Source organism: Fibrobacter sp. (genome assembly GCF_045112255.1).
Classification (GTDB): domain Bacteria; phylum Fibrobacterota; class Fibrobacteria; order Fibrobacterales; family Fibrobacteraceae; genus Fibrobacter.
This window is the reverse complement of record NZ_JBGUHR010000086.1, coordinates 1-57,671: the sequence shown is the minus strand read 5'-3', so window position 1 is coordinate 57,671 and position 57,671 is coordinate 1. Positions and strand designations below refer to the sequence as shown.

The following is a 57,671-nucleotide window of genomic DNA, read 5'->3' as shown; positions in this document are numbered from 1 at the left end:
CCACGGCATTGAACCAGCGTTCGGCAAAGCTGCCCAGGAAATATCCGAGAAGCGTCATGCCGCCTTGAAAAACGCCAAAAGAAACTGCCTGGAGCACTGCGCGCGAGCGCTTGATGCCCGATTTGCAAAGACCGGTCGAAATGGCGACCGCAAAGCAGTCCATCGCTTCGACAATTGCGATGATGATAATCTCTATAGTGCTCATGAAAAGTCGCTTTTTTGAAAATGCGAAAAACGCTCACAAAAATAAAAAATATATTGTATAGTAATTTAGTTCTTAGTCAATGGTCATTAGTCTTTAGTGATTAATTGCGGCATAGCTGCCAAATTTTAAACTAATAACTAGTGACTGATAACTAGTGACTATTTATGAACAACAAAGTCGTTACTATAGTTTTTATTGGGTTGTGCTTGTTGCTCCTGCTTTCTGTGGGAGGCTCGTTTTGGGATGGCTCCATTGACCTTCTTTTGCATAATAGCGGTAACTGGAAATCTCCGAAGACGCATTTCATTTTCTGGATCGGCATGTCGCAGGCGGGCGTTTTGCTTTCGGCCTTCTTGCTAATCATGAAGGTTAAAATCCATCGCCGCACGTCGCTTCTGCTCGAACTCAGCTCGCTTTGCAGTCTGGTCGTTGCCTTTGTTCTATCGCTTGTCTATTCCCGTTCCATCCAAATGAATGGCTATGTCCATAGCGATGTCTATAGCATTGGCATTGTCGGCTTTATGTCGCTCCTTTTTTTCGTGACTCATCTTGTGGCGGCGGACAGTGCCGAGGATGTCGTTCTTTGTAAGGAACTTGCCAAAATCAGGCGGCCTCTTGCATGGATTATCCTCCCGACGGTGTTCTGGGTGGTGTCTGAATTTGCCTTGGATTTCGCGCGTCACGAAAATTCTATTTGGCTGGGAGCGTTCTTCCCGTTGTATGTGGTGGCGATTGTCTTTTACATGGGACTTGCAAGTTCAATTGCGCTCCTTTCATTCGAAAACTACTACAACCGCATGATCGAGCGTTTCCTCATGCTTTGCAGCTGGTTTGTGTCGCTTTTGTTCCTTTGGCTTATTCTTTTGAAGGGTGAGGGGAGCTTGTCTGCTTTTGTCTTTGCTTGCGCGATCCCGCAACTGATGCTTATATTAGCCGTGCGTGAAAATCTTTGGGAACGGATGATTGTTGTCTCGAGTATTTTATTTGGTGTGTTGCTGAAGTGTGATTTTGTTGTAAACCATAATGATTACCATTTCTTTTCAAACGCGACATTTGCTAATGCAAGCCTTATGTTTGCTTGCGGATCGCTTTTTGTCGCCATTTTCTTTGGTGTACGTTTTTTGCTTTCGCGGTTCTTTGAAAACGATGAAATATTGATGGGCGAGGAAAGCGATAGTTCTGATGGCGAGGTCGTTGAAGTCGAAGAAAAGAAGTATTACTCGCCGTTCTCGGCTCCAGAATTCAAGGTGGTGCGCCTGCCTGTGTTGTGCGGGGTTCTTGCGGCTGTCGTGTATGGCTTTTTCAGTTCGGACTGGATCGCTCTTGCGGGGCCATTTGGCGCCTATGTCAGTTGCCTGCTTGTGAGCTTGCAACCTTTTGTTCGCTTTGCTTTTTCCAGAAAACGTCAGGGAGGCCGAAAATGAGCATGTTTGCCAATGCCGTCGCTTGCCTCCTCTGCCTTATTTTTGCGGCATTCCTTTGGAAGATGAAGGGGATGCTGCGTGTCACGCTTGTGATGTTCTTAGTAGTCATGATAAGCTGTCTTTATACGGCGCTTGCTGGAAATCTTGCGGTCTCGGCGATGGAAAATTATCCGTTCCGCATGGTGGCGCTCACGTTCTGCGTCTTTACGACGGGGCTTAGGGAAAATCGCAGGCGTTTCATGGTGCTGGCGCAGACTTTTTGGCTCTGGGTCGAGCTTGTCGGAAATGTGTCGCTTTCTCAAGCGGGGCTAGAGGCTCCGTGGATACGCTTGGCCGCTATTGCCGGAATCGCGATTGGGTGTAGCTTTATGGCCCGGATTTCTAGGGAAATCGAGTTCGGGTTGATTGTCCTTTGGATGGCTGTCTGGATGTTCTTTTAGGAAATATGATTGTAAGTGACTTTGTTTGAAAGTCTCTTCTCGAATTCTTCCTTAGATAACGGCTTGTCGAAAATGAACCCTTGGATTATGGGGCATTTTGCGTTTTGCAAAAAGTCAAGCTGCTTGGAGTTTTCGACGCCTTCTGCGACTACTTCAAGATTCAGCTCGTTAATCATATTGACCATGTTTTTGATGACGACTTCATCATGGTGCGATTCGTCACCGATATGGTCGAGGAGCGATTTGTCGAGCTTGATGACATTGACATTCAGGTCCTTTATGGCCGTGAATGTCGAATAGCCTGTACCAAAGTCGTCTATGGAAACGGAAATCCCGTTCTGGCGTAAATCGTCCACAAATTTTTGCATGGCGACCTTGTCTTCGTAATTCGATGACTCGGTAATCTCGATTTCGATGTACCTGCTGTCAATCCTATATTCCTTCATGATTTTCAGGATATTTTCAGTCAGGTGCGTATTGGCTAGATGGAGCCTCGAAAAGTTGGAGGATACGCGGACAGGTTCAAAGCCTGCATCAATCCAGGAACGGATGTCTTCGCAAACTTTGCGGAATACGTAAAAGTCGAGCTGGCAGATGGACGCTTCTTTTTCAAGAATGGGCAAAAATTCGCTTGGAGGGATAATTTTCCCATTTCGGTTCCAGCGCACAAGGGCTTCGCAGCCGCAGAGCTTTTGATCGCTTACGGAAACTTTGGGCTGATAGTAAACGATAAATTCCTTACGCTCGAGCGCCTCATGGAAAAGCGATGAAACTTCCTTTTCATGGTAGGCTTTGTCGAGCATTCTCTTTGCGAAGTAAACGACATCGTTTCCAGGATGAATTCTGGATTCGTTTAGGGCGACAGAGCTACAGTGCATGATTTCGTTCATGGAATCGCCCTGCTGGATGTCGTAGACGCCGATGCGGCTTTGGATGTTGAGCTGGATTGCCGGGGCCTGAGGCATTGGGACATTCACTTTCATCGAGGAAAGTGTTTTAATGAACATGTCCCTGTTTTCTTTTCTGACGAGGACGAAAAAGTTGTCTCCACCCAGTCTTGCAATTATTTCATCGTCGTGGCACATGGCCATGACGGTATGCGTAAAAATGGTTATCCCCTTGTCGCCAACAGCTGGGGATTTGGATTGGTTGATGTATTTGTAGTTCTTGAGGTTGATGAAGAGGCCGCTAAAGTTTTGCAGCTTGTTTTTCGCCTTGAGTTCAATACTGTGGTGTATCAGTTTCGCGGTATTGGGGGCGCCCGTCATCGTATCGGTCTGGCTTGCGTAATGGACCGCGCTCATGAGCCTGGAACGACCAAGAATGATGAACATGTCGTCGCAAATGAGCTTTACCGCCTGGAGTTCGGGAGGTGTAAACTTGTGGCTTTTTTTAGCCTTGATTTCGATGGTGACTATACCGTTTTCACCCGTTCTGTACGTCTGGATGAGAGGCATGGACTCGTAACCATTGGAGTCTTCGTAAATCGTTTTTTCGTCGTTCAGGCCGTCTTTGGCTATGATAGAACTTGGGGCAATAAGTTTGAGCTTGATATAACCAATGTTTAGGATATTACATATTGGGGGAATTGCAGCGCCTATGCGCTTGCTCATTGCCAACATATCAGGTACATTGTCTAAAATTGCATCCCTAAAATCTTTATAAATACTATTGAAAATGACGTAATCCATTTTCACCCCTTAAAAGTCCACATATTATACACCAAAAACGTGTTCTAAAACTAAATAAAAATATTTCAGAAAGGTAAAGAAAAATTAATAAATCTTCCTGTTTTTATTCCGCTTTAGAACAATGATATGGCTAGTGGATTGGTGGGAAGAATATGTAGGCAATGATGATGGCGGCAATGACTCCGACGGCATCTGCAATGAGGGCGCAGGTGACGGCGTGGCGTGTCTTTTTGACGCCCACGGAACCGAAATACACGGCGATGATGTAGAATGTCGTGTCGGCGGCTCCCTGGAACATGCAACTGAGTCGGCCAGCAAAGCTATCCGGGCCAAGGTTCTTCATGGCGTCGATCATCATGCCGCGGGCGCCGCTACCACTGAGGGGCTTCATGAGTGCGGTCGGGAGGGCGGGTACAACGTCGTTTCCGACGCCGATAAGTCCGAGCAATGATGAAATGCCGTTCATGACGAGGTCCATCGCGCCGCTTGCGCGGAACACGGCGACTCCCACGAGAATCGCGACGAGGTTCGGGATGATCATGACGGCGGTGTTGAAACCTTCCTTGGCGCCTTCGACAAAAGCTTCGTATGCCTGGACTTTCTTATAGCAGGCGAGACCGAGGAATGCGACGATCACGCCAAACAGCACAAGACCGCTGATGAAAAGGCTCGTGGTGCCGAGCGCTTCGGCAGTGAGGTGGCTAAAGTAGAACATCACGGCGATAACGCAGGCGCTGATGCCGCCGAGCCACATGACGGTTACAGGGTCCTTGAGCTTGATTTTCTGGAAAAAGCTGAGTGCGAAAATGCCTGCGATAGTGCTGAAGAACGTCGAGAGGAGGAGCGGGAGGAACACGTCGCTTGGGTTTGCGGCGCCTAGTTGGGCGCGGTAAGTCATAATGCTTACCGGGATTAGCGTAAGTCCGCTTGCGTTCAAAACGAGGAACATGATCTGCGAATCGCTTGCGACGGTCTTGTCGTCGTTCGGGTTCAGGTCCTGGAGTTGCTTCATGGCCTTGAGGCCCATCGGGGTAGCCGCATTGTCGAGCCCGAGCATGTTCGCGCTGATGTTCATGAGCATCGTGCCCACGACCGGATGCCCCTTCGGAATTTCAGGGAAGAGTCTAGAGAAAAGCGGCTGCACGATCTTGGCGAGAATTTGAACGGCGCCTGCCTTTTCACCGATTTTCAGGATGCCGAGCCACAGGCTCAAAATGCCCGTGAGGCCGAGTGCGATTTCGAATGCCGTTTTGGACATGTCAAAAGCGCCGAGAATTGCCTTGTTGAAAATGTCGGTATCGCCGAAAGCAAGCCACTGGACGATGCATGCGATAAATGCACCGAAGAAAAACACGAGCCAAATTACATTTAAAACCATGGCTCTAAAGTAGTAAAATTGTAAGTAATTGGCTGATGACTGGAACGCGTCTTTTCCTCTGCATTGTCATCCCGCACTGTCATCCCCGCCTCCGAGCGGGCATCTCTTTTGTCACCCCGGATTTATTCCGGGGTCGCCATCTCGTATTACTATACAGTCACGGTCGCAATTTCTTCGCCATCTTCCAGCGTGTGGATGCTGAACTTGGCGTGGCCGGACTCGCCTTCGTTGGCGGGAGTGCTTTCGTACAGCCCGAACGTGGGTGGGTTCCCGCCTTTCGGGAGGCTCGTCGAGCCGGGATTCACGAGAAGCACGTCGCGGAAGTTCTTTTCGAGCTTCCAGATGTGCGTGTGGCCGTACAGATACACATCAATCTGCGGCTTTTTTTGCTCAATGTTGTTTTTTTCAGGTGTAAATCCCGTAGATTCTATGGTTTCGAGTGCTGTGCGTGGAAAACATTCCGGCATAAAGATGTGGCCGTGGCTTAAAAAAAGATGCAGCCCGCAATCTTCAATGACCTTGTATTCATTTTCGATGGGCATGTCGAGCATCATCAAGTCAACGTCGGCATCGCAATTCCCGCGGACAGCGAAAATGCGGTCTTTGTATGGAGCAAGAGCTTCGACAACTCCCATTGGACCATGCCCTGCCGGGAGCGGGTTTCGCGGACCGTGATAGAGCGTGTCGCCCAGCAAGAAAATCTTGTCGCAGTTGAACTTTTCAAAGAACGAGAGTGCCTGCCTTGCTGCCAAGGCAGAACCATGAATGTCTGATAAAATTAATGCACGCATAGTTAGTCAATAGTTGTTAGTCAATGGTTGTATTAGACGAGAGAGGCGAATGCTGCGAATATAATCTTTCGTCTCTCGTCTGTAGCCGCGTAGCGGCGTTCTTTCGTCTTATTTTACCGTAATCATCGGGCTGGTTTCGCTCAAGAGGTAGTTCCATTCTTCGCGAATCTTGTCGTATTCGGTCGGATCGGCGTAGAGCGCAAACGTGGTCCACTTGATGCCGCTAGAAGTCTTGGACTTCGGCTGCTTTTCGAAGCTCACGTAATCCGGAGCGCGGTTGAGCGGCTTTGCTTCGGTGAGTGTCACCGTGTGTCCACTAGCCGTCTTGATGTTCAGCTTGAAGCTGAACTGCGTTTCGTGTGGCATGCGGATGGGGTGGTGGCGCTTTGCAACCTTCGGAAGCTTGAAGAGGCTACGTTCCCAGACGTTCGGGAATCTTCCCTTGAGTTCGGAACCGCCCTGACCAAAGTAACCCTTGGAAAGGTAGGTGTTTACGATGATGAGCGGCTTGTTGAACTGGTCGAGATTCTGGATGCGGATATTGCCGATGCTCACGTCCGGGACGCCTGAGGCGAGGAACTCTTCCAAGAGCTTTTCCTGATCCTTGACGTCGCGGCCAAAGAACTTGTTACGGATGGCACTGGCGAACTTGCCCTGGAGCTGCACGGAATCGCGGAATTCGCATTCGCCGTTAGCGCCGATGAACAGGTCGTGCTGGATTGCAATCTGGTGTTCCTGGTTGTCTTCGAGAATCGGAGTTGTGACCACGTGGCTCTGGTCACCGTCAATTACGAGGGCAACTTTGCCTTCCATGTCGAGCGGAACCGGGCGGTCGTTGCCCGTCTTATCGGTCGCATCAACCCAGCGTTCGCTAATCTTTCCTTGTTGCGGGATGTAGAGGATCATGTGGTTGAACTGCTGGATGGTCGGCAAGTGCGAGAAACCTTCTTCTGTGAGGTGGATGGCCGTGAGGTAGCTCTTCACGCCGATGGCTTCGAGCATGTCCTTGAGCAAGAGCGCCATGTCCTTGCAGTCGCCACGGTGTTCCTTGAGGGTCACTTCTGCGGTCTGCGGAATCAGGCTGTGGCCGCCGAATCGCACATCGCGGTAGCGGATGTCCTGGCGGACAAAGTTGATGATCGCCTTGACGGCATCGTCGCCAATCTTGTTGCCGCGCACTTCAAAAGCTTGTTCGCGAACCTTGACGGCCTTCTTGAACTGGTGGCTGATGAGGTTCTGGTAGTCATCACCGACATCGCGCCATTCTTGCTTGCCTGTGAGAATGAGACCGGCACCGAAGTCGCGGTATACCGGCATGTAAAGTTCCTTGCGGACAATGACCGGGTTTTCGATCTTCCATTCGATGCCGCCCTTGATCGGGGACTTCTCAAGCGGACCGTATTCTTCGGTGACAAAGCGTGTCGTGTCGGCATAAATGCGGAAGACGGATTCTCCGACGGGCACATCGCGGCTGCTTTCATAATTCGTGTACGGAATCATGCCCTTGTTTTCAAGATTCGTGCGGCTGAACTGCATGTAGATAAAGTCACCCGGAGCAAGTTCCGAAAGCGGGAAGTGGGCCGTCTGGCTTTCGTTGCCTCCGCCAATTTCAGTAGCATATGTAATATAGGCACCGTTGAGTGTCGCCTTCTGCTTGAGTTTCCAGTTGCTGTCGTAGACTTCGAGAGCGTTCAAGAAGATGCGGTCATAGCCCGGCAAGAAGTCGAACGTGAATTCACGATAAATGGCGGCACCGCGCTGGTCGAGCACTTCGAGGAGCATTTCTTCGCTGCGGACCCAGTTGGCGCTCTTTTCGGCCTTGAGGGATTCCTTCTGGTAATGAATCACGGCGGGGAAGTCGCCTTCGACGGCGGTCTGCTTAGCTTGCGGGCGGAGGAGCGTCTTCAGGTCGGCGGTACGTTCTTCGACAGGCGTAATCGGCTTCTGGAGAGTACGGTTGTCCGCCTTGCCGAGGTAAGCCTTCGTTGCGGAGAGAAAACTCTTGGCGTCTTCGTTGTCTGGGCGGAGGGCGAGGGCCTTGGTGAGCGCCTTTTCTGCATCGCGATAATTGCGGCTATAGAACAAGATCTTGCCGTGCATCGTCCAGACTTTATAGTCGTTCTTTGCCTTGGCGAGCGTTTCGTCGCTGATGGCGCGGGCTTCTTCGTAGCGACCGAGGAACATGAGTGCGTCCATGAGCGTTTCGCCAAGTTCCTTGCTCATGCCAAAGCGGCCGCGAATGCCGTACAGGATATCGACGGCTTCGGCGTACTGGTCAAGGCCCATGTAGGTCTTGGCGAGGTAAACGCCCAGGCGTGAACTCGGCTGCGTGTCGAAAAGTCTTTGTACCACGATGAGGGACTGGTGGCGCTGTCCCAAGCCCCAGAGGGCATCGCTCAAGTTGATGACGTATTCCGGATTGTTTGGTGTGTAGCGGAGGGCCGCTTCGGCGCATTCACGGGCATGGCCGTAGTCGAACAAGGCTTCGTACATTTCGCCGAGAATGGAGAGCAACTTGCCGTTTTTACGCACGAGATCCATCTGGCTTGTGAAATAGCTGATGCCGGGGCCGTAAAGTTCCTTCATCTGGTACACGAAACCGCAGTTGATGAGGTAAAGCGGTTCTTCCGGATCCATCTTGTTCGCGCGTTCAAAGTAGCTGAGGGCCACAAACGGCTGGTCTTCGAGCAAGCGGAGAATACCGACCTGGCTCATGACGGCGGCGTTGAACTTGTTCTGCTTTTTGCGGGATTCTTCGTCACTTGCGGTCTTGGGCATGGCACCGACCTTGAGGCCGCTAATCGCGTTCTTCATGACGGATGCGTATTTCTTCTTGTTGATGCCCTGTGTCCAGGTGGCAATCAATATGCCGCGTCCGTTATCGTAGAAATATCTACCTGTATAATAGAAGTCGTATTTGTTGACGACATGGGTGAGGGTAAATTCCTGGGCATAGCGGTCGCCGACCTTGACGCGCTGGACTTCAAAGCTAGCCTCGTTCATGGAAAGTCCAAGACGGTTCAAAAGAACCTTGAACATGTCTTGCTGACTGACTTCGTCGCCTGGGACAATTGCGCCGTAAACAAAAAGCGAAATATCTTCTTTCTTGTTGCTGAGAACCAGGTCTGGGTCTTCGTTCTGACGGGCGACACTGGCCCAGGTGTGCCAAAGCGTATCGCTTGTGCTCCAGGAATAGCCGAGATCTGCACTAGAATGCTGCATGATGCGTTCGGCAGAGAGTTCCGAAACTTCTTCTTTCACGACGTCTTTCAGCTTGAATGTCGCAAAGAAGTCTTTCCATTCTTGCTTGAGGGCGCCTTCGGGGAGCTGCGTGTCTGTTGCGGCGAGCGTGAGCGTGAAAATTCGGTTCCCGGCGCCAATCACGAGACCGACAGCTTCGTAAGGCGTGTCGTAGCGCTTGCCGGCCACGTCAAAGAATGCGCCTGTCGTGCCAAAAGCTTCTTCTGGGTAAGTCTCGGCAAGTGTTGCCTTCTTGCCGCTCGATTCGAAGGATTGCATTTCGATTTGGGCACGGTCCATGAGGCGGAGCGGTTCGCCTTCGGGGAGCATCACTTCGACGAGAACGGCTCGGCGCCCGGTTTTCGGGTTGTAAAATTCATAGGGGGCATTGTCTTCGCCGCCGATGATTGTCCATCCGTTGTCAGGTGCGGTAAATGTGCAACCGCTAGTTTCGATGGTGCCGCCAGTAGCGATTGTGGTCGGAGCTTCTTCGGTAACATAGTCCGAGGCTGAATCGTCGTCGTATACTTCGGTTGTTTCTGAAACTTCTTGCGTTGGGGTTGGATTCACTTCGGGTGTATTGTTGCCGGCGCAGGAAATAAGGAAAAACAGTCCGAAAGCCGCTGTAAAACGGGCACATAAATTTTCTTTTTTTACAAACGAATAACGCATAATAATCTCGGGAAAAATGTTTAACACCCTAATTTTAGAAAAATAGGGTAGGACAAAGTAGCGCTTTGCGATACAAACAAGAATAATCTTATTATCCTTTCTTAATCTTTACATTGCAAAGATATGTTAGCTTAAACTAATAAAAAGGGTGGGGCTAACCTCACATGGAGGTCTTAACCCATTTGGACGGTTTCAGACCCCTAAAATAGGCTCCCAAATCTCTTTTTTTTCGATTATTACTACACAAAAACTTTGATTTTTTGTATCTTTCCTGCCAGCAAAGCTCCACCGTGTAGGTGGGTAGCAATTTCAACAATAAAAAAAGGATCCAATAATGGCTCTCAAACTCGGTATTAATGGTTTCGGTCGTATCGGCCGTATGGTCTTCCGCGCTGCTGTGGAAAACTTCTCCAAGGACATCACTGTTGTCGGTATCAACGACCTTCTCGACGCTGACTACCTCGCATACATGCTCAAGTATGACTCCGTCCACGGCCAGTTCAACCACGACATCAAGGTCGAAGGCAACTTCCTCGTTGTCGACGGCAACAAGATCCAGATCTTCGCTGAAAAGGATCCGACCAACATTACTTGGGGCGCTCTCGATGTAGACGTCGTTGTTGAATCCACTGGTTTCTTCCTCACTGCAGAACTTGCTGAAGCCCACCTCAAGGCTGGTGCTAAGAAGGTCATCATGTCTGCTCCGTCTAAGGACTCCACTCCGATGTTCGTGTACGGCGTGAACGACAAGACCTATGCTGGTCAGAAGATCATCTCCAACGCTTCCTGCACCACCAACTGCCTCGCTCCGATCTCTAAGGTCCTCAACGAAAAGTTCGGCATCGTCCGTGGCCTCATGACCACCGTTCACGCTGCAACTGCTACTCAGAAGACCGTTGACGGCCCGTCCAAGAAGGACTGGCGCGGTGGCCGTGGCATCCTCGAAAACATCATCCCGTCTTCTACGGGTGCTGCTAAGGCTGTGGGTAAGGTTCTTCCGGAACTCAACGGCAAGCTCACTGGTATGTCTCTCCGCGTGCCGACTTCCGACGTTTCCTTCGTTGACCTCACTGCTGAACTCAAGAACGCTCCGGCTGCTGACAAGGACGCAGCATACGCAGCAATCTGCGCTGCTATGAAGGAAGCTTCTGAAGGCGAACTCAAGGGCATCCTCGGCTACACCGAAGACGCTGTTGTTTCTACCGACTTCCGCAACAACTCCTGCACTTCTATCTTCGACGCTAAGGCCGGTATCCAGCTCGACCCGACCTTCGTGAAGGTTTGCTCTTGGTACGATAACGAATGGGGCTACAGCAACAAGGTTTGCGAAATGGCTCGCGTTATCACCAACTACAAGGGCTAATTAAAGTTTAAATAGTGTTAGTGGTGTGGGCGTAACGCTCTAAGCAATTTGATTCCCACACCTCCGCTAAAAAAGCTTTTGGACCTCGCCAATTCGGCGGGGTTCTTTTTTTATGCTTTGTCACCCCGGCCACTGTGCCGGGGGCGGCATTTTCTGAAGACAAGTATCTTGTTAACCCGAAGATGTTTTTTTCGTCATCCCGAATCCCGCAGGGATGAGTGATCCAGTTAAGTCTAGATTTTACTGGATGGGGCTTTGCCTTCAGGATGACGTCGTGATTAATCACAACGTCACTTCTTTCAGAAAATCCGCTTTAAGCTTGGATAGTAACGTTGCCGCTTTGCGCTTTTCTTTGCGCTGTTTGCGATTGCGGAGCAGAGTCGGGATGACGCTTGGGTGGTGGAGCGCAAAAGGCAATGAGGCTTCGGCGCCGAATGCTTTGGAAAGTACGATTGCCATTGACTTGTAATCGCGCATTCCCGCGATCATCTCAGCTTCATTGCTTGTCGCTTGAGCTACAAGATAGGGCACGGAGAACATCTTGCCGCCGGCGTGCATCATGCGGAGTGTATAGTCTGCAAGTCTTGCGTATTCAGGGAGCGTTGTGTCAAAACCGCCTGTGCGCTGAATAATGCGTCTCGAATAAATTCCGAGATACGGATGCGGCGCGGCGACGTAGCGCAGTGGGGCGTTCTCGTCGATTTCGACAAAGCCCGATCCTTTAGCGGCCGGCTTCAATAAAAATCCGCCTAGAAATTTTTCTTTGTCTGTACGAATGCGAGGTGCAAATGCATCGACCATCGGAAAACTGTCTGTGACTTCTGCAACGTTGTTCAAAAAGTCGCGGTCGATCCGGATGCTTGGGTGCGCAAACACGACCCATTCTCCTTCGATCTCGTCAAGATGTTTATTCCATTCGTTTGTATGGAACCAGGCTAGTTCTTTATCCGTGAATGGCGGTTGGGGTAATTTCCCCTGAGACTCGTCAAAGTTTTCGTCAAAAACAAAAACGTCGAACTGGCGCATGGCTTATCTCAATTGGATTCTAGAACTCTATGCGCAGACCGAGCCTGTGCTCATATCCCATGCTTTCGGCGAGATACGAAAAGGCGTAGTCAAAGCCGAACAGGTCTGAAGTGTAGCCAAGGCCGAGGCTGAACACGCGGGCTTCGTTCGATTCATCGGGCCTGCTGGACGAAGACGCCAGTTCCTTGATATCGCGGGATAAGTCTAGCCATGTACGTGTGAAACCAGCGCGAATGCGGAAAAATTCCCCGAGCGCATATTCGGCGCCGAGGTTCAGGTCGGGTTCTGCATAGCGCGGAAAATCGGTTTCGGCAAACAAGGTCAAACGCGGAACGCTGCGCGGCTTGAGAAATCCGCCAAAGGCGAAAGTCTGTGATAACGGGTAGGAATCGTCGGCGTCTTTTTTCACATAGCCGCGAATCATCGCACCGAAATCTCTAGCCACAAAGGAGATACCGTAATTTTTTGAATCAGACATCCAGGTCAAGCCCCAGTCGAATGCAGCCGCTAAAGCGGTCTGGTCTCCGGCTTCGCCTGTCAGTTTATCTGATGCAAACTTGAGCGTTGCACCAACACGGATGTGCTTCATCGGATAAGCGACAGTTGCCGTTGTCAGCTGGCTGAAGGGCTTGTATTCCTTACCCGTTTCTTGCCCATATTCATCGTAACCCGTGATCGAACCGTAAGAAATCCAGTTGTACGAGAACTGTAGAATAAATTTTTGATATTGCGTTGTGTAAGAGAGCGATCCCTGGTTGCTTGCGAATTCACCTGTTTGCCAGTGGGCTTCGGCAACGCGTTTTTTGCCCTCGGCAATGAGTACTGCAGCAGGGTTCAACTGAACAATAGACGGGTCCGTGGTCGGAAGTGCAGCCGCTGATTTTTCAAGGGCCGCGTTGCGAGGACTGTCAAATGTCGATAGAAATGAAAAAACTTCTTGCCCTGCATCGTGCTTAGAAAAATAACCAAAATCTGCTGCGGGGCATGCAATTGCAATAGATGCTATTACGGAGAGTTTTTTCAATAAATCCATGATATAAATTTATAAAAAATCAGAAGAAAATTTTTGAGATATGAAGCTGTAAGCTTATTTTTTTTGTTTATTGGTGCTTATAATGCCTTTACAATATGGAAATGTTTTTGTATATTTGCTCCTGCTCGGGCTACTAGCTCAGTTGGTAGAGCAACGCCCTTTTAAGGCGTGGGTCGAAGGTTCGAGCCCTTCGTAGCTCAGTAATCGGTTCCATTTATCGGAGCCGATTTTTTTTATATTAAGACAAAAGTTTGTTTTGTGAAAAATTATATGGCTAAAGTTCCCTTTCTCGATTTGAAACTTTTAAATGCTCCGTACATGGATGTATTGAAAAATGCCGCATGTTCCGTTGTGGAATCGGGCTGGTATATCCGTGGGTGTTTTTGTGAACGCTTTGAACAGGCGTTTGCTGAATATTGCGGTGTAAAATACGCTGTAGGCGTGGGGAATGGTCTTGATGCCTTAACCCTTATTTTGCGGGCGTCCATGGAACTTGGGCGCTTGCATGAAGGCGATGAAATTTTAGTGCCTTCGAATACGTTTATTGCGACTGTCCTTGCGGTTAGTGCGGTAGGGCTTAAGCCTGTGCTTGTGGAGCCTTCTGCAAATACATACGATATGGATCCGAAGTTGCTGGAAAAGGCATGTGGTGCGCGAACCCGCGCGATTCTTGCGGTGCATTTGTACGGGCGCCTTTGTGATATGGATGAAATTTGTGAGTTTGCCAATACGCATGATTTGCTCCTGTTCGAAGACAGTGCTCAAGCTCATGGTGCTCGTATGAGCGATGGTCGCTGTGCGGGCTCGTTTGGGGCGGCGGCCGGTTTCAGTTTTTATCCGACAAAGAATCTGGGAGCGCTTGGCGATGCGGGCATGGTCCTCACGAACGATGCCGATATTGCAAACATGGTGCGCGCTCTCGGGAATTACGGTTCTGAACGTAAGTATGTGAATAAATTCAAGGGCGTGAATTCTCGTTTGGATGAGATGCAGGCATCGCTGTTGCTTGCAAAGCTTCCGCATTTGGACGAATCGAATGAACGTCGCCGTGAAATCGCGGTCCGTTATTGTTCTGAAATCAAGAATCCGAAGGTCATTTTGCCGGAGATTCCTGCAACGCCGTCCGAGCATGTGTGGCATGTCTTCGTGATCCGTTTAAAGAGCGAAGAATCCCGCAATGAATTGCAGAAGTTCTTGGGTGCGCGTGGCATTGAGACGCTTATTCATTACCCGATTCCACCGCATCAGCAAGAAGCGTATGCACACGAGTTTAATGGCGAGTATCCGATTGCTGAAACCTTGGCGAAGACGGTTCTCAGCATCCCCATGAGTCCTGTGATGACTGATGATGAAGTCTCTGAAGTGATTGCGGCAATTAATGAGTTTTAAAGATAAAATGTGCGAAAAAGGAGATGCCCGCTCTCTGGCGGACATGACAACGAGTGGATAAGACTAAATCTGAACAAGTGAATTTTTGGAAAGCGTTTATGGGTTCGGGAATGGTGACGTTCCTGAATGCATTGCGTGTTTTTGTCGTGAACAAGCTTTTGGCTGTATTCCTTCCGCCAGCAGCATTTGCATGTGTCGGGCAGTTCATGAATTTCATGACGATGGGGCAGGCGACTTCTTCACTAGCGCTCCAGAATGGCTGGGTGAGCCTCTCGGCGCAGAACAAGGATCACTTGGAACAGTTACGTGGTGTTTGGCGTGGCGGTTTTCGCTTGACGACTTTTGCAAGCATCGCCACGTTTGCCATTGCTCTTGTCCTTTGCTTTACGGTGCCGCTTGAAAAATTTTTCCCGGGCATTCATCCGCGTCTTGTGCAGGCGGCGGTTATCTTTGCATTGCCGGGCGTTTTTGCGACAAATATCATTACGATTACAGCATCCGTGATGAACGGGCTTGGGTATTACCGCCGTTGGGCGCTCATCAACATGGTGTCTTCGCTGTGGCAAATGCTCTGGGTCGCATTCTTTCTTTATTCAGAACGTTTAAGTGTCCTTTCGATTGTGGCAACGCAGTCCGTTGTTGCCGGAATTTTTGCAGCGCAAATCGCATCCCGTGTGGGCTTTAGCTTAAGTGAAATCCGCAAGTCTGCGCTTGATATCCGTGCTCCGTGGGTTTCTTATGCGTTGATGGGTATTGTTCCGATGGTGCTTTCGCCTGTGGTGCTGACGTTCATGCGAATGACTATTGGCGAGAATTTGGGATGGGATGCGGCTGGCATTTGGCAGGGCATCTGGAAAATTTCAGATTTTTTGACGGCGTTTTTCTCGGCGATTCTTGGCGTGATTATCTTGCCGAAGGTCTCTGCGAAAATGGTAAAATCGGAGTTTTGGAATATGTTTCGCCCGCTTTTGTTGAAGTCGATGGCGCTTGCGCTTGTGGCTGTTTTGATCCTCTATTTTGGTCGTTCGCTTTTTGTCGCGCTGATGCTTTCTTCGGCGTATGCTGGTGCCGCCGACTATATGCCTATGCAGCTGCTGGGCGATTTTTTCCGCGTGGGCGGATGGGCTCTTGGACTTGTGCTGATTGCCCGTCGTGAAACGAAAAAATTCCTGGTTCTTGAAATTTGCTCTGAACTTGTCTTGGCGAGTGCAACTGTAGCTTTCGTTAAGCTTTATGAATTTAATGGCCCGATGATGGCGTATGCGCTCGAAAACTTTTTGACGCTTGTCGCCTCGTTTATTCTTGTGTGTCGTTTAGAGTGGTCTAAAACGGAAGGGGCGTAAACATGAATCCGAAAGTTTCTGTAATCTTGCCGAGCTATAATCACGAACCGTATGTTGAAGCGGCTGTCCGTTCTGTAATGGAACAGACGGGTGTTGATTTTGAGTTGATCGTTATTGATGATGGCAGCAAGGATCGTTCTCCGGAAATTTTGAAACGGCTTTCTGAAGAATTCGGTTTTACGTTTATCCATCGCCCGAATCAAGGTGTTGTTGCAACGCTGAACGAGGCGCTTTCTCTTGCTCGTGGAAAGTATGTGTGTTCGTTTTCTTCGGATGACATTATGCCTCCAGACCGTCTCAAAAAACAGAGCGATTTTCTAGAAGCCCATCCAGAAGCTGTTGCGTGTTTTGGACAAGTTGTTCCGCTGTATGAAGGCGATAGGGTAGGGACCGAGATGGACTGCCGCTACCTCCGCAGCGTACCGCAGGTGACTTTTGAGGAATCTTTTCTTGGCCGAAAAGCCTTGCATGGCTGTGCCGAAATGTTCATTCGCGAAAAGATTCTTGAAATTGGAGCTTATGATAAGCGTTATTTCTTCGAGGATTATCCGCTTTTTCTGAACATCCTTTACCATTATGGCCCGCAGCCGGTTTCGAAGGATTTTGTGTGTTGCTATTACCGCGAACACGGTGATAATTTACATGTAAATCACGACCGGATCTATAGTGAAATTTTGCGCATCCTGGTCGAAAACTACAGTACGCATCCTCTTTATAAAAAGGCTGTCCGCGCTTGGAAAGCCAACTGGTTTTCTGCGGTGGCTGCCCAGAATAAACTAAAGGCGCTATGCCTGATTCCAAAGGTGATTTCGCTTTCTCCGCGCTTCTGGATGCGCTTGCCCAAGCTCTTTATTCCGCGAAGGTTCCTGAAATTCTAATCTTCTACAATTTCATACGGCGCATTGCCTAGCAAAGATGCGTATTTGGGAAAATTAGATGGATAAGTCTTGAATTTGCGATTGCGGTAGAGCTTTGCTTTTGATGCTCGTGAAATGAGGAAAAATTCTGTGAAAGCTTTCAGGTAATCGGTCGCGTTCTTTGAACCGTTGAAATCGATGTGGATGCTTTTCCCCTTGACCGTAACCACATTTGGAAGTTTTTCGGCTTCCGCAAGGAATGTCGGGCTGTCCGCTGTTACAAGCGTTTTTCTTAATGTTGTATCCGAACTGTCATCCCGGACTGGAGGGATCATCTCCTTTTTCAAAACATTCATCGCGGCATTCAAGAGTTTCCGCTTGCCTTTCTCAGACAGCTCCTTGAAAGTGAATTCCTTGAAATCCCCAAGCTTATTCTGGAAGCGGAACGAAATTGCAGTGTAGTTTTCGCCTAGCAGTTTGCTGTAATGTGCAAGTTCTTGTTCTAAAATTGGCGATGGTTTGAAAAGTTCGTTAAAATAAATTGGAAATTCCTTGCCGACGGTATCCACGCACGAATAGAGATGGAACTGTTTGTGATTTGAATCGAGCTGGCGCTCTAGCGCAGAATCGTTGTTGAAATCTTCTCGGTAAAGTAAAACTGGCTTGGCGATTTCACAATTGTGACTGATTTCATTTTCTCCAATAATCCAATTTACTTTGTTTGGCTGCAAAATTTCTTGAAGTTCAAATGGCGATGTATGGAAAATCTTGAAGTCGAGATTGTGCTCTTTGGCGAATTTGTATGCGCTGGTCATTCCGCGGAGCCTGTCGGTGAGTCCACCATGCATCCATTTTCCATCGGCCATGAATATGAGTGTTTGGCGATTCTCGCGATCTTCGTGATTTTCGCTGGCTTTGCAAACCTCACTACGGGTGTCGCTATTTTTGTACCCCTCGTTCAAATGCCTTAGCTTTATCCCGCGCTTGATCAAATAGTCATGAACGCGTTTTTCACCGAAAACGCGCCGCGCTGTGCGGATGAAGACTTCTTTGGGCGTTAAGGGAATCACGAAAGTCCTTTTTTCAAAAGCTTGAGGAAAAGCGGGCGAGGGAGATACGAAAGTAGAATGGCCATGCGGTTTCGCAAGCGGATTTTTAGGTCAAAGAAGGTGCCCAAACGGTACTTGCGAATGTGAGCCATCGCTCTTTTGCGGCAATCTGCAAATTTATCTGAATCCTCGGTTCGCATCAAAATGCTGAAGCTTGCGCTCACGAGCATGCTGCGGGCGGCCTTGTACAACGGCTTCGAGATGCTCTTCATCCTTTCAAAAACATTTTCGGCAACGTCTAGCAACACAATCTTTGATTCGTCAAATGGCGTGGCGAGGTAGCTGCCTGGGCGCTTGCGGTAAAAGTAAAGGTTCGACTTTGTCGTTACAACTTTGTTAGCACCAAGCAAAATTTCTGGAATCAGTGCAAGGTCTTCAAAAATTTGACCAGCCGGGAAAAATTTCCCTTTCCACAGGTCTGCCTTGTATAGCTTATTCCAGGCGGAGTAATCTGGCAACGAGTCTTGGTAAAGCGAAATCCTGGCCGCTTCTTCTGGCGTGAGGCTTGCCGAAATAGATGTGTTGGGTGTTGTTCCGTCGCACTTGTACGCTTCGTCGATATTCTTGATGGAACAGCAGGCTATATCGGCCTGGTGCAACTGCGCTATGAAAAATAAAGTTTCAAGAAAGTTCGGAGCTACGCAGTCATCGCTATCAATAAACGTCACGTATTCGCCGCGCATGATCTTGAGACCCGTATTGCGCGCTTCGGACGGACCCTTGTTCGGTTGCCCGATGAGCTTGAATCTCGAATCAGACGAGGCGTAACCGGCTGCTATTCTAGCTCCGCCATCGGTTGAACCGTCGTCGATGATGATGGCTTCAAAATCCGAAAATGTTTGAGCGATAAGACTATCGAGGCAATCCTTGATGAATGCCTCGGTGTTGTACATCGGGATGATGACGCTTACGGCTGGCATTATTTGCCTTCGGTTTCGTCTACGAAACCTTTAAGTGCTTCGACCCAGCCTGCACGGACAAAAGCGCCAGCTTGGACAAGGTCGTTTTGAGCTTTTTCGTATGCCTTGAGGATGTTGTTGTATTCCGAAACATCCCGCATCATCTTCACGTCGTGGTGGAGCTTCTTTTCAAGCATGTCCTGCTTCCACTGGGCGACTGCGGCAAGATGCTTGCAAGATTCGCCAAAGCAGTCCAGGTAAGCAGGCACGGTATCGAGGAACGTCTTTTCGTATGGCTTGGCTTTGGATTTCGCCTCTTTAACGAGTGCTTTTTGCGGGGTGACGTTCTTTTGCAGTTCGCCCATGAGCCTCACGATACGGATAAAATCCACCTGCGGCCAAATAAGGCTGAACGGCCACATCTTTTTCCAGTGGAACTTGAATATGGATTCGTGCGCGGTATTCTTGGCGCGCATCATTTCCTTGAGGTTGTTGTAGATAATCTGGGACGGTAATTTGTAAATGTCTTCGCTCATACCTGAAGAATATAAAAAATAGGCGTGTTAGTCCTTGTTTTTTACTTTAAATTTGCTTGTTTTTTTTAAATTAAAGTTTAGATTATTTCTGAAAACTCCTCTTTTTAAAGGAATACTATGGATAAGAAGAAAATGAAGATCCTCGTCGTGGTTGACGTTGTCATCCTCGTCGCTCTCATTGTTGTCCTGAAATCCCTCCAGGGTGGCTATGAGGAACAGGCTAAGAGAACTGTCAATGAACAGGAATCGGCTTATTTGGAAAAGAATACGCAAGTCCTCGTGGAACAGTGGCGCTCCATCGATCAGTACAGCATGGCTTGGAAGCTTGTGTATTCCATGCTTTCCGGTGCAAAGACAGAAGCTGCTTTCAAGAGCAATCTTGCTGCGATTGAAAACGACAAGGACGCCCGCTTCAAGCAGATTTCTCACCTTTACACGGGTGCTGGCATTAACGATGCCGTACAGAACAGCATCTATGAAAAGGCTGGCCTTGCCGAAGGTTCTATCCTCGTTAAGAACGAAAAGGGTTCTAAGGAAGTCGCTTGCGGTAAGGACTGCGTCGTGAAGTTCACTTTTGCGAAGGGCAAGCTCAAGAATGTCGATTACAGTGCCCTGGTCCAGTATAACCTTGCAAACAGCCTCAAAATTGAAAAACCGGCTGAATATCATTTTGAATAAGGGAGAACGTCATGAATTTAAAGAATATCGCTATCGCTCTTACCGTTCTCGTCTTTGGCCTTATCGCCATGCTCTTCATGCAGAAGGGCAACTATGTCAACCAGGCTAAGGAACATTACGATGCCACAACGGCCAAGTCCTTCAAGGGCAACTCCATGGTCCTTGAACTTGTCAACAATGGTATCGAAACGAACAAGTCTACATGGGCCATTGCTTGCCAGGCTCTCCAGACGGTGAAAACCTCTCAGGATATGGCAAGGCTCGAAGCCAAGTTCTTCCCGGCAACGAAGGGAACCATGAGCATCACGAACAAGACTCGCCGTTTTGAAGCAAGCTCTGCTAACGTCATCGTTTCCACTTTCGGCAAGGTCGAAGAGGACAAGAAAACGGGCGTAAAGAGCCTCGCTGACCTCCAGTCCGTTGACGTGAGCGTACTCCTCGGCAATGTTGTCGCTGCCGCTGAATCTGACGAAGGTGCAGAAGAAGGCGACGAAGAATAGCGCTTTGTATTTCTTGTTGTGCCCGCTTTCGAGCGGGCTTTTTCTGTTTTTATAAGGACATTGAATTTTTTTTGATGCTTTATGAGGCTGGCATAGTATATATTTATTAAGAGCAATGATTTATCGAAGGAGAAAAATTTATGATTCAACCTATCAATGGAAAATTCGAAATGCCGGTCCTCCCGTATGGCACTTCAGATTTGTCTCCTGTGCTTAGTGCCGAGACTCTTGATTTTCATTTCGGCAAGCATTTGCAGACATACCTGAATAATTTAAATGCCGCACTTCCGGGGAGTGCTTTTGAAGGTAAAACCGTCGAAGAAATTGTAAAAACTGCCGATGGGGCTGTGTTTAATAATGCTGGCCAATTCTTGAACCATTGCATGTATTTTATGCAGTTTAAGGCGCCGTTTGCAGGGAATATTCCGACCGGGAAGATTGCTGATGCTATTGTCAGTGATTTTGGTTCAATCGAAAAATTCCAAGACGAATTTCAGGCGAAGGGGGCTGGGCTTTTTGGTTCCGGCTGGGTTTGGCTATCGGCAGATGCCTCTGGCAAACTTGTAATCACGCAGGAAGTCAATGCCCAAAATCCGCTAACAAAGGGCTTGAAACCGCTCCTCACGTTTGACGTGTGGGAACATGCTTACTATATCGATTACCGCAATCGCCGTCCGGACTATCTCAAGACGCTTTGGAACATCGTTAATTGGGATGTCGTGAACGAACGTCTCGGTTAACGTTTCATAAACACCGTCATCAGTTCTACTGCTGCAGCATGGCGTTCACCTTTTCTGCAATTTCAGACATGTGTCCTTCGAGAAACTCTCCTGGACATGCCTTGTTCGCAAACCACTTGTGGAGGGTGAGGTTCTGTAGCAGTTTACCCTCGGCGTCTGTTTTCCCTATGAGCGACTTGTCGTGCTTCCAGCGGAGCTGGGTAATCCCGTTCCTACGGCATACATCGGCGACGAGCTTGATTAATGATTCGTATGCTTCGGTGTAGACGGCGTAAGGGGATTTGCTATCGCTTGATACTTCGATGGTTATAGCTCGATGGTCGTTCTCGGGGTTGCTGCTGCACCAACTACGGGATGATTCCGGCACGTACATGGCGATTCGCCCGTCTTTACCGATGCCGTAATTTGAAGATGCCATAACAGCCTTGTTCGCAAAATGTGTTCCGAGATTTTCGACTGACATCTGGCCTGCTGTGCAGTGGATGGTAATCGTATCTATCGCATGCGTTCTTATTGTAGTCTTGTTCGGTGATAGAGCAACGTAAGATACGAGTGGACTGTTGGTGTAGTTTGCCATGTGCATTCTCCTTCTTGGCTTGTTTGTACAAATGATTTATACTTTACTTTTTTTGTAATATACTTTCATTTGTGAGGTTTGCAAAAGTGTATGCACAAAGTTACAGTTGCAATACAAAGAATGTGGGGTGCTAGAGAATTTTCTTCATGCGGATGCATTCAAAGATGCCCCAGCGGTGCGGCTGATCACCGATGAGCTTGTACCCAAGCTTCTCGTAAAATCCTGTGGCTTCTAGGCGGCTGTCGATGATGATCTGTTTGTAGCCGCACTCGGCGATCCATTTTTCGGCTTCGCGGACGGCCATGGCGCCGAGCTTTTGACCGCGATATTCCGGCATGACGACTACGCGCCCGATTGTTGCTGTTTCTTCATCAATTTCGTAGAATCTGCATGTTGCTACGGGATATTCATCGTCAAGTAGAACGATGAACTTCGTGCCGTCGCAATCGTGTTCGTCAAATTCATCACGGAGCGAAATGTGATACGCCCGATTCATCGCCTGGATGCGCACTGAATAAGCGCCTGCGCGTTGCCATTCTTCTGTTGCACGGAGAACTTTGATATCCATTGGGTTGCCTTTTAATCAAGCTTGTCAAAGAAAATCTCACCGTCTTGCTGGACGATGGTGATGGTGTGTGTGCCTTTGTTGCCCATGTCGTTGTAATGGACGAGGAATTTGCCATCGCCAAGCGGTTCAATCTTTTCGACTTCGCGGATGTCCTCGCCATCCTGCGCATTGCTGCGGAATTTCCAGACGGCGTAGCCGCCACCATCGCTGAACTCGTCGTCGTAGGCTTTTGAAAGTTCTTGCGCGAGACTCATTGTGCAATACTTCGCGATGACGGAGTCGTTCGCGAATTCGTTCCCGAAGATATGCTTGCTGTAGAACGTTTGGATTTTTTCTATGGCTTGGGTGTTTGTGTTGTTGCTTGAGTTCTTTTTTGTTTCTTCTGGCAAAAAGCCGTGATTCTTGAAAATTCTGAAAATCTTGATGTAACGTTCGTCATTATGATTGCTAGGTCCAATGGAAAATCTATTTAAACGTTTTTCATCCGCGACCTCGATGGATACGTTTGAACATAGATAAGCAATCTGATATATATCCAAATAAACGCCAAGGGGCTTTGTTTCGATGGATTTTAAATCGAAAATACTTAATTCGGTAAATTCGTTGAAAATGGCTTTAGCTTCTTGTGGTTCCGCTGTTTTTACTGTTTTATGAATGGCTTTGCCGTCATCTTCATAAATGGTCTTGGTGCATTTAGAAAAATCGGCTGTTTTGCACGTGAATTCCAGAGCGAGACCGCCCATATCGTCATTGGAAAATGCGTACCGTAGGGAGAATAAATCACCTGATGAAATTGGCTTTAAGTCGTATTTGCTTAAAAGGTTCTTTAAATTTTGTTCGTCATCTGCGTTGAATTCATGAAACTCGTCAATTCGAAAAACATTTGCTTGGTCTAATTTAAAAATGATATCATGATGAAAGTATATCAGTGCAATTACGCATATTGCCACGGCGATCCAAATAAACTTTTTCTTTTTCATAATTCTAAGGCTTGATGGTTATCGGTGTACCGTCTTTGACGGCGTCGTAGATTTCTTCGATTTCGTCGTTCGTGACCGCGATGCAGCCGGCAGTCCAATCTTTCCACTTGTGCCAGAATTTAAAGAGGAACGCCGGAATCTTGTTCGGGTAGCCGTGGATCATGATGTCGCCACCGGGCTCGTAGTTGCCATCTTTTGCGGCCTTGATTTGTTCTGCGTTCGGGTACGAGATCCTCATCGATAAATGAAAAATGCTCTTTGGATTGTGCTTCTCGATGATGTAGTTGCCCTCGGGCGTCTTGTTGTCGCCGGATTTGACTTTCGCTCCGACAGGATTCTTGCCCAATGAAATTCTGTATGATTTGACAACAACATCGCCCTTGAGTAAGTACATTTTGCGGTTTGCCTTTTCTACGAGAATGTTGTCGATGGGTGAGGAGAGCATGACTTTTGGGGTTTCCTTTTCCGATGAGCAAGAGAACAAAAGAAATGTTAGTAAAAGTAGGAGTGTGCTTGAAATTTTCATTAGATGATTTGAAATGTTGTATGTTAAACATTCTGCAATATAAAAAATGTTTAATGGGGGCGAAGGTGGCTGTCTTCAAAAATTTTGTACGCCACTTCAATTCTTGGGGATAGCTGGATGGTGACAAGGTCTTTGTCTTTTTCAATTTTTGCAGCGTAATCCATTATGATTTGAAAAATAAATCATTTGAAATCGTGTTGCAATGGTTGGGTTTGACACAGTAAGAGATGTTTGTAAAATTTTTTCATGCCCCTTGCCAGCTATTCGAAAGTTAGGTACAATTACTGCATCCCGAACGCATCTCGTTAATTTAAGGCGAGGTGCGTTTTCGTTTTATTGCGAAAACGCCTCAGAAAGTTAAATGGTTACGAAAGTGACCGAAAACGGAGGCTATAATATGAGTCGCAGCTATAAGAAACCGTTTGTGAAAATGGCTTCGGATGTAGAGTTTCAAAAAATGGCGAATCGAGAGTTCCGTCGTAAGACCAAAAATGTCTTGCGGGGTTCTGCTGATCCTGAACGTCACATGCTGGAAAAGAACCATAAAGAGGGTGATTGCTGGGAATGGCCTTCTGAAGGAGTTAAACTACCAGTTTCGGACCCAAAGGGGATTAGGAAATAAAATTGCACAGAAAAAGACAAAGTACAATACATTTGTGATTACAATTGTATTGACAATTGTGTGTACGGTAATTATATTGAGGGGTAGAATTAGTGGCTAGATGGAATTCGGAAAAAAATGAATTGTTAAAGGCGACGAGGCATGTTTCTTTCGAACAGGTCGAAGAAATTATGCGGAAGAATGAGGTTATAGACGATTACGAACACCCGAATCAAGAAAAATATCCGGGGCAGAGAATCTTGGTTGTTAAAATTGACGGCTACTGTTGTGTTGTTCCGTATAAGCCCGAGCCTGATGGCGATATTTGGCTTAAGACTATAGTGCCGAGTCGAGTTGCGCAGAAAAAATATGGAGGACTATAATGTTGTCTTTTAAAGAGCATGCGAAAAAGTTCAATCTAGACGAAGAGGAACAAGAAATCCTTGCCGATTTCGAGGCTAATCACGCAGGAAAACCTCAGATTACCGAAGAACGTAAAAAAGAACTTGCGTCGTTAGCGAATGCTTCTTACATGTTTAGGGCTTCTGCGAAGAAACCCTATACGATTCGTTTGCACTCTGGTGCGGTCGAAGTTATTAAGGCTTTTACGGATCGCTTTGGTGGACACTACCAAACGCTTGTCGATGATGCTGTGATAGAACTTGCTGCAAAACTCAAGGCAGAGATGGTGTAGGGATTCCCCCCTTTACCTAGGGCTTCGTCCTAAAGCACTCTACTCGTAAAGAGTCTAGATAAGATGTGAGCTCCGGTTAAACCTAATTATTTCAATAAATGGTTGTATTTCGAGTTTTTTGCTTGATCTTTTCCCAATAGGCTTCTTATTCTTTCTTTTTGTCAGCTTCATCAATTCTTGTTGCAATAGCTGCTATCAAAAAAATAATTAACCATAATGCTAACAAAATACCAAAGACCCAAGCCCCTATTTTGCCGAAAACTTTTAATGGTGTATAATTATTGGTGATAACCCCGGCTATGATTAAGCAGATTAAAATTATTCATAACATATGTATATATGTCCTATTTTTACGTTTACCTCGTCTTACAAAGAGAACCTATAAGACTAAAAAGTCAATTTTAATTAATTAGATTCTTATGTAAGAAGGGTTTCTTCCTGCGTTCCTTTAAAAATCCTTCGTCATTTTCTTTTGAGACTGGTCAAAATATAAGCTAGATAAAAAAGCGAGAATGTTAAATAAAGATTGCCTCCTTTGTCTCCCATGAAACAAAGGAGCAATGCAGACGAAAACATGAGTAAAAAAATGATGATATTCTTTTTCATATAAGAATAGAACTATTGATATCTTATTCTAAACTTTTTTAGTTTATCGAGTCTCTTAAGTTCCTATAAAGCCTGCTTCTAAAATATACCTTTATTTATGCGGGGTCGCAAAAGATTTGTTTTTGGAAAAATATAAATATTGGATGAAAATTGTGATTTTGTCCATTTTTTTTGTGCTTGTTATTCAAAAAAAACGCTCAGGCTTTTAACCTGGACGTTTTTGAAATGTGACTGGATTGCTTCGCTACGCTCGCAATGACGTGGGAGCAGAGATGGTGTAGGGGAGGTTACGTCGCTTAGGGCTTCTCCCTAAATCCCTTTACATCCTGCATGCTTTTTTCAGATTGTCTTTATCATCTGGGCAAGATGTCATAACTTTACAGGCTTCTTCTTTCTTGTTTTCGCGGAAAAGCTGGTAGGCGTAAATGCAGGCGGCTTTTTCGTTGCCCGCTTCGATTTCGCTCATGAACAGGTTGTCTGCTTCGGCGAGTTTTTCGCTGTTATTTTCGGCCTTGGCTTGTTCGCGGAGTACGATGGCGTATTCGGGGTTCAGAATTTTAGTGTCGCCTCCGTGGTTGAGAGCCTTTTCATAATAATATTTAGATGTTTCGAGGTTGTTCAAACGTCCTTCGGCGGCGGCAAAGCCCCAGTAGGACTCGTAGCGGGTAGAATCAATGAGCCAAGCCTGGTTGAATCGTTTGATGGCAGTTCCGATATCGCCTCGTTTGAAAAACGACCATCCGACAGCCATCATATGGTCAAAGGATTCTTTTTCCTTGCCTTTTGTCAAGGCCAGAAATTCCTGGTCCGCTTGCTGCATTTTTGCGCTCTTGGGCTGGTTGCCATATTCCGGAATTTCGTTGATGCTGCGTTGACGAGGGCCGCTCGCGCAACCGACAAGTGCGATGATGCTCAGTGCTGAAATGACTGTCAAAATTTTCATAATAAAATCTCCTTAATCGAATGTAGTTTTTTTTTAACAATTGTAAACATACAAAATAAAAAAAAACGCCCAAGCTTTGAACCTGGACGTTTTTGAAATGAATGCGTGGATTGCTTCGCCTCTGAGAGGCTCGCAATGACGTGGAAGCTTAGTGATGCAGAAATAAGCTTGCTTATTTCTATATCCGAAGCGAACCATTCATGCGCTTGCGCAATGACGTCTTTAATTACTTAAGGAAGTTCATGTACGGGAGCTTCTTGGCGAGTTCCTGCACCTTGTCGGCGTTGGCCATAAGGGCGGAACGTGCGTGCCAGGAACCGTCGAGGAACTGACCGCGCGGGCCTTCAGCAAGCGTGAGTTTGATGGTTTTGTCACCCATCTTGAGCGTACGGCTTTCGGTGCTCGTCACGAGTTCTTCGCTCGGGTGAGCTTCGATCCAGGAGAGAATCTTGTCTGCAACTTCGTGGCTTACTTTGTAGCATGGAACGCCAATAGCGACGCAGTTACCGAAGAAGATTTCGGAGTAGCTTTCGGCGATGATGGCACGGATGCCCCAGCGCTTGAGAGCCTGCGGAGCGTGTTCACGGCTGGAACCGCAACCGAAGTTCTGGTTCGAAACGAGAATGGAGCCGTTCTTGTATGCCGGATCGCGGAACGGGTGGACCTTGCCCTGAGCGGCGAGGCCAGCGATATCGTCGGCAAAGGCGTTTGCGCCGAGGCCTTCGAACGTGACGCACTTGAGGAAGCGTGCCGGGATGATACGGTCAGTGTCGATGTCGTTGCCGCGTACAGGAACGCCGGAACCTTTAACAATGTCGATAGAATTCATCTTTTAAATCTCCTTGCGTTACTTGATGTACTTGCGGACGTCAGTGATCTTGCCTTCGATGGCGGCGGCAGCCACCATGGCGGGGCTCATGAGGATGGTGCGGCCCGTCGGGCTGCCCTGGCGGCCCTTGAAGTTACGGTTGCTGGAGCTTGCGCTCACTTGGCGGCCCTTGAGCTTATCCGGGTTCATAGCGAGGCAGAGCGAGCAGCCTGCTTCGCGCCATTCGGCACCGGCTTCCTTAAAGATCTTGTCGAGACCGAGAGCTTCGGCTTCCACCTTGATCTTCATGGAACCCGGAACGACCCACATCTTGACGGTCGGGGCAACCTTGTGGCCCTTGATGATTTCGGCGGCTGCCTGCAAGTCGGAGAGGCGGCCGTTGGTGCAGCTACCCACGAAGGCGATGTCGATCGGGCGGCCAATCATCTGGCTGCCTTCTTCCCAGCCCATGTATTCATAAGCTTCGGAAATGACCTTCTTTTCGCTGCCTTCGAATTCGTCGATCTTCGGCATGTTGCCGTTGAGCGGGATGGCCTGAGCCGGAGTGATACCCCAGGTAACCATCGGTTCGAGGTTGTCGCAGTTGATTTCGACTTCGTCGTCAAACTGAGCATCGGCGTCGGTAGCCACAGACTTCCAGTAAGCAACGGCTTCGTCCCACTTGTCAGCCTTCGGGGCGTACGGACGGCCCTTGAGGTATTCAAAAGTCTTTTCGTCGGGGTTGCAGTAACCGACGCGGGCGCCACCTTCGATAGCCATGTTGCAGACCGTCATACGGCCTTCCATGCCCATTTCTTCGATGACCGGACCAGCAAATTCGTAAGCGTAGCCAACGCCACCGTTCACGCCGAGCTTGGCAATGTAGGCAAGTGCTACGTCCTTGGCGGTCACACCCGGCTTGAGCTTGCCGGTGAACTTGATGCGGCGAGTCTTCAAGGGGCTCATGGCGAGCGTCTGGGTGGCGAGAACGTCTGCCACCTGGCTTGTGCCGATACCGAATGCGATAGCACCGAATGCACCGTGCGTTGCCGTGTGAGAGTCACCGCAAGCTACGGTCATACCCGGCTGCGTAACGCCTTCTTCCGGGCCGACGATGTGGATCACGCCCTGTTCGCTGGTGCTGGGGCCAAAGAACTTGATGCCGTTATTCTTGGTGTTGTTTTCGATATGGGAGAACATCTCTTCGGAAATGCCGTCCTGGAGCGGGCGGTTGCGTTCCGGGAAAGTGGTCGGGATAATGTGGTCGACCGTTGCAAAAGTGCGTTCCGGGAACAGCACCTTCTGGCCTTCTTCGCGGAGCTGGGCGAAGGCCTGCGGACTTGTCACTTCGTGGCAGAGGTGAAGCCCGATAAAGAGCTGGCACTGGCCGCTCGGGAGCTTAGCTACCGTGTGGCTTTCGAAAATTTTCTGATAGAGTGATTTTCCCATAGATTTGTCTCTTTTAGGTTTGTTTTATTGCGGGTCAAATATAGAAAAAAAAACACGGCCTTGAAAGCCGTGCCAATGTAGTCTTAACAAGAAAAACTTGAATTAGAACTGTTCAATCTGGGTGTTGAACTTGTACTTGTCCTTGTAGTAGGCAAGCATTTCGTTGCTGTTGGAGAATGCGCGGCGCAGCGGATCGCGGAGGGCTGGTTCTCTCTTGACTTTCTTCTGGATTTCAGGAACGACGTCCTTGAAGAAAAGTTCGTTGCTGGCTGCAGCAACATGGTTCTGGTTGAAATCCATGTGGTAACGACGTTCAACCATCTGGAATAAATCGGACTGGCAGGAATTTTCCGGCGGCAAGTGGCTTGCGACAGGCATATAGCACTGCTTGATGTAGTCTTGCTTCATGCTGACGATGAGGCTGTCAATGGCGGGAATGTTGTGTACCGAATCATGATGGTAGGCGAGTTCGGCTTTGGGGGTAACAACGCTAGAGCAACCAGTGAAGAGTGCTACTGCGATGATGAGGGATGCCCCAATGATGGATTTTTTCATGTCCTAATCCTTTTGTTTTGACATTGCTTTTTTTACTACATCAATCCCGTGTACCAAAGTTACTTAATTGTGGATTATTTTGCGATAGTATGGGTGTAAATTTGCTGTTACAAATGCCCGTTTTTTGCATATTTTTACGTTACGTGTGACGTAAAACACCTAAAATTCTATTTCGATGTTGGTTTGAACTTGTAAAACCACTTGATGGGGTCAATGACATCGTAACGGACATTGCCGACGCGTTTTTTCCCTTTCTTGCTGACAAGGCCTGTTACAATGTGCGCGTGGGGGCCTGTGGTGTGGCCTGTGGTGCCGACCGTTGCAATCGGGTCGCCCGGCATGACTTCCTGGCCGTTCAGATAAAGGAGCTTATCGCAGTGCATGAACAGGATAACGTCGTTTTTGCGGACAAGGGCTATGATGATGCCGCCACGCTCGTCACGGCTTGTCCATGCCTTGGCGCCAAACGGGGCTAGAATACGCGCACCCTGGCGGCTTGCGACGTCGATGCCGTTGTGCTTTCTTTGCGTGGCCGTTGCGTATTCGTGGTAAAATTCGGTTATATAGGATATGCTGTCCGAAATAACTGATGTCCAGTATTTCCATGCGGCGCCGATGGTGTCTGCTGAGGCCGGGCGCTTTATGTCGTCTGGGCGCGAAAAGCGGATTGTTGTTCCTTTGGGCGGAATGTTGAGGTTTCCCTTTTCCCAAGCGGTTACGCCAAAACCGTTGTCTTCAAGCGTTTTCGCGACGTAGTTCTTGATCATCTTCTCGTTTGTGATGATGGCGTCAAATCGACCAATGGCGTAACGGGCGATGCGTTGCATGTTTTCAACGCCGTCGAAGGTGTATTCAAATGACGGGGCTACGGATAGCTGGTTTCTTTCCTGGATGCGGTCGCGGAGGTTGGAATCGCTCCTGTCGATGTCTGTGACAAAGAGGAATGGTGCGACAATGATGGCTAAAAGCAGTAGCGGGAACAGGTTGCGTACGAGCCTTGGTACGCCGTCAAGCGGGTTTTTGACGAGAATGGAAACCTTATGGAGCTTTTTGACGATTTTTGCGAATTCTTCTGGATTCTTTTGGAAATCGGCAGCGAGAGCTTCTTTGATGGCGCAGGCGTTGCGGCGGATTGCTTTACGGGCTTTCGGGTATTTCCGCCTAGCGGGGAGTTCTTTTGAGAGCCATAGAATCTCGATTCCCTGTGATTCCTTGACATCCTCGATGAACGATGCTGCCGAGTTTGCTGATTTCTCGGAAACATGCATGATCAGGATTCGGGCCATCGAGACCAGTGCTCCGACATTTTCAACTTGTTCTGTCGAAATGATTCCGATGACATGGGGGGCGATCTTTTCGAGATTCTTGAGATTGTGGTAGAGAGTTCTAAATTCGGTGTCCGATGAGGGAATGGCTTTTTTCCCTGAGAACATTATGTTTCCGTCGGTGGCGGAAATCTGTTCAATATCGTCGTGGGAAAGTCGCTTTTGAGAAAGATCTAAGGCCTGGAATGGCGCGCTTCCTGCGAACGGATGCTTGCCGGAAAAGTCAATTACAATAAAACGCGCACCGGCGTTAAGTGCCAGTGCGAATTTCTGCAAGGCTTCCGTGGGCAACGCCTCTTCGTCAGAGATGGCGAAAAGCGTTAGCCCGCCTTGGTTGTAAAGGTTTTCCAGGACCTTTCTTTGCATGCCTTACTTGGCGGCACCGCGCGGATAGGAGTAGCCAGAAGGAGGAGCAGCGACGAACTTGTCGACCTGGAGGTAAAGTTCTTCTGCAGATGCTGCCGGGTTGAAGAAAATTTCCTGGTTTCTGTTCTGGCTGCGGCCCTTGATCGGCTCGTTGCGGCGGCCACGGCTAACGATACCGAGCGGGAGCACTTCAAGGAGCGGGAGGAGGCCGAAGTAGCGGAAAAGGCTGAAGTTCTTCTGCCAAGTGGTGCGTTCTGCCAAGATAGCAAAGGTTCCTTCGATGATAGACTTGCTCTGGAGAAGATCCTCAGAGGTCATCGTCACGAGTTCGTGATTGGTGGGGAAGTTATTCTGGAAGTTTACCATGTCGCCTTTGAGATAATTGGCGTCGCAGAGAAATACGAATTTCATTGTTTTTCCTGATTTGTATTGGTTTATTTTAAAAAATAGTTTTTTTTGGAATGTTTTGTCACTTTTCGGAGCGATATAAAGACGGATAAGACCTGTTTTTTATCCAGTTTTACAAAAAATTTACAATAGATCTGGGCTATAACAGTTTTTTTTCACAGTAGGTGTTTTTTTGAAAGGAGGTCTCTAGGCGACTTTTTTTTGCCGACATTCATATAATTCGTTGATAGTCAAGGAATTATGCGTTTTATAGAAGATTGTTGGACAAAAATATCTTTTTTTGCTATGAAAAAAGATGATTGACAATTGAAAAGATTTTAAGGAAAAGCGTTATATTTAAATACGTTTTTAAGGACGTGTGATAAATTTCATAGGGAAATTTTGATTGCGTGTATGGTATTCGGAGAAATAAAATGAATAAACTGAAAAGGTCCATGACGACCTTGCTTGCTTCTGCTAGTGTGATTGCAACGTCATCGTTTGCGCAAAATCCTGCACCTGCGGCCCCGGCTCCACAAGATGCTCCCGCGCCTGCAGCTGCTCCTGTGAGTGAACCTGCTCCGGCTGTTGAACCAGCTCCGGCGAATGAACCCCCTCAAGTTGGCGGTATTCCAGGCGAATCCATCCTGGAAGGTGGAACTTTCTCGAAGATTAAACTCGACAATTTTGTATCTGACGATTCAGACCAGCCCTCGCAGATCCGCTGGAAGGTGAGCGGCAACAAAAATTTGAAGGTTTCGATTTCTCCCGACCATACTGTTGAAATTGCGACTCCGAATCCGCTTTGGAATGGCTCCGAAGACTTGACCTTTACGGCAACGGACTCCAAGGGCGCTTCTGCCTCTGAAACGGTGAACTTTACGGTTGAATCCGTGAATAACCCGCCAGTGGTTTCGCAAATCCCGAGCCAGGTCATTACGGAAGGTAAACAGTTCGCAAAGATCCGTCTGGACGATTTTGTGAACGACCCGGACCATAAGAAGGACCAGATTTCCTGGGATACGGAAGTTATTCCGGCCGGCGGCCCCCAGGCTGATGGTGATCTGTCCGTGACGATTGACGGAAACCGTGTAGCGACAGTCGTCGTCCCTGATGCTCATTGGTATGGCGCTGCCACAATCAAGTTTATTGCCAATGACCCGGATTACGGTAGCGACAACAAGACGGTCGCATTTACGGTTACTCCGGTGAATGACCCTCCGACATTCACGAAGAAAATCCCGGACCAGGTTATTGATGAAAAGAACCAGTTCGACATGATTTCCCTTGCGGACTATGTTACGGACCCGGATGACGATGTCATGAAGCTCAAGTGGTCGGTGACGGGCAACAAGGACCTTAAGATCGAAATCGACAATTACGGCTCTGCCATCGTGACCATCCCGAATGAATACTGGAACGGTCAGGAACGCGTGACGTTTACCGTGACGGACGCTGCCGGCGCTTCTGCAAAGCAGGATGTTCTCTTCAAGGTGAACTCCATTAACGACGCTCCTGAGTTTGTTCAGAACATTCCTGACCAGACGATTGACGAAAAGCAGGAATTTGCTCCGATCCAGCTTGGACAGTACGTGAAGGACCCGGACCACCGCATCGAAATGCTCAAGTGGGCTGTTTCGGGAGCCAAGGACTTGAAAGTCTCTGTTTCTGGTGGCGTTGCCACAATCCGCATTCCGAATAAACTCTGGAACGGCTCTGAATCCATCAAGTTCAAGGCTACGGACCCGGAAGGCGCTTCTGCTGATTGCGAAGCCATGTTTACGGTCAACTCCGTGAATGACTTGCCGAAGTTCATTCGCCCGATTCCGAACCAGAATATCAATGAAAAGCAGCAGTTTACCAAGATCAAGCTTGATGACTTTGTCAAGGACGAAGACCACAAGAATTCCGAACTCTCTTGGGATGTCGAAGTTAAGCACCAGGGGCCGATGCCGGAACTTGGTACGCTCAATGTGAATATTGACGATCAGCATGTCGCCACTGTTGAAATCCCGGATCCGAGCTGGAATGGCAACACGGTTGCGACATTTACCGTGACGGACCCGGAAGGCGGTACTGCAAAGCAGGATGTCGCTCTCAATGTGCGTTCTGTGAATGACCCGCCGGTATTCAAGAAAATCCCGGACCAGGCCGTTGATGAAAAGAACGAATTTACATCGTTTATCCTGGATGATTACCTGAGCGATGCTGACCATGACTTCTCCAAGCTCAAGGTTGAAGTGACGGGCAACAAGGATCTCAAGGTCAATATCGATAACAGGTCTCATGAAGTTTCCGTGAAGATCCCGCACGACCAGTGGAACGGTACTGAAACGTTGATGTTTACGGCGACGGACCCGGAAGGCGCTCGTGCATCGACTTCTGCCAAGTTTACGGTCAAGGCGATCAACGACCCGCCGGTCATGAAGGATATTCGCGAACAGACGATCAAGGAAAAGGGCGAATTCCAGCCGATTGAACTCGACAACTTTGTCGAAGATCTTGACCATGCCAAGAATCGCCTCAAGTGGACGATTACGGGCAACAAGGAACTCAAGGTTGCTATGGATGCAGCCCATGTTGCACGTATCACTCCGCCGTCTCCGCAGTGGCACGGTGCCGAAGCACTGACGTTCAAGGTATGCGACCCGGATAACGCTTGCGATGAACGCACGGCGAACTTTACGGTGGAATCCGTGAACGACGTTCCGATGTTCGTGAAGCAGGTGATGCCGCAGACGATTCGTGAAAAGGGCCAGTTCCAGCCGATTAAGCTTGCTGACCTTGTGAAGGACTTGGATAACAAGCTTTCTGAACTCACGTTCTCTGTCTCTAGCAAGCCGGCTGCCGGTTCCAAGAAGAGAGAATCTGAACTCAAGGTCGAAATTGACGACCAGAAGGTTGCAAAGATTGTCATTCCGAACAAGTTCTGGAATGGCGCTGAAGAAATTACGTTTACGGTGACGGACCCGGAAGGTGCTAAGGCTTCCTCTTCTGCACTCTTCACTGTGGAATCCGTGAACGACCTCCCGGAAATCAAGCAGGTGGCAGACCAGACCATTCAGGAAAAGGGTGAATTCACTCCGTTCAACGTGTCTGAACTCGTGTCTGACCCGGATGACCGCTTTGAAAGCCTGAAGATTGACTTTACGGGCAATAAGGACCTCAAGGTTGATATGTCCAAGTCGGGCATTGTGACCGTCAAGACCCCGAATAAGATGTGGAATGGCTCCGAAAAGGTGACATTCACCGTGACGGACCCGTCTGGTGCCAAGGCTCGTACAACGGCTACATTTACCGTTGTTTCTGTGAATGACCCGCCGGTCATGAAGGATATTGCAAGCCAGACCGTCAAGGAAAAAGAATCGTTCAAGCCGATTGAACTTGACAATTACGTTGAAGACCTTGACCATGCCAAGAATCGCCTCAAGTGGAAGATCGAAGGCAACAAGGACCTCCGCGTGACGATGGATGCAACGCACAAGGTGACGGTGACTCCGCCGAACGCAAGCTGGAATGGTTCTGAAAAGATCCGCTTTACGGTGACGGACCCGGATGGCGCCTCGGATAGCAAGGAAGTGACGTTTACCGTGCTTTCTGTGAACGATGCTCCGGAATTTGTTCGTGACCTCCGCGACCAGTCGATTGACGAAAAGAAGCAGTTCCAGCCGATCAAGCTTGCTGACTTCGTGAAGGATGCGGACCACAAGATTAGCGATCTCAAGTGGACGTTCAAGGTAAGCCCGATTAGCCAGGCTTCTTCCAAGAAGAAAGGCAAGAAGGATGACGAAGAACCGGCTGGTGAAAAGCTCAGCGTGAATGTGGATGCAAACCAGGTGGCTAACATTGTCATTCCGAACAAGTACTGGCACGGCGCTGCTAACATCACGTTTACGGCAACGGACCCGGAAGGTGCTTCTGCAAGCAAGACGGCTCGCTTTGAAGTGCGCTCCGTGAACGATGCTCCGGTGATTGCTGCTAACGCTCCGACGGGCGAAACGATTCTCGAAGGTGGCCGTTTCAAGACGATCGACCTTTCGACTCTTGCCGAAGACCCGGATCATCCGGCATCTTCCTTGAAGTGGGAAGTTTCTGGCAATCGTGACCTCAAGGTGGATATCCGCAAGGACAACACCGTGATTATATCTGTCCCGGACAAGCAGTGGAGCGGTAAGGAAAACCTCACGTTCTCCGTGACGGACCCGGAAGGCGCTTATGCACGCCACAAGATGCTCTTTGAAGTGACTCGCGTGAACGATCCTCCGACGTTCGTGAAGAGAATCCCGGACCAGAAGATCAAGGAAAAGGAAACCTTCAAGCAGATCAAGCTTGACGAATTCGTGAAGGACCCGGACAACAAGCCGAATGAACTTCGCTGGAGAATCACGGGTGCCAAGCAGCTCAAGGCTGAAATCTCTGCAAGCCGCGTACTTACGGTGACGGCTCCGAACAAGGATTTCTGGTGCACACCAGAACTGATGATGCTCGAAGTGAGCGACCCGGATGGTGCCAAGACATCCCAGACGATTTCGTTTGAAATTGTGTCTGTGAACGATCCTCCGGTCTTGAGGGACATTCCGCCGCAGAAAATCCGTGAAAAGGGACAGTTCAAGGATATCGACTTGAGCAAGTTTGTCCGTGACCCGGATAACTCCATGGAACAGCTTTCCTGGGCCGTCAAGGTGCAAAAGCCGGAATCTGAACAGGCCAAGAAGAGCAAAAAGGGCAAGAAAGGTAAGAAGGATGACGACGACGAGGAAGAAGAAGTTGTCAAGGATGCCTTCAGTGTCGTGATTTACAAGGGCGGCCTCGCTCACATCAACATTGCCGACAAGTACTGGCATGGTGAACGCAATGTCGTGTTCACGGTGAAGGACCCGGATGGTGCAACGGATTCCAAGACTGTTAACTTTGCCGTGGAGTCTGTGAATGACGCTCCGGTTATCAGACCGATTTTGGCCCAGACCATCAAGGAAAAAGAACACTTTGAACCGATTGACTTGACGAAGTTTGTATCTGACCCGGATCATCCGACAAGCTCCTTGAAATTTGAAATCGCTCCGACTCGCGCTCTCAAGGCGACGATCAATGCGAAAAAGCAGCTCGTGGTGACCACTCCGGACAAGTACTGGAACGGCTCTGAAAAGATCCGTCTCGACGTGACCGACCCGGAAGGCGCAAGGGCTTCTCAGCAGATCGATTTTGAAGTGACCCCGGTGAACGATCCTCCTGTGATTACGAAGGAAATCGGTAATCAGAAGATCAAAGAGAAAGAAAGATTTACTCCGGTTGATCTTGCAAAGATCGTGAATGACCCGGACAACAAGCCGAATGAACTCAAGTGGACTGTTTCTGGCAACAAGGATCTCGTTGTCGATATCAAGAACGGCCGCGCCAGCGTGACGACTCCGAACCCGAACTGGTTTGGTAAGGAAACGCTTACGTTCACGGTGATGGATCCGGCTGGCGACAAACAGTCTGCCAAGGCTACATTCGAAGTGATCCCGGTGAACGATCCTCCGAAGTTTAAGCCGATTCCGCCGCAGGTCATCGATGAGAAGAAGACCTTCCCGGCTATTGACTTGACCAAGTTTGTGACGGACCCGGACAACAGCGTCGATGAACTCAAGTGGTCTATCGATGGCGAAAATCCGTTTGCCGCTGCTCCTGCAAAGTCCAAGAAGAAGGACAAGAAAAAGGACAAGAAGAAAAAGAAGCATGTTGAAGAAGAACCGGCTCCGAAGTTCGGAAAGCATGAACTCAAGTACAACATTAGCGACAAGGGTATCCTCACTGTTGAAATCCCGAACAAGTACTGGAACGGTAGTGAAACGGTGACGATCAACGTGTTTGACCCGAGCAAGGAAAAGGCTTCTACTGAAGTGCGCTTTACGGTGAAGTCCGTGAACGACGTTCCTGTGGTGAAGGAAATTCCGGGACAGACGACTCTCGAAGGCAAGACGTTCAAGCCGATTAACTTGGATGAATTTGTTAGCGACCCGGACCATAAGAACAGCGAAATTCGTTGGAAGGTTACTGGCGCCAAGAATCTCGACGTGAGAATCAACGCCAACCGCGTTGCTGAAATCAAGCCGAGAAGAGACAACTGGTTCGGTGAAGAAACGCTCGTCTTCACTGCAACGGACCCGGCTGGTGGCACGGACAAGTCTGTTGTGAAGTTCATCGTGAAGCATGTGAATGCAGCTCCGGTGATGCGCGACATTCCTGACTATACTATTAGGGAAAATCAGAACGAAGGCGTTATTGCTACGATTAAGCTGGACCAGTACGCTCGCGATAAGGACCACAACTTCGACGATCTCAAGTGGAAGTTCACGGGTCAGAAGCAGTTGCAAGTGACTTACGACAGGGCCAAGAAGACTGTGATTGTGGCCCAGCCGTACTCTCATTGGAAGGGCAAGCCGGAACGTATCACGTTCACGGTCACAGACCCGGAAGGTGCAACGGCCCATAAGACAGCTACATTCACGGTGATCGCTGTGAACAACGCTCCGGAAACGAAGCCGCTCTCTTACCAGACTCGCGAAGGCGAAACGCTCAAGGTCCCGGCATCTACAGGCCTTATGTCTGCCGCTAAGGATCCGGATGGCGATAAGCTCGAATCTGTGAAGACTGTGATGAAGCCGCGCAATGGTCGAATCGTCTTGAACGAAAAGAATGGTTCCTTCGAATACACCCCGAACAAGGGCTTCTCTGGAATCGATGAATTTACGTACAAGGTGTTTGACCCGTCTGGACTCGGTTCCAAGGTGACGAACGTGGAAATCAATGTCCAGTTCAAGCCGAAGGATGTCCGCGGCAATAGCGCAAACAAGAAAAAGAAATAAGTTTTTCCTTGTAAAATGAAGAGCGCCTCGTGGTTAAAACCGCGGGGCGTTTTTGCGTTTAGTAGGAAGTTAGAAGTAGGCGATAGGAAGGGGTGTGCTGCTTCCTGCGACGAGGATTGCGACCTCAGTCATCCTCGCGAATGCGAGGATCCATACAGTTCTAATCGCTGATATGGAACTTCTTATATCCTTAATACATACTCATAGCTTGCTAGAACTGCGCTGGATCCTTCAGGCTTTCAGCCTTCAGGATGACGTTCTTTCGTCTGATTTCTCGATACGCTTCCACCAGCGTTTCGAATTTGACGGCGCAGTTGGCGGGGGAGGTGGAGGGGAGTTTTGCCGCTTTAATCCCTGTTGCTTTTTCGCAGTACTTTTCGTAGAGTTTGTGGGCGGTGGCGCCTGTGCAGTAGATGCGCTTGATTTTCGTTTGAGCGAGGAGCGAGGCGATGTCGTTTGGCACAATGTCTTCGATGCTTGTGTCGCTTGCGCCGATGATCGTGCAACTGTCGAGAACGTCCCATAGGGCGATGTGGTGCTTTAAAAGCATTGCTTTTTTCTCGTCGATGGTCGTTGGGAGAGGCTCGTTCAAGACGCTTGCGAGAACTTTCCAGAAACGGTTTTGCGGGTGGCCGTAATAGAATCCCTGTTCGCGCGATTTGGGCGAGGGGATGGAACCGAGCAAAAGCACTTCCGAATTATCGTCGAAAAGTGCGGGAAACTCATGCGTTACCCGAGTCCTCGTATTCTTTGCTGTTCTGGATTGCGCTTTCTTTATTGCCATGCAGCAAGAAAAGTAGAAAGATTCTGCTAATGAGTTAAGGGTTCCGAGTTACAGAGGCCACTGTCATCCTCCGCAAGGAGGATCCATACAATTAAAAATTCGTATGGATGGATTCCCTCCTTCGCTACGCTCTGTCGAGAATGACTTTTTCCAAGAATATCTAGTAACTAACCATCCTAACCACTATCCCCAAACATTGAACTTAACCTCTAAAATTGCTATATTTGCCCGCGTAAAATTAACATTCTTATGGATCCTTCGACTTCACTGCGTTCCGCTCAGGATGACACTCTGCTCATACCTCAGAGGGCGCCGTAGGCGAACGACCTCATACCCCATAGCTCAATATGAATCCAGAAATTGAAAAACGCCGCACTTTCGCTATTGTCAGCCACCCTGACGCCGGTAAAACCACTATCACCGAAAAGTTCCTGTGGTACGGGAATGTGATTCGCGAGGCTGGTCACGTGCGCGCGAAGGCTAACAAGAGCTACACTGTTAGTGACTGGATGAAGATTGAACAGCAGCGTGGTATTTCTGTTTCGAGTTCCGTGTTGAACTTCCCGTTCGAAGGTTGCATGTTCAACCTCGTCGATACCCCGGGGCATCAGGACTTCTGCGAAGACACGTACCGTGCGCTCACCGCCGTGGACGCCGCTTTGGTGCTTATCGATAGCGTGAACGGTGTTGAAAAGCAGACGATTCGTTTGATGAATGTTTGCCGCATGCGCCATACGCCGATTATCACGTTCATCAACAAGATGGACTTGGATGGCCGCCATGTGCTCGACTTGCTCGATCAGATTGAAAGCGTTTTGCAGATTAAGACCGCTCCGTTTACGCTCCCGATTGGCGTCGGTAAGCTTTTCAAGGGCGTCTATTCCATCGCCGAAAATACGTTCCATACGTTCAACCCAGACGATGGCAAGCAAGAAATTATTCAGATGGAAGGCCCGGACGATCCGCGCTTGGTTGAACTCTGCGGTGAAAACTGGGTGAATCAGTTTAAGGAAGAATACGAAATGGTCACGGGCGGTATGGATCCGTTCGACCACGAAAAGTTCCTGAAGGGCGAAATGTGCCCGGTGTTCTTCGGTTCTGCCGTGAACAACTTCGGTGTGCGCCAGCTTTTGAACGCTTTTGCAAAACTTGCTCCGCCGCCGATGATCCGCGACACCGACAAGCGCCCGGTCAAGCCGGACGAAGACGCTTTCAGCGCATTCGTCTTCAAGATTCAGGCGAACATGGACCCGAAACACCGCGACCGCACGGCTTTCCTCCGCATTTGCTCGGGTAGCTTTACCCGTGGCGAAAAGGTTTTCCACGTGCGTACCGGCCGCGACATTCGCTTGGCTGCTCCGACCGCCTTCCTCGCTAAGGATAAGGAAGTCATTGACCACGCCTGGGCGGGCGACATCGTGGGTATCAACGACCCGGGACTTTTCCGCATTGGCGATACGCTCACGGACGGCGAAAAGATGAACTTCACGGGCATTCCGGACTTTGCTCCGGAACACTTTGCCCGCGTGACGCTCTTGAATCCGCTCAAGTCCAAGCAGATGGCAAAGGGCCTTGCTGAACTTTCGGAAGAAGGTGCAACACAGCTCTATGAACCGCTCAAGTCCGCTGTGCCTGTCGTGGGCGTCGTGGGTGAACTCCAGTTCGACGTGCTCAAGTTCCGCTTGCAGAGCGAATACGGCGCCGATGTGCAGCTCGACCGCGTGCCTGCTCATTGCATCCGCTGGGTGAAGGGCCCCGAAGCTGATGTCGGCAAGTTCGCCGAAGAATACGCCGGCGATTGCATGATGGATAAGGAACGCAATCTTGTGTGCCTCTTCCCGAATGAATACCGCTTGAACCTCGCGCTCAAAAACTACGAACGCTTGAGCTTCGCTGAAACCTCTCAGGGGTAGTTGGGCGTCGTGTCATCCTGAGCGAAGTCGATAGACGAAGCCGAAGGATCCAGTAAATTTTTTAACGGCAACTTTTAACGAAGTTGTCGTTTTTTGTTGAATACTGGAGTGTTTTAATAATCTGTGGCAGATTTAAGGCGATTGACTTTTATTTTCGCGGAAAAACATCAAATAAGATGTCCCGAGTGCATCGGCTAACTTCTTTGACATTAGCATAGAAATGGGTCTGGCCCCCCGTTCAAGCGAATTGTAATTCTGTTTTGCGAGACCAACTTTTTGGGCCAACTGTGCTTGTGTAAGTCCGGCATTTACACGCATTATTTTCAACGTCTTGGCTGGATTTATATTTTTTTTCGCCTTCTTGTACCAGTCCATTTCTTCCACCGGCTCGAGAACGTCATCGTCGTCTTCGATACGGACGGAATCGGGGAACAGCGCGTCCAAAAAGGCAATGACAGGTCTCGGAATATTTTTGCCCGAAACCTTGAAAGATACCGGTTCATCAGTGTTCTGCATAGGGGGCGCTTCCACGACTGCCTGCATAAGTAACCTCCACAGATATTCCTTTTTCCGTTTCGATCCAACACGCCACCCATTTGTGGGATAGGTGACAATGATGAGTAGACGTTCCTGCCAATATTCCATAATTTGGCCAGTTTGTTCTGACGGGACCATTCATCCGTATGTCGTCAACAAGCAACGCTAGTTTTTCTTGTTGCTTTTGGGGCATTGCGGAAACAGCCCGAGAGACTCTTCTCGACATGAAAATATTGTACATAATAAATATATATTACTTTTTATTACTTGTCAACCTCCGTATAAAAAAGGAACCGGTCACAATTTGCAACCAGGTTCCATCAATGGATCTATGGGACTGTTTTTCACATTTTTCATCATCAACTCCTTTGCGTTACAAGCGAAAAAAAACGCAAGATTACTACACCGCTAAATATACATTCCCCGTTTTGTCACAAAGTGCCAAAATGGGTCTTTTCTTAAAATTTGTCAAAATCTACGGGTGTTATCTGCTGTGCTGGGGCGCCCTTCCAGTATTGCTGGGTATGGTTCCTAATGCTGATGTTTGAGGTTGGTTTTCAAATGGCTGCCTGTTGCTTGCTCTCGTCTGAACCCTTCAATGTAATTACAAGTCTTATAATATTGCCTGTTGCGTACATAATGTATTCAAGGACATTTGATGTAGCTCGATCATGGTGCTTTGCGTAGTTATTGTTGAATTTTGTATAGGCGTCTAAAATTTTTCTGAAATTGTCTGAAATTTCTGCCGGAATTCCACAATTTTTCAGATAAGTACAATAATCTGGCAGTATATTTTCAAGAGATTTATCCAACTCAAAAAACTCTTGAAAGAAGGCTTCCAAAGCTTTTCTAAATCCATCAGCAACCTGACTCGGATTGTCGGATTTTTCTGAATAATCTCGCAAAGCTCCTGACCACGCTTTTTCAGCCTGGGGATATTTTTTAAGCCAAGATAAAGGCTTTGAAACTAGGCTCTCGTCAAATTCAGGAACGCCTTTGGGAAAAATAAAAAGGCCGTCCTCATCAGAGATTAACTCATAAGGAATCTTTAAGTCTTTTAAACTTTTATCAAAAAAATTCCATATATATTTTTTATAATCTTCGCGGAGTTTGTCGTATTTTTCCACTTTATATGAATTGTAAAATGCGATATATTTTGAAATAAGATCTTCCATTGACTCGGATAACTGAAACGATTTTTTCAGTTGCAATGATGAAGAACGATTATAAGGATCCCACGCTTCTCCAACAAGGGTAAAATATTCACAGCAATCATTTAAGCTATAATTCGCGTATCCTATATTGGATGCAAAATTACAAAACTTATTTCTTAAAGCTTCAAATTTTGACTTATCGTCAAAACCCAAGCCCAATCGTTCTCTATAGTCTGCCCATTTCATTGTTCTATTTCCTCTATTTTTCAACTTATTACTATTTATTTGCATTAATTGGGAATCCGGAATATATCTTTCATTATCCGTTCATCATATGTCATATTCATTGTCAGGACTAGGTCCTTGTTACCCACTTGAGCGCATTTAGTGTTATGGTATACCCAGGCCCATTTGTACTTCATGATAATCTTCTCTCGTTCAAGAACTTTCTTTTCATCACGGAAATCAATGTCGTCGTAATTGCAGTATACAGCCATCTGTTTTTTAAGGATGTCCCTGTGCAAGTTCAGTACTCTGTTTTGTGCTTCAACTCTATCCTGATTCAAATTGTGTTGAATTTGTGCTGCATCACCATCGTATTGACCGGACAAGGCCTTTATCAATTGCTCTTCATTACCCCTAATGAACGGCCAAATATCCTGAACTGTTATATAATTCAAATAATCCAAGGTTTTGTATGCGATCCCTTCAAAACGGATAAAGATATTTTTTATCCAAGTTACAAAATACTGTAAAGATTGGTTGTCTGCGTGATTGGCGATTAGTGAAACCAAAGCATCCATTACGGCGTCATCTATCGCAATGAACGGATACTTGACAGTATGTTCCATTGAAACGACCTTAATTAAAACTTCGCCCACAAGATGCGATTCATCAATATAAAGCGGTCCTACTGAAATCCCGCCCCGCAATAAGATTCTATGCTCTAGAACGAACTTTCTTTGAATATCGATGATTGTCTGCAAGAAAGATAATATACGAATAGGCTCAAGAGTTGTATTTCCTTTTTTTAGACAAACGAGAATGTTGTCGGAGAAAATCCTTTGTTGAATATCAATTTGAGCCAATTTCAGTATCTTGGACGATTGCATATTGTTGATGACCGCAATAGAATCGTCTATTGCAGAACACAAATCGTCAATAAATTTTTGTGTAACATCCTTGCTTTTGTTGAAGTTTTCCTTGTAGCCAAGGACATCGAAGTAGGCTACGTAGTAGTCTAATGTTTCTATATGCTTTCCCATATGAATTATATTAGCAAATATTTCAATTGTGTTTATCCCAAAACTGCAAAAATAGGGGGTGAGAAGTTTTTGTTAGTCTTGTTTGGAGAAGTTTAAGGCGCGCTTGGGTGCGGTTTGTGTCTTTCTGAATGGGAAAAAAACAAAAAAGTGCTACCAAAAGCTGGAAAAAGTGATTTTTGGTAGCATATTTTCTATATAAACTAATTTGAATGTGCTGGTTTTGTGGCTGTTTGGTGTTGCCTGTGTTACCAAATTGGCCGAGAATTGGTACCATAAAAACCGACGAATACAGGCCGTAAGTTCTTTTTTGAGTCGCAAACTTCCTACTTCCTACTTCCTGCTGTCTACTAAAAAGCTATCTTTATCCCGTTCAAATTTAAGACGTGATATATTCACGAGGTAATACAATATGGCAATGCAAGATATGAATGACCAGGTGATGGCTCGCTTGGCTAAGCTCGACAAGTTCAAGGAAATGGGTGTGGATGCTTATCCGCACAAGTTTAACAGGACCCATGATTCCAAGGTTTTGAAGGAAAACAAGGAAGCCTTGATGGTGACCAAGGAACCGGTTGCATTTGCCGGCCGCGTGGTGCGTTTCAATCGCAAGGGCAAGATGTGCTTTATGCACCTCAAGGACCGCTATGGCCGCTTGCAGGTTGTGGTTGCCCGTGACGAAGTGGGCGAAGAAAACTACGAAATCGTGAAGATGACCGACCTCGGTGACTTCATCGGCGTGAACGGTACGATGTTCGAAACGCAGAGCGGTGAATACTCTGTGCGTGCCGAAAAGGTGACGATGCTTTCGAAGGCTGTGCGTCCGCTCCCGGTCGCCAAGGAAAAGGTTGACGAAAATGGCAACAAGGTCGTGTTCAACGAATTTGCCGACGTGGATACTCGCTACCGCCAGCGCTATATCGACATGGCCTTGAACGACGACGTAAAGGATGTCTTCATCAAGCGTTCCAAGATCATGCAGGCTATTCGTGAATACCTCATCGAAAAGGGATTCATCGAAGTCGAAACTCCGACGCTCCAGCCGATTTACGGTGGTGCAAACGCCCGTCCGTTTACGACGCACCACAATGCCGCTGACATGACGCTTTACCTGCGCGTGGCTCCGGAACTTTACCTCAAGCGCTGCATCATCGGCGGTATGGAAAAGGTGTTCGAGTTCTGCAAGAACTTCCGCAACGAAGGCATGGACCGTACGCATAGCCCGGAATTCACTGGCCTCGAATTCTACGAAGCATACGCTGACTACAACGACATGATGGTCCACTTCGAAAACATTTACGAACGCGCTTGCATTGCCGCTAACGGTACGACCAAGATCAACTACCAGGGCAAGGAAATCGACTTCAAGGCTCCGTGGCCGCGCTACAGCATGATTGAAGCCATTGAAAAGTTCGGTGGCATCAAGGTCAATGACATGAGCGACGACGAAATCAAGGCTAAGATGGAAGAACTCGGCGGTCATCTCGATGGTGAATTTACTCGTGGCCGTGGCATCTTGGAACTCTTCGATCTCACGGTCGAAGGCAAGCTCATCCAGCCGACGATCATCAAGGACATGCCGACGGAAAGTACGCCGCTCTGCAAGAAGCACCGCACGACTGCTGGCCTCATTGAACAGTTCGAACCGTATGCCAACGGCTGGGAACTCGGTAACGCTTATACCGAACTTAACGACCCGATCCGCCAGCGCGAACTCCTCGAAGACCAGGTGCGCCGTGGCCGCGGTGGTGAAGGTGAAACCCACCCGATGGACGAAAACTTTATGCATGCTGTGGAAAGCGGTCTCCCGCCGACGGGCGGCGTGGGCTTTGGCATCGACCGCATGGTCATGCTCCTCACGAACCAGCAGACCATCCGCGATGTGCAGCTCTTCCCGTTGATGAAGCCGGAAGTTTAGACGAAAGAACGTCGCTTCGCGGCTACAGACGAGAGACGAAAGAACGTAATAGGAAAAAGATCTAGAGAATGTTTGCGTATAGAAAACTATTGGTTTATCAGAAAGCTCTGCAATGGTTGCTAGACGTTTATCGTTTGTGTAGAACTTTTCCTGATTACGAAAAATTTGCTCTAACAAGTCAAATTAGGCGAGCTGCTGTTTCTGTGACTTCAAACATCGCAGAGGGTATGAGTCGTTCTTCGGACCGTGAAGTTGTACATTTTCTTGAAATAAGCTATGGATCATTGATGGAGGTTCAAAGTCAATTAGAAGTAGCTCAGTTGTTAAACTACATTTCAAAGGATTCTTTGGATGACGTCGATCCGAAGACTGAGGAAATCGCAAAAATGCTTTCTGGTTTGAAAAAGTCTAAAATGCGATAATCTCTCGTCTCTCGTCTCTCGTCTCTCGTCTCTCGTCTATGATTAGTAAACTCGAACTTCTCATTGCTTGGCGTTACTTGGGGGCTCAACGCAAGAGTCTCTTTGTTTCGCTTATTGGTATTTTCAGTATGCTCGGCGTTTCCATCGGCGTGTTTGCGCTGGTGGTGGCGCTTGCGGCGGTCAATGGTTTCGAAGAAGAAGTCACTGCCCAGATGATAGGGAAGGACGCTCACTTTGAACTGATGGCGTACAATGGAGCTCCGATTGGCCCGTACGATAGCCTCACGCAGGAGGTGCAAAAGCGCGTGCCGGATGTGGTGGCGGCCTCTCCGTTTATCGTCTATAAGGTGGGCATCAGCTCCAAGAAGGTGAACGACGGCATTGTCATTTACGGCATTGATCCATCTACAGCCAAGGGCGTGACGGACATCCACAAGTACATCAAGTGGGGAAGTTACTCTGTCGATAGTTTGGAAGATATCAGCGGCAAGCTCCGTCCGGGAATTATTCTCGGGACTGGACTTGCGGCGCGCTTGCGCGTTGTCGTTGGAGACAAACTCGTGTTGCAGACGTTCCAGAGTCCGGACGAGGCGATGAGCGCTGGCGGCCCGAAGATGATGATGTGCGTGGTGAGCGGCATTTTCGAAACGGGCACTTACGAATATGATGGTAACCTTGCGTATGTCGGCATTTCGGATTTGCAGAAGTTGCTCGGCATGGGGAACACCGTGACCGGCATCCAGTTCCGTATCAAGGATCACTGGAAAGCAGGCGAGGCGGTTGATAGCATGGCGACTTGGCTCTCTTATCCGTACTACGGAATGGATTGGAAGTCCAAGAACATCACGCTCCTCAAGTGGATGAATTATGAAAAGTTCATTGTGGCGGCTGTGATTTGCCTGATCATTCTCGTGGCGGCGTTCAACATCATCAGCTCGCTTATCATGGTCGTAATAGACAAGACAAAGGAAATTGGCATCTTGCGTAGCATGGGCTTTAGCAAGGCGGGCGTCATGCGCGTGTTCATGCTGATGGGAAGTTTCATTGGCGTGGGCGGTACCGTTGTGGGCGGCTCGATTGGACTTATCTTGTGCAAACTGCAAGAGGCTTACCACTTCATCAAGCTTCCGGGCGATGTGTACGTGATTCCGTATTTCCCGATTTCGGTGCATGCGATTGACGTGATTTTGATTTTTGTGATTGGTATTGTTTTGTGCGTGTCCGCGACGCTTTTGCCGGCATGGAAGGCAAGCCGTTTGGATCCTGTGGGGGCGATTAGACATGAGTAGTTTATTGCAAACCGTTGACCTTCGCAGAGTTTTCTCCGAGACGGGTGAAGAACTTGAAATCCTTAAAGGCGTGAATTTTTCGATGGACGCGGGCGAACTTGTGGCGCTCACGGGTTCGTCGGGTTCCGGCAAATCGACTTTCTTGAACTTGGTTGGAATGCTCGATACGCCGACTTCGGGCGAGATTTTGTTTAAGGGAAAGCCGCTTAGCAAGTTCAATAGCGAAGAGCGCGATATGTACCACCGTTCGCATGTGGGATTTGTTTTCCAGTTCCATCATTTGCTCACTGAATTTACGGCGCTCGAAAATGTCTGTGTGCCGGGCCGCATTCTCGGGACTCCCGAAAAGGAATGCCGTGAACGCGCCGAGATGCTCTTGGAAACGGTTGGCCTCAAGGAACGCCTCAAGCATTTGCCGCGAGAACTTTCGGGCGGCGAACGCCAGCGTATTGCAATTGCACGTGCGCTCATGAACAACCCGTCTCTCGTTTTTGCAGATGAACCGAGCGGTAACCTGGACGAGGCGAATTCGGCGAAATTGAACGAACTCTTTGGCGAACTCAATGAAAAGTTCCATCAGGCGTTCTTGATTGTGACGCACGATGAAAAGCTTGCTCAGTTTGCAAAACGCCGTGTGATTATGCACGGCGGAGTGATTCAGTAAGGAGTTTAGAGTTCTGAGTTACTAGTTACTAGAGAAGTCATCCTCCGAAGGAGGATCCATAAAGTTCACGATTACATGTATGGATTCCGTTGCAATTGTAGAATAAAAAATTATGGATCCCCTCACTTCGTTCGAGGATGACTGCTTCAGAATGACATTGTTATAACTCTACTAACTATTAACTAGTAACTAAGTTCTAGTAACTTGATTTTTTTTTGTAACTTTAAAGCAATTATGGCAGATATTAACGGTATTTTTTCAGCTAAGGCAAAAGCCGCGCTTCAGGCGGCTCGAATTGCGGCCCGTAATTTAGGGAGCGATAGCGTTACAGTTGAACATTTATTATTTGGTTTAGTTCGCGAAGATTCAGGCTTTGCATCTGAAACCTTGAAAGCCTTGAAGGTGAATCTGACGGATTTGAGCGAGACGATCCAACGTGCGCTTAGCACAAGTGGCGGTCTGATGACTGTTGGAGGGGATGCACATGGCGGCCTTCTGACATTTACTCCACAGTGCAAGGCGGTTCTTTACAATGCTGCCAAGATTGCAAAAGAGGAAGGTGTTCAGTTTATTGGTCCTGAACATTTGATGCTTGCCATTTTGCAACAGACTGATTCTCCGGCTGCGGCAACGCTTTCGACGTACAACGTGACGTTTGAAAACTATCAGGAAATGCTGATGCAAATAAAGCATCAGGCCGATGGTCAGCCGATGGATGAGGGTCAGCCCGAAGAGGAACCTCGTGAGCGTTATACGCAGACGCGCCAGGCATCTCCGCAGTCCCGCTCCAAGACGCCGATTCTTGAGCATTTCGGTCGTGACCTCACGGCAATGGCTCGCGCAGGCAAGCTCGACCCGATTATTGGTCGTGAAGAAGAAATTGAACGTTTGATCCAGATTCTTTGCCGTCGTAAAAAGAACAACCCGGCGCTCATTGGCGAACCGGGCGTGGGCAAGACTGCAATTATTGAAGGGCTTGCGCAAAAGATTGTGCAGCGCAAAATCCCAGATTTGCTTGCGAACAAGCGCGTCGTGACGCTTGACGTTGCTGCTATGGTGGCGGGTACAAAGTACCGTGGACAGTTCGAAGAACGCGTGAAGGGACTCATCATGGAACTCCAGCGCGTCGGCAATTCCGTAATCCTCTTTATCGATGAACTCCATACGATTGTGGGCGCTGGCGGCTCCGAAGGCAGCCTTGATGCTTCGAACATCTTTAAGCCAGCTCTTGCGCGTGGTGAACTCCAGTGCATTGGTGCAACGACTTTTGACGAATACCGCAAGTACATCGAAAAGGATCCGGCTCTTGAACGCCGCTTCCAGACGATTGTTGTAAACCCGCCGACGGTTGAAGATTCCATCCAGATTCTCGATGGACTTCGCCCGAAGTATGAACAACATCATAATGTGCGTTATACGCCAGATGCGGTGCGAGCTGCTGTTGAACTTGGCGAGCGCTATATCAACGAGCGCTTCTTGCCGGACAAGGCGATTGACGTGCTTGATGAAGCTGGCGCCCGTGTACGCCTGAATTCCATCAAGATTCCGCAGGACTTGCAGAACATGGAAGACGAGCTTGGCGAATGCCTCCAGAAAAAGGAAGAAGCTGTCGCCAATCAGGATTACGCCTCTGCTGCGAAGTTCCGCGCCCGCGAAGAAGAATTGCAGAATAGCATTGCAGAACGCAAAAAGCAGCTTCAGAACGAGGTCTCTGAAACGCCGGTTGTCGATGAGAACGTGATTCGCGATGTTATCAGCAAGATGACGGGAATCCCGGTCCGCAGGCTCGGTGGTGAAGAAGCGAAAAAGCTTTTGCATCTCGGTGACGAAATCAAGCAGCGCGTGATTGGCCAGGATCAGGCGGTAGATGCGATTGTGAAGTCCATCCGCCGTAGCCGTGCAGGCATCCGCAACAACAAGCGCCCGATGGGTAGCTTCTTGTTCCTCGGTCCGACGGGTGTTGGCAAGACTGAATTGGCGAAGGTCCTCAGCAAGGAACTTTTTGGAAGTGAAGATTCGCTTATCCGTATCGACATGAGCGAATACATGGAAAAGCATAGCGTGAGTCGCTTGATTGGTGCGCCTCCGGGATATGTGGGTTTTGAAGATGGCGGTGGCCAGCTGAGCGAAAAGGTGCGCAAGCATCCTTATTCTGTGGTGCTGCTTGATGAAATTGAAAAGGCTCACCCTGATATTTACAACTTGCTCCTCCAGATTCTGGATGATGGCATCTTGACCGATAGCTATGGCCGCAAGATCAACTTCAAGAATACGATTATCATCATGACGAGTAACGCCGGTGCCCGTGAAGTCCGCCATAGCAGTGGCATGGGCTTTACCAAGATGGGCGAGACTGACGATTACGAACGCATGGAAACCGCCATTCGCGAAGAAGTCAAGCGTGTGTTCTCTCCGGAATTTTTGAACCGTGTGGACGAGCAGATCGTCTTCCGTGCGCTTTCCAAGCATGACCTCGTTTCTGTCGTGGACATCCAGATGGGATTCTTGCAGAAGAATCTTTCTGATCGCGGAATCCTCTTGGAAATGAGTCAGGAGGCAAAGGAATTTGTCGTAAACCACAATTACGATTCTTCGCTGGGTGCGCGCCCGATCCGTCGCTCGATCCAGAATTTGGTGGAAGACGAAATCGCCGAAGGGCTTTTGCTCGGAACGATGACGGACTTTTCCACGATTTCCGTGGGCGTCGAAAACGGCAAGCTCTCCTTCAAGTGCGAAAAGATCAAGTCGTAGTGCTTTGTCTCCCCGGCTGAGCCTGCCCCGGACTAGTTCCGGGGTGCCGGGGTCGCCTTTTTTTCTATATTTGCCTCGGAATTTTAACAATCAACCTATGAGGTTATAAATGTCTCAGATTTCTGCTGTTCTTATCTTCGGTGCTCCGGGTTCTGGCAAGGGCACTGTGGGCGCAAAGCTCGCTGCTACGACCGCTCTCAAGCACCTCTCCACGGGCGACATCTTCCGTGGTATCGCTCCGTCTAGCGAATCCGGCAAGCTCCTTGCTTCTTACTCCAGCAAGGGTCTCCTCGTTCCGGACGAAGCTACTGTTGAAATTTTCGGCCGCTTTGTCGAAGGTCTTGTGAACACGAACAAGCTCAACCCGGAAAAGGACACTCTCCTCCTCGATGGTATTCCTCGCACGGTTGCTCAGGTCGATCTCATTAAGCCGATCGTCGACGTGAAGCACATCTTCGTTCTCGACATCAAGGACGAAGCTACGATCGTAGCCCGCCTCCTCAACCGCGCCAAGATCGAAGGCCGTAAGGACGACGCTGACGAAAACGTCATCAAGAACCGTCTCAAGGTTTACAAGGAATCCACCGCTAAGGTTCTCGAAAAGTACGATCCGAAGATCATCAGCCACATCGTTGGCGACAACACTCCGGACGAAGTCTTCCTCGACGTGCTCAAGGCATACGTGGACTTCACGAAGAACGCCTAATCCGTTCACTGAATTTATTCAGAATGCACCTTGCCCCGCAGCAGGGTGTTTTTTATTTGTCATGCCCGAATTTAGCTTGTCATTCCGGATTTATTCCGGAATCGCCTTCTTGTATCGCAAAAACATTATAGTGTGTCATATACGAAAAATCTTTAATTTTGACATTGATTTTTAACTAAAAACACGTGTTTTGTGTCATTGTGGCCTGTAAATAGGGTATATTTGTTTACATGAAACCGATAATAGAATACAAGGATTATCATTCCTTAATCAAGGATTTTTACGAAGCTCAAAAACGAACTTCGTACTTTTCTTGGCGGGAATTTGCAAAGCTTGCGGGGTTTTCTTCACCGACTTATTTGCGACTTGTGAGTGAGGGCAAGAGCAACTTGAGCCGAGTGTCGATGAACCGCATGATTTCGGCAATGGGGCTTGCCGGTTTTGAGGCGGACTACTTCATTGCGCTCGTCAATTTTTGCAACGCTAAGGATGACGAATCTAAAAAGCCGTATTGGAAAAAGATGCGCCAGATTGCGCTTGAATACAAAGTACGCGTTGTCGATAAAGAGGCTGTCGAGTATTTCGATGGCTGGAAAAATCAGGTCGTTCGCGAACTTGCGCCGATGATGAAGGGGGCGACTCCAGGGCAGATTGCTAAAACATGCTGCAACGGAATCTCCGCAGCCGAAGTCGCCTCGTCGCTTGAATTTTTGACTAAGGCGGGATTCCTGAAAAAAGATGCGGATGGCTCGTATCGCCAGACCGAAAAGAATGTGACAGCGTCAAAGGAAGGTATGGCCTATGCTGTCCACGCGATGCAGCACAAAATGTTGCAGCTTGCTGATGAATCCATTGAACGATTTGAACCGCAGAACCGCAGCGTGTCGAGCGTGACTCTTACGGTCAACCGCGAATGTTACGAACGCATTGCTCAAGAAGTCGATATGTTCCGTAAAAAAATTGCCGCAATGGCTTCGGAAACAGAAGATGCCGATCAAATCTATCATTTGAATATGCAACTGTTCCCGTTAACTTGGAAATTAAATAAAGTGGAGGCTTAGTATGAGAAATCTTTATAGTTTGTTTGTCCTCGGAGCTTTTTTGTTTGCAGCATGCTCCGACAATGCATCGATTTCGGGATCGACGAATGTCCCGAATATGGAAAATAAATTAGTGCCGAAATCGCCCGTGTTGTGTAGTGTGATGGGTGTGACGGATTCTCTGGAAGCCGTGGAAAAAGGGTGTATATGGTCGCCTGAAATGTGGAGCCGTACATCGGGATACCGCGTACACACAGGTTTCGATAATGGGACGAATACTTCGGGTATTTGGACTTGGCATGTAGAACAAGGCGGTGATGGCAATGTTAGATTTGAATGGCCTGGAGTGGCTACGGACGAATATGATTCCATGGCTCTTGCCGATGTTATAGACAAGTGTGGTGGTAGCTTGTGCGGAAAGGTAGTGTATGAACCAAACGAAGTAAAAGTTGACTCCGCCACTGCAGATAGTGAATCTTATGGAAGTGCTTATGTAGAATTCTATTTTGCGGGGAAGGATTCTTTGGGAAATATTGGAGAAGTCGATGCCCGCGCTATGCAGGGAATTTGTGTGGAACATTCGGGGGATATTTTTATAGAACTTATACCTAGTGATTCTATTGCTAATTTAAATAAAATATCTACTTTTGGATTCCCTACAAATTCGTTAGATTCTGAAAATCTTCTGTCAAAAAGTACAAAGACGTGTGATATTTGGGAAGGATTTGTAATTGACACTAATGATCCAGAATGGTTTGAAATAGGACTTGTGCCAATGGAGGATGTTCTCGCTCATTTAAAGGGGATTCGCATCATATTCGAAGAAAATACAGACTTTAATATTATAAGTATTGATTGGTATAATTTGAATAATGTTCCAATGACAGGTTATCATCCTTTCGATGAAACTTGTGAACCGGTTTATGTGAATTTGGGTTACTGTGATTGCGAATTTACCACGGACGACTTAGCTGTTGCTGCTGCTCTGAGTTTTAGCGTTTCGCGTTTTGCACAGAAGAAAATCGAGGTGGAAAGCGATTCTATACCACTTTCGAATTTATCGAAAGAATGTCTTATAAGTACCCTTGATAGCTTGAGCATTTTACATAGAATAAAACAAACTGCTCTTGGTTCTGGTCCTGCTGTCCCTTGTGACAATCCTCGTCCTCAATTTTTTGCGTGCGCTAATGGGACTAGTAGTATTACAACCGAGTATTGGGAAAAATTTTTGGAATATCAGAATAAGAAGGTAAAACCTCTTGAAGAAAAAATGATTGCAGATGCCGATTCCCTCTTCGCTCATTGCATATCTTTGAATAATTAATTTGCAATTGGTGCGTAAAACGAGTTGGGGTGAAATATGGTTGTTTCTAAAATTGCTTATGCAATGTTGATGGCTGTTGCGTTGACTGCTTGCTCGGATGTCGGTGATTCGGTGACGAAACCCGCTCAGAATGAACGGAATAATCGCGTAGCTCTTGACAACATCACGGTTGAAGGCCATGCCTCGCGACATTTATCAACATCGGCTGCCGAAAATTCGACAATGTTGCGACGTGTGGTGGATGCTGGTACCATTGTAAGGATGGCGGAACTAGATTCCGTTACCTTGGATACGACAGGAGTGGTGTTCTATAGCCGCTGCGATGGCGCTACAGGTGAGTTTGCGTTTAATCATGTTTCGTTGCGCGGCCCATATGTAAAGATTGAACTGGCTCCGTATGTGGAAAGCGATTCTTGGCAATGGGACGGCTCTTGGTCTTTTGATATGTATGATCATGAAAAGGACCGTTTTGTAGCGACTTATGGTGTGATTGTCGATTTGAGAAAATCGAGAACAGTCGATATAAACGCAATGACATTTTTGGAAACATTTCGTTTGCATCGTTTAGTTCGCATGGACTACAGTTTGGCCGAAGCCAAAGAACGTGCCGATAAAGAAATCATGAATGCCGTCGGACTTTATGACGAATCTTTCGATTTTGATAAACAAGAATTTGCTCATAACCGAGGTCACTTGATTGTCAATAATCTGTTAGAGGATTTGATTCTTGAATGGTCTGTCAATGCATCGCCATTGCAGGTTGCACATGCTTTTGGCAATACGGGTTCGCTTTCTAAGAAGAAATTGATTAGGGATTTCTTTATCGAGAGATTAAAAGAGTGGAAAGGACAAAAAACTGATGGCGATAGCGCTATTGTTTTTATAAATGGGTTTATAGAAGCTCTTCAAGGAAAATAAAAACGATAGGAGAGTAAGGTGGAAAACAAAAAGGCGACCGGAGAAATCCGGCTGTCTTTTTTATAGTTGTTTTTTGTATATAAACTTTATATATTATGTTACATAAATAACATAAAGGAGTTTTATATGAATTATAAGAAGATCGGTCTTGGCCTTTCAATATCTGTGGCCATGTGCTTTATGGCGTGCGGCGAAAGTTCCTCTCCGAACGGGCCTGAAAATTCGAACGATCCGGAATCTTCAAGCTCTGTTAAGTCCTCTCCGGCATCTAGTTCTGATGTAGCTAGCTCTTCGAGCGTTGCCGAAACTCCTTCGAGTTCTTCAGTTGAGGAAGCTAAACCTTGCTCTTTTGTTGCAACGGATGATGCTTGGACCGTTTCGTATAAGGGTAGCGATAGCAAGAATAATGCAAAAATTACGACCGTCTATGAAATTAGCGGCAAAGATCTCGTTATTCGTGATTCAGTCCGGTACACGGGCAGCATGACAAGCATGATGTGCAGCATTGATCCTGAAGCAACTTATAAATCTGATGATGGAGTCTTTGCTGGCGGACGTACCTGCGATAGCGATGGAAATACCGTTGTCGAGGTCACGACTACGACTCAGAAGGACTTCTTTGCGACTAATTCCCGCGAAGAGTTCTTCAATTCCGTTCAGAAAGCTTGCAAGGCCGCTGTCGATGGCGGCAGTTTCGAAAAAGTCACTTTTAATGTGCTGACGAAATGTAGCTTTACCATGGACGATGATGAATGGAGCTATTTCTATAAGGATGAAGATATTAAGGGCGATTCGATTCCCATGAAAAAGCTTCTGTTCCCAGATCCGGAAGATGGCCGTTATGTCACTATGAAATATTCGATTTATCCGATGTCGCATATTGAATGCGTTTCCAAAAACTTTGCCGATTTCAACGGAATCCATTACTGCTCTGCTGATGCTTACTTGAACATCGCTTCTTCTAGCACGACGTTTGATAAGCAAACGCTCTACGATATCGAATTGAAGGCTTGCAGGGACCTTTTATCGCCTGATGTCGGCGTTCCTGATGATAATGGCGCTCAAGATTAATTGATGGAACTTCGTTCATAAAAAATAGGCTCCCTTCGGGGAGCCGTTTTGTATAAAGAAAGCCACTGGCGATGAACCAGTGGCAAATCTTTTGCAATTAAGCGAGTGCCTTGCGATTAAGCGAGAGCCTTAATGATGGCATCACCCATACCAGTCGTGCCGACCTTGGTGCAGCCTTCCTGGTAGATATCGCCAGTGCGGAAGCCCTGAGCGATGACCTTTTCGCAAGCAGCTTCGATAGCCTTTGCAGCTTCTTCTTCCTTGAAGGTGTAGCGGAGCATGAGGGCCACGGAGAGGATCTGTGCGAGCGGGTTTGCAATACCCTTGCCAGCGATGTCCGGAGCGGAGCCACCAGCCGGTTCGTAGAGACCGAAGGAACCTTCGGCGATAGAAGCGGACGGGAGGAGACCCATGGAACCGGTGAGCATTGCGCATTCGTCGGTGAGGATGTCGCCGAAGAGGTTCGGGCAGAGGAGCACGTCGAATTCACGCGGGCGCTTGAGGAGCTGCATAGCGGCGTTGTCCACGTAGAGGTGTTCGAGAGTGAGTTCCGGATAGTCCTTGATGACTTCGTTCACAACTTCGCGCCAGAGAACGCTCGTGGTAAGCACGTTGGCCTTATCGATGGAAGCGACCTTCTTGTTGCGGAGCATAGCGGCGTCGAAAGCGAAGCGGGCAATGCGTTCGACTTCGTAGCGGCTGTACTTCATGGTGTCAAAGCCGATTTCTTCCTTGGAACCCGGAACGCCTTCGCGGCCCTTCGGCTGGCCAAAGTAAACGTCACCCGTCAGTTCACGGACGGTGAGGATGTTGAAACCGTCGCCAACGATGTCAGCGCGGAGCGGGCATGCGCCTGCGAGTTCCTTATAGACGCGGGCCGGGCGGAGGTTGCAGAAAAGCTTGAAGTGCTTGCGGAGCGGGAGGAGTGCGCCGCGTTCCGGCTGGAGGTTCGGCGGAAGGTGTTCCCACTTCGGGCCACCGACAGAACCGAAAAGAATACAGTCAGAAGCTTCACCGAGCTTGAGGGTGCTTTCCGGAAGCGGAGAACCGCTTTCGTCGTAGGCGGCACCACCGACGTTTGCCCATTCGGCGTTCACGTCGAAGCCGAACTTCTTGGAAACGACGTCCAACACGCGGACAGCTTCTTTCATCACTTCCGGACCGATACCGTCGCCCGGGAGCACTGCAATCTTGTAATTCTTGCTCATGGTTAATCCTTGGTTTATAATTTGAACGGCTCAAATTTAGTAAAATTATGGGTGAGGAACGCTTTTTTGCGGGTTATGTATGCTTTATAGAGTTCTGGTTCTTTTGATTTTAGCGATTTTGGCTGGGTGTGGCCAGCAGGTCGAGACGGCTGATACGAAAAAG

The 57,671-nt window shown here is 48.2% G+C and carries 49 protein-coding genes and 1 tRNA gene (1 of these 50 running past the window's edge); 25 read left to right on the top strand and 25 right to left on the bottom strand.

Annotated features, from left to right (window positions below):
• A protein-coding gene (locus ACJMM9_RS11565; protein ID WP_405327022.1) for a manganese efflux pump MntP family protein crosses the window boundary here: on the bottom strand, window positions 1-205 show its 5' portion. It extends 344 nt beyond the left edge of the window; the window shows 205 of its 549 coding nt (coding positions 1-205); it begins with the start codon at window positions 203-205; the stop codon falls past the left edge of the window.
• A gap of 164 nt (window positions 206-369) precedes the next feature.
• Between ACJMM9_RS11565 and ACJMM9_RS11560 the strand changes: the two genes are divergently transcribed.
• Complete coding sequence (locus tag ACJMM9_RS11560; RefSeq protein ID WP_405327020.1) at window positions 370-1,629, top strand: hypothetical protein; 1,260 nt, start codon at window positions 370-372, stop codon at window positions 1,627-1,629.
• On the top strand, window positions 1,626-2,069 hold the full coding sequence (locus ACJMM9_RS11555; RefSeq protein WP_405327017.1) for a hypothetical protein: 444 nt from the start codon (window positions 1,626-1,628) through the stop codon (window positions 2,067-2,069). The genes ACJMM9_RS11560 and ACJMM9_RS11555 overlap by 4 nt, the downstream gene beginning before the upstream one ends.
• Here ACJMM9_RS11555 and ACJMM9_RS11550 read toward each other — a convergent pair.
• The 4 genes from ACJMM9_RS11550 to ACJMM9_RS11535 all read right to left on the bottom strand — a co-directional run bounded on the left by ACJMM9_RS11550 (window position 2,066) and on the right by ACJMM9_RS11535 (window position 9,739).
• Window positions 2,066-3,760, bottom strand: coding sequence for an EAL domain-containing protein (locus ACJMM9_RS11550; RefSeq protein WP_405327014.1), 1,695 nt, complete (start codon window positions 3,758-3,760; stop codon window positions 2,066-2,068). The genes ACJMM9_RS11555 and ACJMM9_RS11550 overlap by 4 nt on opposite strands.
• Before the next feature lie 130 nt (window positions 3,761-3,890).
• On the bottom strand, window positions 3,891-5,138 hold the full coding sequence (locus tag ACJMM9_RS11545; RefSeq protein WP_405327011.1) for a nucleoside recognition domain-containing protein: 1,248 nt from the start codon (window positions 5,136-5,138) through the stop codon (window positions 3,891-3,893).
• A 149-nt stretch (window positions 5,139-5,287) separates the two neighbouring features.
• Window positions 5,288-5,929 (bottom strand): phosphodiesterase, encoded by a 642-nt coding sequence (gene yfcE / locus ACJMM9_RS11540; protein WP_405327008.1) that lies wholly within the window; start codon window positions 5,927-5,929, stop codon window positions 5,288-5,290.
• Window positions 5,930-6,037: 108 nt separating this feature from the next.
• Window positions 6,038-9,739, bottom strand: a complete 3,702-nt coding sequence (locus tag ACJMM9_RS11535) for a hypothetical protein (protein ID WP_405327005.1) — start codon at window positions 9,737-9,739, stop codon at window positions 6,038-6,040.
• A gap of 436 nt (window positions 9,740-10,175) precedes the next feature.
• Between ACJMM9_RS11535 and gap the strand changes: the two genes are divergently transcribed.
• Window positions 10,176-11,204, top strand: a complete 1,029-nt coding sequence (gap, locus tag ACJMM9_RS11530; RefSeq protein WP_405327002.1) for a type I glyceraldehyde-3-phosphate dehydrogenase — start codon at window positions 10,176-10,178, stop codon at window positions 11,202-11,204.
• Between the two features lie 282 nt (window positions 11,205-11,486).
• Here the strand turns inward: gap and ACJMM9_RS11525 are convergent, their stop codons facing one another.
• Both ACJMM9_RS11525 and ACJMM9_RS11520 read right to left on the bottom strand, forming a co-directional pair.
• Complete coding sequence (locus ACJMM9_RS11525) at window positions 11,487-12,230, bottom strand: hypothetical protein (RefSeq protein WP_405326999.1); 744 nt, start codon at window positions 12,228-12,230, stop codon at window positions 11,487-11,489.
• Between the two features lie 19 nt (window positions 12,231-12,249).
• Entirely contained in the window at window positions 12,250-13,263 is a 1,014-nt protein-coding gene (locus ACJMM9_RS11520; protein WP_405326997.1) for a hypothetical protein, read from the bottom strand.
• Between the two features lie 127 nt (window positions 13,264-13,390).
• Between ACJMM9_RS11520 and ACJMM9_RS11515 the strand changes: the two genes are divergently transcribed.
• The 4 genes from ACJMM9_RS11515 to ACJMM9_RS11500 all read left to right on the top strand — a co-directional run bounded on the left by ACJMM9_RS11515 (window position 13,391) and on the right by ACJMM9_RS11500 (window position 16,873).
• A tRNA-Lys gene (locus tag ACJMM9_RS11515) sits at window positions 13,391-13,463 on the top strand.
• 70 nt (window positions 13,464-13,533) lie between these two features.
• A complete protein-coding gene (locus ACJMM9_RS11510; RefSeq protein WP_405326996.1) occupies window positions 13,534-14,652 on the top strand; it encodes a DegT/DnrJ/EryC1/StrS family aminotransferase in 1,119 nt (372 codons plus the stop codon).
• Window positions 14,653-14,750: 98 nt separating this feature from the next.
• Window positions 14,751-15,995: an O-antigen translocase gene (locus ACJMM9_RS11505; RefSeq protein ID WP_405326993.1), complete on the top strand. Its 1,245-nt coding sequence runs from the start codon at window positions 14,751-14,753 to the stop codon at window positions 15,993-15,995.
• Between the two features lie 2 nt (window positions 15,996-15,997).
• On the top strand, window positions 15,998-16,873 hold the full coding sequence (locus tag ACJMM9_RS11500) for a glycosyltransferase family 2 protein (RefSeq protein ID WP_405326990.1): 876 nt from the start codon (window positions 15,998-16,000) through the stop codon (window positions 16,871-16,873).
• On the opposite strand, the gene ACJMM9_RS11495 is transcribed toward ACJMM9_RS11500, so the two are convergent.
• Genes ACJMM9_RS11495 through ACJMM9_RS11485 form a run of 3 tightly spaced genes read right to left on the bottom strand, consistent with a single transcriptional unit; the run spans window position 16,870 to window position 19,396 of the window.
• Complete coding sequence (locus ACJMM9_RS11495; RefSeq protein WP_405326988.1) at window positions 16,870-17,922, bottom strand: hypothetical protein; 1,053 nt, start codon at window positions 17,920-17,922, stop codon at window positions 16,870-16,872. The two genes, ACJMM9_RS11500 and ACJMM9_RS11495, sit on opposite strands and share 4 nt — an antisense overlap.
• On the bottom strand, window positions 17,919-18,881 hold the full coding sequence (locus ACJMM9_RS11490; protein WP_405326985.1) for a glycosyltransferase family 2 protein: 963 nt from the start codon (window positions 18,879-18,881) through the stop codon (window positions 17,919-17,921). The genes ACJMM9_RS11495 and ACJMM9_RS11490 overlap by 4 nt, the downstream gene beginning before the upstream one ends.
• Window positions 18,881-19,396, bottom strand: coding sequence for a hypothetical protein (locus tag ACJMM9_RS11485; protein WP_405326983.1), 516 nt, complete (start codon window positions 19,394-19,396; stop codon window positions 18,881-18,883). The genes ACJMM9_RS11490 and ACJMM9_RS11485 overlap by 1 nt, the downstream gene beginning before the upstream one ends.
• A gap of 117 nt (window positions 19,397-19,513) precedes the next feature.
• Between ACJMM9_RS11485 and ACJMM9_RS11480 the strand changes: the two genes are divergently transcribed.
• The 3 genes from ACJMM9_RS11480 (at window position 19,514) to ACJMM9_RS11470 (ending at window position 21,314) form a co-directional block, all read left to right on the top strand.
• Window positions 19,514-20,074: a hypothetical protein gene (locus ACJMM9_RS11480; protein ID WP_405326981.1), complete on the top strand. Its 561-nt coding sequence runs from the start codon at window positions 19,514-19,516 to the stop codon at window positions 20,072-20,074.
• 11 nt (window positions 20,075-20,085) lie between these two features.
• On the top strand, window positions 20,086-20,574 hold the full coding sequence (locus ACJMM9_RS11475; protein ID WP_088639603.1) for a hypothetical protein: 489 nt from the start codon (window positions 20,086-20,088) through the stop codon (window positions 20,572-20,574).
• Between the two features lie 140 nt (window positions 20,575-20,714).
• On the top strand, window positions 20,715-21,314 hold the full coding sequence (locus ACJMM9_RS11470; protein WP_405326978.1) for a superoxide dismutase: 600 nt from the start codon (window positions 20,715-20,717) through the stop codon (window positions 21,312-21,314).
• A 25-nt stretch (window positions 21,315-21,339) separates the two neighbouring features.
• Here ACJMM9_RS11470 and ACJMM9_RS11465 read toward each other — a convergent pair whose 3' ends face one another.
• From ACJMM9_RS11465 to ACJMM9_RS11450, 4 genes are all read right to left on the bottom strand, one after another.
• A complete protein-coding gene (locus tag ACJMM9_RS11465) occupies window positions 21,340-21,891 on the bottom strand; it encodes an N-acetylmuramoyl-L-alanine amidase (protein ID WP_405326975.1) in 552 nt (183 codons plus the stop codon).
• A 130-nt stretch (window positions 21,892-22,021) separates the two neighbouring features.
• Complete coding sequence (locus tag ACJMM9_RS11460; protein WP_405326972.1) at window positions 22,022-22,459, bottom strand: GNAT family N-acetyltransferase; 438 nt, start codon at window positions 22,457-22,459, stop codon at window positions 22,022-22,024.
• A gap of 11 nt (window positions 22,460-22,470) precedes the next feature.
• The gene (locus ACJMM9_RS11455) at window positions 22,471-23,202 is read right to left on the bottom strand and encodes a hypothetical protein (protein ID WP_405326969.1); all 732 of its coding nucleotides are present in this window, start codon (window positions 23,200-23,202) and stop codon (window positions 22,471-22,473) included.
• A gap of 241 nt (window positions 23,203-23,443) precedes the next feature.
• On the bottom strand, window positions 23,444-23,884 hold the full coding sequence (locus ACJMM9_RS11450) for a murein L,D-transpeptidase family protein (protein WP_405326966.1): 441 nt from the start codon (window positions 23,882-23,884) through the stop codon (window positions 23,444-23,446).
• 442 nt (window positions 23,885-24,326) lie between these two features.
• On the opposite strand from ACJMM9_RS11450, the gene ACJMM9_RS11445 reads away from it, so the two are divergent.
• The 3 genes from ACJMM9_RS11445 to ACJMM9_RS11435 all read left to right on the top strand — a co-directional run bounded on the left by ACJMM9_RS11445 (window position 24,327) and on the right by ACJMM9_RS11435 (window position 25,260).
• Complete coding sequence (locus ACJMM9_RS11445) at window positions 24,327-24,587, top strand: hypothetical protein (RefSeq protein WP_405326963.1); 261 nt, start codon at window positions 24,327-24,329, stop codon at window positions 24,585-24,587.
• A 92-nt stretch (window positions 24,588-24,679) separates the two neighbouring features.
• Complete coding sequence (locus ACJMM9_RS11440) at window positions 24,680-24,949, top strand: DUF4258 domain-containing protein (RefSeq protein ID WP_405326960.1); 270 nt, start codon at window positions 24,680-24,682, stop codon at window positions 24,947-24,949.
• Window positions 24,949-25,260, top strand: coding sequence for a hypothetical protein (locus tag ACJMM9_RS11435; protein WP_405326957.1), 312 nt, complete (start codon window positions 24,949-24,951; stop codon window positions 25,258-25,260). Before ACJMM9_RS11440 ends, ACJMM9_RS11435 begins: the two co-directional genes overlap by 1 nt.
• 925 nt (window positions 25,261-26,185) lie before the next feature.
• On the opposite strand, the gene ACJMM9_RS11430 is transcribed toward ACJMM9_RS11435, so the two are convergent.
• The 6 genes from ACJMM9_RS11430 to ACJMM9_RS11405 all read right to left on the bottom strand — a co-directional run bounded on the left by ACJMM9_RS11430 (window position 26,186) and on the right by ACJMM9_RS11405 (window position 31,723).
• Window positions 26,186-26,809: a hypothetical protein gene (locus ACJMM9_RS11430; RefSeq protein WP_405326955.1), complete on the bottom strand. Its 624-nt coding sequence runs from the start codon at window positions 26,807-26,809 to the stop codon at window positions 26,186-26,188.
• A 226-nt stretch (window positions 26,810-27,035) separates the two neighbouring features.
• A complete protein-coding gene (locus tag ACJMM9_RS11425; protein WP_405326953.1) occupies window positions 27,036-27,638 on the bottom strand; it encodes a 3-isopropylmalate dehydratase small subunit 2 in 603 nt (200 codons plus the stop codon).
• A gap of 18 nt (window positions 27,639-27,656) precedes the next feature.
• Window positions 27,657-29,066, bottom strand: a complete 1,410-nt coding sequence (leuC, locus tag ACJMM9_RS11420) for a 3-isopropylmalate dehydratase large subunit (protein ID WP_405326950.1) — start codon at window positions 29,064-29,066, stop codon at window positions 27,657-27,659.
• Between the two features lie 102 nt (window positions 29,067-29,168).
• Entirely contained in the window at window positions 29,169-29,621 is a 453-nt protein-coding gene (locus ACJMM9_RS11415) for a hypothetical protein (protein WP_405326947.1), read from the bottom strand.
• Window positions 29,622-29,788: 167 nt separating this feature from the next.
• On the bottom strand, window positions 29,789-31,312 hold the full coding sequence (locus ACJMM9_RS11410) for a M23 family metallopeptidase (protein WP_405326945.1): 1,524 nt from the start codon (window positions 31,310-31,312) through the stop codon (window positions 29,789-29,791).
• A 3-nt stretch (window positions 31,313-31,315) separates the two neighbouring features.
• On the bottom strand, window positions 31,316-31,723 hold the full coding sequence (locus ACJMM9_RS11405; RefSeq protein WP_072828146.1) for a hypothetical protein: 408 nt from the start codon (window positions 31,721-31,723) through the stop codon (window positions 31,316-31,318).
• A gap of 410 nt (window positions 31,724-32,133) precedes the next feature.
• On the opposite strand from ACJMM9_RS11405, the gene ACJMM9_RS11400 reads away from it, so the two are divergent.
• Window positions 32,134-38,547 carry a tandem-95 repeat protein gene (locus ACJMM9_RS11400; RefSeq protein ID WP_405326941.1) on the top strand — a complete coding sequence of 2,138 codons (6,414 nt, stop codon included), beginning with the start codon at window positions 32,134-32,136 and terminating at the stop codon, window positions 38,545-38,547.
• A gap of 211 nt (window positions 38,548-38,758) precedes the next feature.
• Here the strand turns inward: ACJMM9_RS11400 and ACJMM9_RS11395 are convergent, their stop codons facing one another.
• Window positions 38,759-39,331, bottom strand: coding sequence for a DNA-deoxyinosine glycosylase (locus ACJMM9_RS11395; RefSeq protein WP_405326938.1), 573 nt, complete (start codon window positions 39,329-39,331; stop codon window positions 38,759-38,761).
• A gap of 347 nt (window positions 39,332-39,678) precedes the next feature.
• Between ACJMM9_RS11395 and ACJMM9_RS11390 the strand changes: the two genes are divergently transcribed.
• Window positions 39,679-41,244, top strand: a complete 1,566-nt coding sequence (locus tag ACJMM9_RS11390) for a peptide chain release factor 3 (RefSeq protein ID WP_014547303.1) — start codon at window positions 39,679-39,681, stop codon at window positions 41,242-41,244.
• A 132-nt stretch (window positions 41,245-41,376) separates the two neighbouring features.
• Here the strand turns inward: ACJMM9_RS11390 and ACJMM9_RS11385 are convergent, their stop codons facing one another.
• The 3 genes from ACJMM9_RS11385 to ACJMM9_RS11375 form a co-directional block, all read right to left on the bottom strand.
• Window positions 41,377-41,787 carry a helix-turn-helix transcriptional regulator gene (locus ACJMM9_RS11385; protein WP_405326935.1) on the bottom strand — a complete coding sequence of 137 codons (411 nt, stop codon included), beginning with the start codon at window positions 41,785-41,787 and terminating at the stop codon, window positions 41,377-41,379.
• 551 nt (window positions 41,788-42,338) lie between these two features.
• Window positions 42,339-43,181 (bottom strand): hypothetical protein, encoded by an 843-nt coding sequence (locus tag ACJMM9_RS11380; protein ID WP_405326932.1) that lies wholly within the window; start codon window positions 43,179-43,181, stop codon window positions 42,339-42,341.
• Between the two features lie 44 nt (window positions 43,182-43,225).
• Window positions 43,226-44,200 carry a hypothetical protein gene (locus ACJMM9_RS11375; protein ID WP_405326930.1) on the bottom strand — a complete coding sequence of 325 codons (975 nt, stop codon included), beginning with the start codon at window positions 44,198-44,200 and terminating at the stop codon, window positions 43,226-43,228.
• Between the two features lie 409 nt (window positions 44,201-44,609).
• Between ACJMM9_RS11375 and lysS the strand changes: the two genes are divergently transcribed.
• The 10 genes from lysS to ACJMM9_RS11325 all read left to right on the top strand — a co-directional run bounded on the left by lysS (window position 44,610) and on the right by ACJMM9_RS11325 (window position 56,300).
• Entirely contained in the window at window positions 44,610-46,115 is a 1,506-nt protein-coding gene (lysS, locus tag ACJMM9_RS11370) for a lysine--tRNA ligase (RefSeq protein ID WP_405326927.1), read from the top strand.
• Between the two features lie 68 nt (window positions 46,116-46,183).
• The gene (locus ACJMM9_RS11365; RefSeq protein ID WP_173354233.1) at window positions 46,184-46,537 is read left to right on the top strand and encodes a four helix bundle protein; all 354 of its coding nucleotides are present in this window, start codon (window positions 46,184-46,186) and stop codon (window positions 46,535-46,537) included.
• Between the two features lie 38 nt (window positions 46,538-46,575).
• Window positions 46,576-47,826, top strand: coding sequence for an FtsX-like permease family protein (locus ACJMM9_RS11360; RefSeq protein ID WP_405326923.1), 1,251 nt, complete (start codon window positions 46,576-46,578; stop codon window positions 47,824-47,826).
• Complete coding sequence (locus ACJMM9_RS11355; RefSeq protein WP_405326920.1) at window positions 47,819-48,490, top strand: ABC transporter ATP-binding protein; 672 nt, start codon at window positions 47,819-47,821, stop codon at window positions 48,488-48,490. The genes ACJMM9_RS11360 and ACJMM9_RS11355 overlap by 8 nt, the downstream gene beginning before the upstream one ends.
• A gap of 234 nt (window positions 48,491-48,724) precedes the next feature.
• Window positions 48,725-51,241: an ATP-dependent Clp protease ATP-binding subunit gene (locus ACJMM9_RS11350; RefSeq protein WP_405326917.1), complete on the top strand. Its 2,517-nt coding sequence runs from the start codon at window positions 48,725-48,727 to the stop codon at window positions 51,239-51,241.
• 109 nt (window positions 51,242-51,350) lie between these two features.
• Window positions 51,351-51,947, top strand: a complete 597-nt coding sequence (locus ACJMM9_RS11345; protein WP_014547240.1) for a nucleoside monophosphate kinase — start codon at window positions 51,351-51,353, stop codon at window positions 51,945-51,947.
• Between the two features lie 230 nt (window positions 51,948-52,177).
• Window positions 52,178-53,008, top strand: a complete 831-nt coding sequence (locus ACJMM9_RS11340) for a TIGR02147 family protein (protein ID WP_405326915.1) — start codon at window positions 52,178-52,180, stop codon at window positions 53,006-53,008.
• 1 nt (window position 53,009) lies between these two features.
• Window positions 53,010-54,311 carry a hypothetical protein gene (locus tag ACJMM9_RS11335; RefSeq protein WP_405326912.1) on the top strand — a complete coding sequence of 434 codons (1,302 nt, stop codon included), beginning with the start codon at window positions 53,010-53,012 and terminating at the stop codon, window positions 54,309-54,311.
• A 36-nt stretch (window positions 54,312-54,347) separates the two neighbouring features.
• Window positions 54,348-55,229: a hypothetical protein gene (locus ACJMM9_RS11330; RefSeq protein ID WP_405326909.1), complete on the top strand. Its 882-nt coding sequence runs from the start codon at window positions 54,348-54,350 to the stop codon at window positions 55,227-55,229.
• Between the two features lie 126 nt (window positions 55,230-55,355).
• Window positions 55,356-56,300: a hypothetical protein gene (locus ACJMM9_RS11325; protein WP_405326906.1), complete on the top strand. Its 945-nt coding sequence runs from the start codon at window positions 55,356-55,358 to the stop codon at window positions 56,298-56,300.
• 116 nt (window positions 56,301-56,416) lie between these two features.
• Here ACJMM9_RS11325 and leuB read toward each other — a convergent pair whose 3' ends face one another.
• Window positions 56,417-57,508, bottom strand: coding sequence for a 3-isopropylmalate dehydrogenase (gene leuB / locus ACJMM9_RS11320; protein ID WP_073113873.1), 1,092 nt, complete (start codon window positions 57,506-57,508; stop codon window positions 56,417-56,419).
• Between the last annotated feature and the right edge of the window lie 163 nt (window positions 57,509-57,671).

Excerpts from the sequence above, each read along its gene's own strand:
- ACJMM9_RS11560 (WP_405327020.1), top strand. The coding sequence starts at position 370 with ATGAACAACAAAGTCGTTACTATAGTTTTTATTGGGTTGTGCTTGTTG.
- ACJMM9_RS11555 (WP_405327017.1), top strand. The coding sequence starts at position 1,626 with ATGAGCATGTTTGCCAATGCCGTCGCTTGCCTCCTCTGCCTTATTTTT.
- ACJMM9_RS11550 (WP_405327014.1), bottom strand. The coding sequence starts at position 3,760 with ATGGATTACGTCATTTTCAATAGTATTTATAAAGATTTTAGGGATGCA.
- ACJMM9_RS11545 (WP_405327011.1), bottom strand. The coding sequence starts at position 5,138 with ATGGTTTTAAATGTAATTTGGCTCGTGTTTTTCTTCGGTGCATTTATC.
- yfcE (WP_405327008.1), bottom strand. The coding sequence starts at position 5,929 with ATGCGTGCATTAATTTTATCAGACATTCATGGTTCTGCCTTGGCAGCA.
- gap (WP_405327002.1), top strand. The coding sequence starts at position 10,176 with ATGGCTCTCAAACTCGGTATTAATGGTTTCGGTCGTATCGGCCGTATG.
- ACJMM9_RS11525 (WP_405326999.1), bottom strand. The coding sequence starts at position 12,230 with ATGCGCCAGTTCGACGTTTTTGTTTTTGACGAAAACTTTGACGAGTCT.
- ACJMM9_RS11520 (WP_405326997.1), bottom strand. The coding sequence starts at position 13,263 with ATGGATTTATTGAAAAAACTCTCCGTAATAGCATCTATTGCAATTGCA.
- ACJMM9_RS11510 (WP_405326996.1), top strand. The coding sequence starts at position 13,534 with ATGGCTAAAGTTCCCTTTCTCGATTTGAAACTTTTAAATGCTCCGTAC.
- ACJMM9_RS11505 (WP_405326993.1), top strand. The coding sequence starts at position 14,751 with ATGGGTTCGGGAATGGTGACGTTCCTGAATGCATTGCGTGTTTTTGTC.
- ACJMM9_RS11500 (WP_405326990.1), top strand. The coding sequence starts at position 15,998 with ATGAATCCGAAAGTTTCTGTAATCTTGCCGAGCTATAATCACGAACCG.
- ACJMM9_RS11490 (WP_405326985.1), bottom strand. The coding sequence starts at position 18,881 with ATGCCAGCCGTAAGCGTCATCATCCCGATGTACAACACCGAGGCATTC.
- ACJMM9_RS11485 (WP_405326983.1), bottom strand. The coding sequence starts at position 19,396 with ATGAGCGAAGACATTTACAAATTACCGTCCCAGATTATCTACAACAAC.
- ACJMM9_RS11480 (WP_405326981.1), top strand. The coding sequence starts at position 19,514 with ATGGATAAGAAGAAAATGAAGATCCTCGTCGTGGTTGACGTTGTCATC.
- ACJMM9_RS11475 (WP_088639603.1), top strand. The coding sequence starts at position 20,086 with ATGAATTTAAAGAATATCGCTATCGCTCTTACCGTTCTCGTCTTTGGC.
- ACJMM9_RS11470 (WP_405326978.1), top strand. The coding sequence starts at position 20,715 with ATGATTCAACCTATCAATGGAAAATTCGAAATGCCGGTCCTCCCGTAT.
- ACJMM9_RS11465 (WP_405326975.1), bottom strand. The coding sequence starts at position 21,891 with ATGGCAAACTACACCAACAGTCCACTCGTATCTTACGTTGCTCTATCA.
- ACJMM9_RS11460 (WP_405326972.1), bottom strand. The coding sequence starts at position 22,459 with ATGGATATCAAAGTTCTCCGTGCAACAGAAGAATGGCAACGCGCAGGC.
- ACJMM9_RS11455 (WP_405326969.1), bottom strand. The coding sequence starts at position 23,202 with ATGGGCGGTCTCGCTCTGGAATTCACGTGCAAAACAGCCGATTTTTCT.
- ACJMM9_RS11450 (WP_405326966.1), bottom strand. The coding sequence starts at position 23,884 with ATGCTCTCCTCACCCATCGACAACATTCTCGTAGAAAAGGCAAACCGC.
- ACJMM9_RS11445 (WP_405326963.1), top strand. The coding sequence starts at position 24,327 with ATGGTTACGAAAGTGACCGAAAACGGAGGCTATAATATGAGTCGCAGC.
- ACJMM9_RS11435 (WP_405326957.1), top strand. The coding sequence starts at position 24,949 with ATGTTGTCTTTTAAAGAGCATGCGAAAAAGTTCAATCTAGACGAAGAG.
- ACJMM9_RS11430 (WP_405326955.1), bottom strand. The coding sequence starts at position 26,809 with ATGAAAATTTTGACAGTCATTTCAGCACTGAGCATCATCGCACTTGTC.
- ACJMM9_RS11425 (WP_405326953.1), bottom strand. The coding sequence starts at position 27,638 with ATGAATTCTATCGACATTGTTAAAGGTTCCGGCGTTCCTGTACGCGGC.
- leuC (WP_405326950.1), bottom strand. The coding sequence starts at position 29,066 with ATGGGAAAATCACTCTATCAGAAAATTTTCGAAAGCCACACGGTAGCT.
- ACJMM9_RS11415 (WP_405326947.1), bottom strand. The coding sequence starts at position 29,621 with ATGAAAAAATCCATCATTGGGGCATCCCTCATCATCGCAGTAGCACTC.
- ACJMM9_RS11410 (WP_405326945.1), bottom strand. The coding sequence starts at position 31,312 with ATGCAAAGAAAGGTCCTGGAAAACCTTTACAACCAAGGCGGGCTAACG.
- ACJMM9_RS11405 (WP_072828146.1), bottom strand. The coding sequence starts at position 31,723 with ATGAAATTCGTATTTCTCTGCGACGCCAATTATCTCAAAGGCGACATG.
- ACJMM9_RS11400 (WP_405326941.1), top strand. The coding sequence starts at position 32,134 with ATGAATAAACTGAAAAGGTCCATGACGACCTTGCTTGCTTCTGCTAGT.
- ACJMM9_RS11395 (WP_405326938.1), bottom strand. The coding sequence starts at position 39,331 with ATGGCAATAAAGAAAGCGCAATCCAGAACAGCAAAGAATACGAGGACT.
- ACJMM9_RS11390 (WP_014547303.1), top strand. The coding sequence starts at position 39,679 with ATGAATCCAGAAATTGAAAAACGCCGCACTTTCGCTATTGTCAGCCAC.
- ACJMM9_RS11385 (WP_405326935.1), bottom strand. The coding sequence starts at position 41,787 with ATGCAGGCAGTCGTGGAAGCGCCCCCTATGCAGAACACTGATGAACCG.
- ACJMM9_RS11380 (WP_405326932.1), bottom strand. The coding sequence starts at position 43,181 with ATGAAATGGGCAGACTATAGAGAACGATTGGGCTTGGGTTTTGACGAT.
- ACJMM9_RS11375 (WP_405326930.1), bottom strand. The coding sequence starts at position 44,200 with ATGGGAAAGCATATAGAAACATTAGACTACTACGTAGCCTACTTCGAT.
- lysS (WP_405326927.1), top strand. The coding sequence starts at position 44,610 with ATGGCAATGCAAGATATGAATGACCAGGTGATGGCTCGCTTGGCTAAG.
- ACJMM9_RS11365 (WP_173354233.1), top strand. The coding sequence starts at position 46,184 with ATGTTTGCGTATAGAAAACTATTGGTTTATCAGAAAGCTCTGCAATGG.
- ACJMM9_RS11360 (WP_405326923.1), top strand. The coding sequence starts at position 46,576 with ATGATTAGTAAACTCGAACTTCTCATTGCTTGGCGTTACTTGGGGGCT.
- ACJMM9_RS11355 (WP_405326920.1), top strand. The coding sequence starts at position 47,819 with ATGAGTAGTTTATTGCAAACCGTTGACCTTCGCAGAGTTTTCTCCGAG.
- ACJMM9_RS11350 (WP_405326917.1), top strand. The coding sequence starts at position 48,725 with ATGGCAGATATTAACGGTATTTTTTCAGCTAAGGCAAAAGCCGCGCTT.
- ACJMM9_RS11345 (WP_014547240.1), top strand. The coding sequence starts at position 51,351 with ATGTCTCAGATTTCTGCTGTTCTTATCTTCGGTGCTCCGGGTTCTGGC.
- ACJMM9_RS11340 (WP_405326915.1), top strand. The coding sequence starts at position 52,178 with ATGAAACCGATAATAGAATACAAGGATTATCATTCCTTAATCAAGGAT.
- ACJMM9_RS11335 (WP_405326912.1), top strand. The coding sequence starts at position 53,010 with ATGAGAAATCTTTATAGTTTGTTTGTCCTCGGAGCTTTTTTGTTTGCA.
- ACJMM9_RS11330 (WP_405326909.1), top strand. The coding sequence starts at position 54,348 with ATGGTTGTTTCTAAAATTGCTTATGCAATGTTGATGGCTGTTGCGTTG.
- ACJMM9_RS11325 (WP_405326906.1), top strand. The coding sequence starts at position 55,356 with ATGAATTATAAGAAGATCGGTCTTGGCCTTTCAATATCTGTGGCCATG.
- leuB (WP_073113873.1), bottom strand. The coding sequence starts at position 57,508 with ATGAGCAAGAATTACAAGATTGCAGTGCTCCCGGGCGACGGTATCGGT.